This window comes from Maribacter aquimaris, from assembly GCF_014596745.1.
Taxonomy (GTDB): Bacteria; Bacteroidota; Bacteroidia; order Flavobacteriales; family Flavobacteriaceae; genus Maribacter_A; species Maribacter_A aquimaris.
Genome location: NZ_JABTCF010000008.1, coordinates 173,015 through 230,685, shown reverse-complemented (window position 1 = coordinate 230,685; position 57,671 = coordinate 173,015). Strand labels below are relative to the sequence as shown.

At 38.4% G+C, this 57,671-nt stretch carries 41 protein-coding genes and 1 pseudogene (2 of these 42 running past the window's edge); 28 read left to right on the top strand and 14 right to left on the bottom strand.

What is annotated here, in order from left to right; all coding sequences use genetic code 11:
• The 15 genes and pseudogenes from HPE56_RS13620 to HPE56_RS13550 form a co-directional block, all read left to right on the top strand.
• Positions 1 to 590: the 3' end of a UDP-glucose dehydrogenase family protein gene (locus HPE56_RS13620; protein ID WP_188244301.1), read on the top strand. The gene continues 739 nt to the left of window position 1, outside the view; the window shows 590 of its 1,329 coding nt (coding positions 740–1,329); its start codon lies beyond the left edge, outside the window; it ends in the stop codon at positions 588 to 590.
• 7 nt (positions 591 to 597) lie between these two features.
• On the top strand, positions 598 to 1,878 hold the full coding sequence (locus HPE56_RS13615) for a nucleotide sugar dehydrogenase (protein WP_188244300.1): 1,281 nt from the start codon (positions 598 to 600) through the stop codon (positions 1,876 to 1,878).
• Positions 1,879 to 2,500: 622 nt separating this feature from the next.
• Positions 2,501 to 3,949 carry an MBOAT family O-acyltransferase gene (locus tag HPE56_RS13610; RefSeq protein WP_188244299.1) on the top strand — a complete coding sequence of 483 codons (1,449 nt, stop codon included), beginning with the start codon at positions 2,501 to 2,503 and terminating at the stop codon, positions 3,947 to 3,949.
• A gap of 3 nt (positions 3,950 to 3,952) precedes the next feature.
• On the top strand, positions 3,953 to 4,954 hold the full coding sequence (locus HPE56_RS13605) for a hypothetical protein (protein WP_188244298.1): 1,002 nt from the start codon (positions 3,953 to 3,955) through the stop codon (positions 4,952 to 4,954).
• Between the two features lie 246 nt (positions 4,955 to 5,200).
• Positions 5,201 to 6,388: an O-antigen ligase family protein gene (locus HPE56_RS13600; protein WP_188244297.1), complete on the top strand. Its 1,188-nt coding sequence runs from the start codon at positions 5,201 to 5,203 to the stop codon at positions 6,386 to 6,388.
• Positions 6,389 to 6,924: 536 nt separating this feature from the next.
• Entirely contained in the window at positions 6,925 to 8,988 is a 2,064-nt protein-coding gene (locus HPE56_RS13595) for a hypothetical protein (RefSeq protein WP_188244296.1), read from the top strand.
• Between the two features lie 691 nt (positions 8,989 to 9,679).
• On the top strand, positions 9,680 to 10,786 hold the full coding sequence (locus HPE56_RS13590; protein WP_188244295.1) for a glycosyltransferase: 1,107 nt from the start codon (positions 9,680 to 9,682) through the stop codon (positions 10,784 to 10,786).
• A gap of 695 nt (positions 10,787 to 11,481) precedes the next feature.
• A pseudogene (locus tag HPE56_RS20665) lies at positions 11,482 to 11,790 on the top strand (CatB-related O-acetyltransferase); the annotation flags it as partial.
• A gap of 41 nt (positions 11,791 to 11,831) precedes the next feature.
• A complete protein-coding gene (locus HPE56_RS13580; protein ID WP_188244293.1) occupies positions 11,832 to 12,962 on the top strand; it encodes a glycosyltransferase in 1,131 nt (376 codons plus the stop codon).
• 49 nt (positions 12,963 to 13,011) lie between these two features.
• Positions 13,012 to 14,016, top strand: coding sequence for a polysaccharide biosynthesis protein (locus tag HPE56_RS13575; RefSeq protein WP_188244292.1), 1,005 nt, complete (start codon positions 13,012 to 13,014; stop codon positions 14,014 to 14,016).
• A complete protein-coding gene (locus tag HPE56_RS13570) occupies positions 14,017 to 14,445 on the top strand; it encodes a cupin domain-containing protein (RefSeq protein WP_188244291.1) in 429 nt (142 codons plus the stop codon).
• 52 nt (positions 14,446 to 14,497) lie between these two features.
• Complete coding sequence (locus tag HPE56_RS13565; protein ID WP_188244290.1) at positions 14,498 to 15,634, top strand: polysaccharide biosynthesis C-terminal domain-containing protein; 1,137 nt, start codon at positions 14,498 to 14,500, stop codon at positions 15,632 to 15,634.
• A gap of 27 nt (positions 15,635 to 15,661) precedes the next feature.
• Positions 15,662 to 16,798 carry a non-hydrolyzing UDP-N-acetylglucosamine 2-epimerase gene (gene wecB, locus HPE56_RS13560; RefSeq protein WP_188244289.1) on the top strand — a complete coding sequence of 379 codons (1,137 nt, stop codon included), beginning with the start codon at positions 15,662 to 15,664 and terminating at the stop codon, positions 16,796 to 16,798.
• Position 16,799: 1 nt separating this feature from the next.
• Positions 16,800 to 18,014 (top strand): glycosyltransferase family 4 protein, encoded by a 1,215-nt coding sequence (locus HPE56_RS13555; protein ID WP_188244288.1) that lies wholly within the window; start codon positions 16,800 to 16,802, stop codon positions 18,012 to 18,014.
• Positions 18,015 to 18,324: 310 nt separating this feature from the next.
• Positions 18,325 to 19,212 carry an MraY family glycosyltransferase gene (locus HPE56_RS13550; protein WP_188244287.1) on the top strand — a complete coding sequence of 296 codons (888 nt, stop codon included), beginning with the start codon at positions 18,325 to 18,327 and terminating at the stop codon, positions 19,210 to 19,212.
• Between the two features lie 153 nt (positions 19,213 to 19,365).
• Here the strand turns inward: HPE56_RS13550 and HPE56_RS13545 are convergent, their stop codons facing one another.
• Entirely contained in the window at positions 19,366 to 20,073 is a 708-nt protein-coding gene (locus HPE56_RS13545) for a hypothetical protein (protein WP_188244286.1), read from the bottom strand.
• A gap of 570 nt (positions 20,074 to 20,643) precedes the next feature.
• On the opposite strand from HPE56_RS13545, the gene HPE56_RS13540 reads away from it, so the two are divergent.
• Positions 20,644 to 21,858, top strand: coding sequence for an acyltransferase family protein (locus HPE56_RS13540; protein ID WP_223170311.1), 1,215 nt, complete (start codon positions 20,644 to 20,646; stop codon positions 21,856 to 21,858).
• A 359-nt stretch (positions 21,859 to 22,217) separates the two neighbouring features.
• Here the strand turns inward: HPE56_RS13540 and HPE56_RS13535 are convergent, their stop codons facing one another.
• From HPE56_RS13535 to HPE56_RS13495, 9 genes are all read right to left on the bottom strand, one after another.
• Positions 22,218 to 23,384 (bottom strand): OmpA family protein, encoded by a 1,167-nt coding sequence (locus HPE56_RS13535; RefSeq protein WP_188244285.1) that lies wholly within the window; start codon positions 23,382 to 23,384, stop codon positions 22,218 to 22,220.
• Between the two features lie 120 nt (positions 23,385 to 23,504).
• Complete coding sequence (locus HPE56_RS13530; RefSeq protein ID WP_188244284.1) at positions 23,505 to 23,903, bottom strand: hypothetical protein; 399 nt, start codon at positions 23,901 to 23,903, stop codon at positions 23,505 to 23,507.
• A gap of 67 nt (positions 23,904 to 23,970) precedes the next feature.
• On the bottom strand, positions 23,971 to 25,119 hold the full coding sequence (bshA, locus tag HPE56_RS13525) for an N-acetyl-alpha-D-glucosaminyl L-malate synthase BshA (RefSeq protein WP_188244283.1): 1,149 nt from the start codon (positions 25,117 to 25,119) through the stop codon (positions 23,971 to 23,973).
• Between the two features lie 162 nt (positions 25,120 to 25,281).
• A complete protein-coding gene (locus tag HPE56_RS13520; protein WP_188244282.1) occupies positions 25,282 to 28,194 on the bottom strand; it encodes a glycoside hydrolase family 3 N-terminal domain-containing protein in 2,913 nt (970 codons plus the stop codon).
• A gap of 106 nt (positions 28,195 to 28,300) precedes the next feature.
• The gene (locus tag HPE56_RS13515) at positions 28,301 to 28,783 is read right to left on the bottom strand and encodes an ABC transporter ATPase (RefSeq protein ID WP_188244281.1); all 483 of its coding nucleotides are present in this window, start codon (positions 28,781 to 28,783) and stop codon (positions 28,301 to 28,303) included.
• 38 nt (positions 28,784 to 28,821) lie between these two features.
• Complete coding sequence (locus HPE56_RS13510) at positions 28,822 to 29,613, bottom strand: (Fe-S)-binding protein (RefSeq protein ID WP_188244280.1); 792 nt, start codon at positions 29,611 to 29,613, stop codon at positions 28,822 to 28,824.
• Positions 29,614 to 29,632: 19 nt separating this feature from the next.
• Positions 29,633 to 30,946 carry a (Fe-S)-binding protein gene (locus HPE56_RS13505; protein ID WP_188244279.1) on the bottom strand — a complete coding sequence of 438 codons (1,314 nt, stop codon included), beginning with the start codon at positions 30,944 to 30,946 and terminating at the stop codon, positions 29,633 to 29,635.
• A complete protein-coding gene (locus HPE56_RS13500) occupies positions 30,947 to 31,915 on the bottom strand; it encodes an MlaD family protein (RefSeq protein WP_188244278.1) in 969 nt (322 codons plus the stop codon).
• A gap of 147 nt (positions 31,916 to 32,062) precedes the next feature.
• A complete protein-coding gene (locus HPE56_RS13495) occupies positions 32,063 to 33,376 on the bottom strand; it encodes an N-acetylmuramoyl-L-alanine amidase family protein (RefSeq protein WP_188244277.1) in 1,314 nt (437 codons plus the stop codon).
• Positions 33,377 to 33,507: 131 nt separating this feature from the next.
• Here HPE56_RS13495 and HPE56_RS13490 point away from each other — a divergent pair, with 131 nt between their 5' ends.
• Complete coding sequence (locus tag HPE56_RS13490) at positions 33,508 to 36,198, top strand: putative LPS assembly protein LptD (protein ID WP_188244276.1); 2,691 nt, start codon at positions 33,508 to 33,510, stop codon at positions 36,196 to 36,198.
• Positions 36,199 to 36,281: 83 nt separating this feature from the next.
• Positions 36,282 to 36,662, top strand: a complete 381-nt coding sequence (locus HPE56_RS13485) for a RidA family protein (RefSeq protein WP_188244275.1) — start codon at positions 36,282 to 36,284, stop codon at positions 36,660 to 36,662.
• Positions 36,663 to 36,666: 4 nt separating this feature from the next.
• Here the strand turns inward: HPE56_RS13485 and HPE56_RS13480 are convergent, their stop codons facing one another.
• The 4 genes from HPE56_RS13480 to HPE56_RS13465 all read right to left on the bottom strand — a co-directional run bounded on the left by HPE56_RS13480 (position 36,667) and on the right by HPE56_RS13465 (position 44,150).
• Entirely contained in the window at positions 36,667 to 37,518 is an 852-nt protein-coding gene (locus tag HPE56_RS13480) for an N-acetylglucosamine kinase (protein ID WP_188244274.1), read from the bottom strand.
• A gap of 80 nt (positions 37,519 to 37,598) precedes the next feature.
• Positions 37,599 to 38,600 carry a type I glyceraldehyde-3-phosphate dehydrogenase gene (gene gap / locus HPE56_RS13475; RefSeq protein WP_188244273.1) on the bottom strand — a complete coding sequence of 334 codons (1,002 nt, stop codon included), beginning with the start codon at positions 38,598 to 38,600 and terminating at the stop codon, positions 37,599 to 37,601.
• Positions 38,601 to 38,622: 22 nt separating this feature from the next.
• The gene (gene pfkA / locus HPE56_RS13470; RefSeq protein ID WP_109652935.1) at positions 38,623 to 39,606 is read right to left on the bottom strand and encodes a 6-phosphofructokinase; all 984 of its coding nucleotides are present in this window, start codon (positions 39,604 to 39,606) and stop codon (positions 38,623 to 38,625) included.
• Between the two features lie 158 nt (positions 39,607 to 39,764).
• Complete coding sequence (locus tag HPE56_RS13465) at positions 39,765 to 44,150, bottom strand: translocation/assembly module TamB domain-containing protein (protein WP_188244314.1); 4,386 nt, start codon at positions 44,148 to 44,150, stop codon at positions 39,765 to 39,767.
• Between the two features lie 90 nt (positions 44,151 to 44,240).
• Here HPE56_RS13465 and tsaD point away from each other — a divergent pair, with 90 nt between their 5' ends.
• From tsaD to HPE56_RS13415, 10 genes are all read left to right on the top strand, one after another.
• Positions 44,241 to 45,305: a tRNA (adenosine(37)-N6)-threonylcarbamoyltransferase complex transferase subunit TsaD gene (gene tsaD, locus HPE56_RS13460; protein WP_188244272.1), complete on the top strand. Its 1,065-nt coding sequence runs from the start codon at positions 44,241 to 44,243 to the stop codon at positions 45,303 to 45,305.
• A 7-nt stretch (positions 45,306 to 45,312) separates the two neighbouring features.
• Positions 45,313 to 45,663 carry a TfoX/Sxy family protein gene (locus tag HPE56_RS13455; RefSeq protein ID WP_188244271.1) on the top strand — a complete coding sequence of 117 codons (351 nt, stop codon included), beginning with the start codon at positions 45,313 to 45,315 and terminating at the stop codon, positions 45,661 to 45,663.
• A 15-nt stretch (positions 45,664 to 45,678) separates the two neighbouring features.
• A complete protein-coding gene (locus tag HPE56_RS13450) occupies positions 45,679 to 46,386 on the top strand; it encodes a 16S rRNA (uracil(1498)-N(3))-methyltransferase (protein WP_188244270.1) in 708 nt (235 codons plus the stop codon).
• A gap of 23 nt (positions 46,387 to 46,409) precedes the next feature.
• A complete protein-coding gene (locus HPE56_RS13445; RefSeq protein ID WP_188244269.1) occupies positions 46,410 to 47,060 on the top strand; it encodes a DUF4159 domain-containing protein in 651 nt (216 codons plus the stop codon).
• A 3-nt stretch (positions 47,061 to 47,063) separates the two neighbouring features.
• Positions 47,064 to 48,152 (top strand): AI-2E family transporter, encoded by a 1,089-nt coding sequence (locus tag HPE56_RS13440; RefSeq protein ID WP_188244268.1) that lies wholly within the window; start codon positions 47,064 to 47,066, stop codon positions 48,150 to 48,152.
• A 73-nt stretch (positions 48,153 to 48,225) separates the two neighbouring features.
• Positions 48,226 to 49,347 (top strand): THUMP-like domain-containing protein, encoded by a 1,122-nt coding sequence (locus HPE56_RS13435; RefSeq protein WP_317173206.1) that lies wholly within the window; start codon positions 48,226 to 48,228, stop codon positions 49,345 to 49,347.
• A gap of 367 nt (positions 49,348 to 49,714) precedes the next feature.
• The gene (locus HPE56_RS13430) at positions 49,715 to 52,903 is read left to right on the top strand and encodes a SusC/RagA family TonB-linked outer membrane protein (protein ID WP_223170310.1); all 3,189 of its coding nucleotides are present in this window, start codon (positions 49,715 to 49,717) and stop codon (positions 52,901 to 52,903) included.
• A 10-nt stretch (positions 52,904 to 52,913) separates the two neighbouring features.
• Entirely contained in the window at positions 52,914 to 54,605 is a 1,692-nt protein-coding gene (locus HPE56_RS13425; protein ID WP_188244266.1) for a RagB/SusD family nutrient uptake outer membrane protein, read from the top strand.
• A gap of 37 nt (positions 54,606 to 54,642) precedes the next feature.
• Positions 54,643 to 56,250, top strand: coding sequence for a fasciclin domain-containing protein (locus HPE56_RS13420; RefSeq protein WP_188244265.1), 1,608 nt, complete (start codon positions 54,643 to 54,645; stop codon positions 56,248 to 56,250).
• 248 nt (positions 56,251 to 56,498) lie between these two features.
• On the top strand, positions 56,499 to 57,671 hold the 5' end (the start) of the coding sequence (locus tag HPE56_RS13415) for a VCBS repeat-containing protein (RefSeq protein ID WP_188244264.1). It continues 2,157 nt past the right edge of the window; 1,173 of the gene's 3,330 nt are visible here — the first part of the coding sequence; the start codon lies at positions 56,499 to 56,501; its stop codon lies off the right edge, out of view.

Sequence of the window (57,671 nt, the reverse complement as noted above, 5' to 3'; positions counted from 1 at the left end):
GCTCCGATAGTCGCATTGGTTATAGTTTTATCTATCCCGGAAGTGGGTATGGTGGATCTTGTTTTCCCAAAGATGTAAAAGCCCTAAAAAGAACGGCCCAGGAACATGGTTATACCGCTGATTTGATCAGTGCTGTGGAAGATGTTAACGACCGACAGAAAATGGTTATCGCCAAGAAAGTAGTAGATCGTTTTGGAGCAGACCTTACGGGCAAAACATTTGCCATATGGGGCTTGGCCTTTAAACCGCAAACAGATGATATGCGTGAAGCACCTGCCATATATATTATTAAGGATTTAGTAGAGCGAGGTGCGAAAGTCCAAGCTTATGATCCCAAAGCTATGGATGAAGCACAACATTTTTACTTAAAAGATCTTCCTGCTGTCTCCTACTACCATTCAAAATACGAAACCCTACAGGGTGCCGATGCCATGATTCTATTGACCGAATGGAAGGAGTTCAGATCACCTGATTTTGAGGAATTGAAACAACAGCTCAATACCCCTATCGTATTTGATGGTCGTAATCAATACAATGATCAAATGATGCAAGATCTTGGTTTTGAATATTTTCAAATTGGAAAGAAATGATTGGATTATGAACGAACCCAAAATCGGGGTAATCGGTCTGGGGTATGTAGGCTTACCCCTAGCACGCTTGTTTGCCACCCAATACCCTGTCATTGGTTTTGACATTAATCAAAATCGGATTTCCGAATTGCAATCCGGAAAAGATTGCACTCTGGAAATTGATGACACCCTTTTGACCCAAGTATTACGACAAGGTCCAGAGATGGCATCCGGACTATTTTGCACCCATAAAATAGATGACCTTCTAGATTGCAATTTTTATATCATTACGGTCCCTACCCCTGTTGACAGTACCCATCGCCCGGTATTGACCCCGTTGTACAAAGCCAGTGAGACCGTGGGCAGGGCATTGAAAAAAGGAGACATCGTAATTTATGAATCCACCGTTTATCCGGGGGCCACGGAAGAAGAATGTGTCCCTGTCCTTGAAAAAACAAGTGGTTTGATTTATAATGAAGATTTTTTTGTGGGTTATTCACCAGAACGTATCAATCCGGGCGATAAGGAACATACTATTGATAAAATCCTTAAAGTAACCTCTGGTTCAACCCCGGAAACAGCCAGAATAATAGATCGATTATACGCTTCGGTCATCACGGCAGGCACCCATCTTGCCCCCTCTATAAAGGTAGCAGAAGCTGCAAAGGTTATCGAGAATTCCCAACGGGATATCAATATTGCTTTTGTCAATGAACTGGCCAAAATATTCAATTTGATGCACATTGATACGCATGCAGTGTTGGAAGCGGCCGGTACCAAATGGAATTTTCTTCCCTTTAAACCAGGATTGGTCGGTGGACATTGTATCGGGGTTGACCCTTATTATTTGGCTCAGAAAGCCCAGGAATACGGTTATCATCCAGAAATTATATTGACAGGCCGGAGAATGAACGATGGAATGGGTCATTATATCGCCTCGGAAGTGGTGAAATTGATGGTCCAAAAAGACATTAAGGTCAAAGGTTCTAAAATATTGGTCTTGGGCATCACCTTTAAGGAAAATTGTCCGGACGTCCGAAATACCAAAGCTGTGGATCTGATAACCAACTTAAAAAGTTACGGGGCCGAAGTAACGGTATACGACCCTTGGGCGTCCCCAGAAGCGGTTAAATTGGAATACGACTTGACCTCCACCAAAGAAAAACCTAGTGACATCTATGACGCTGTCGTACTTACGGTTGCCCATTCGGAATTCTTAAATCTGAATCTTAGGAGTATGCTGACCCAATATGGGGTGCTCTATGATGTCAAGGGTATAGTTAAGGAACGTGTTGACGCCAGGCTTTGATCCCTATATTCATTCTTAAATGGATATCTCTTGTATTAACGAAAATCACTCTTTAATATTAAATTTATTCTGCTTATAGTATCCATGAAAAATAGATTATCCGTTGTTTGGACCATCTTAACGATATACTCTTCGTTTCATCCCAGATATTCTTTACATGCCTATAAATTACCCTAATTTTGGCCGTGGACTAAAGAATGGACGATAGTGCCCAGAAAACAACAAAATAAAATCAAAAATATTTTACTTTTATGGAATCACAAACATAAACCCCGCTACTTAAAGGAGTATCAGTTTTATAGTGATTCCTTGATTTCTAAAATTCGCACGTTCCCATTACAATATTCCGGCAGTAAGCAAGTTAATGTTTTTGAGAATCAAATGAACCTTATAAAACCAAGGAAAAAAGAAAAAAGATTATACGATGAAAAGTATAACCGGAATGTATTATTTTCACAAAATAAGGTTTTCAATATTCTGTACAAATTGACTATCTCAAAAAGTGTCATAGACAATAAGTTCTCCCAAAGCATATTATACCAATACAATCCATATTCTATTATTGAAAATATGGCGAAAGTATCGACAACACAATTAATTTAAATCAGAATACGATAATTAGATGCTCTTTAACTCCCTTGACTTTGCGATTTTCCTTCCAATTGTTTTCGTACTCTATTGGTTTGTGACCAACAAAAACCTGAAGCTTCAGAATCTACTGATCGTAGTTGCCAGTTACGTTTTTTATGGTTGGTGGGACTGGAGGTTCCTTTCGTTGATTCTTTTTAGCACCATTGTCGATTATACCGTCGGAAGAAAATTAAGGACAACAGAAGACCAAAGCAAAAGAAAAATCCTATTATGGACGAGTATTTTGGTAAACCTCGGATTTTTAGGATTTTTTAAATACTATAATTTTTTCCTGGACAATTTTATTGCCGCTTTTTCCTTTTTTGGGAAAGAGATAACCGTCAACTCCTTAAACATAATACTACCTGTTGGCATAAGTTTTTACACTTTTCAGACATTGAGCTACACCATAGATGTCTATAAACGTAAACTTGAGCCCACAAAGGATTTTATAGCTTTTTCCGCTTTTGTCAGCTTCTTTCCCCAATTGGTGGCAGGACCAATCGAAAGGGCAACGCACCTGCTCCCTCAATTTTATAAAAAAAGAACCTTCGATTACGCCAAAGCGGTTGATGGCATGCGTCAAATTTTATGGGGATTGTTCAAAAAAGTGGTCATTGCGGATAACTGTGCTGAATTTGCCAATCAAATATTCAACAATTCAGCCGATATGAACGGAAGTACCCTGGTCCTGGGAGCGATCTTTTTCACCTTCCAGATCTATGGTGATTTTTCAGGATATTCCGATATAGCCATAGGGACATCCCGATTATTCGGATTTGACTTAATGCAGAATTTCAACTTCCCCTACTTTTCTAGGGATATCGCGGAATTTTGGAGACGATGGCATATTTCGCTCTCCACTTGGTTTAGGGATTATCTATACATTCCTTTAGGTGGCAGTCGGGGTGGTACTTGGATGAAGGTCAGGAACACTTTCATTATTTTTATCGTCAGTGGTTTTTGGCACGGTGCAAACTGGACCTTCATTGTCTGGGGAGCTTTGAATGCCATATATTTCCTTCCCCTGCTTTTGACCAACAATAACCGCAACAATTTGGAGACCGTGGCCCAAGGAAGATACCTACCCGGTATCAAAGAATTTTCCCTTATGGTATTGACCTTTGGACTGACCGTTTTTGCATGGATATTTTTCAGGGCGGAGAATATTGGTCATGCCATGGCCTACATCTCGGAAATATTTTCCTCTTCTTTATTTGAAATTCCCAATTTTGCTCAAAAAGGAGATGCTTTGACCGTCTTAAAGCTTATTTGTTTGTTTATACTCATCGAATGGATTGGACGGGAGGGGCAATATGCAATTGAAAAAATTGGATTGAAATGGAATCGTATAATGAGACATTTGATGTACTATTCAATAATTTTACTGATTATTTGGTTTGGCGGCAATGAACAACAGTTTATTTATTTCCAATTTTAGCCTATGAAAAGATTTATTCGTAATATACTAGTATTCATCCTACCCGTAATTATTCTGACCTTATTGGTTATTTGGTTGGATTTTTTCAAAGTATTTGGGTTTCAGGATTATTATGCGACCCAGACCATTGGTTTGAATCGTGAAATGATCACGACCAAAACATTCAATCATTACAGGGAAGAAGAGAACTTTGATTCCTTTATTTTTGGAAGTTCAAGGTCACAAGCCTATAAATGCGAAAATTGGGCACCCTATTTACCAGAGAACTCCAAACCTTTTCATTTTGATGCTTCGGGTGAGGGCATATGGGGGATTTCAAAAAAAATAGAATACATAGATGAACTTGGGGATACCATTAAAAATGCTTTGGTATTGATTGACAGGGATGTCTTAAGGATAACCGACATACGGGATGGACACTTATTCATTTCCATGCCCTGTGTTTCAAAACAATCAGAAGTTGATTATTACGGCGCTTTTTTAAAGGCGTCCTTAAATCCGAAATTCTTGATATCCTATTTGGATTATACGATATTCAAAACCCATAGAGGCTATATGGGCCCTTTGATCAACCCTAACAAATTTGGCCATACGGTTAACGATAAAAATGGTGATATTTGGTATGGTGTTAATAAGGAAATCAAAGAGGACTCTTTGGGCTATTACAACAAGCAGCTGAACAAAGGTGTATTTTACGAAAGACCAGTGGCAGAACCTATTAAATGTGCAGTTACAGAAAAGGAAATAACCCAATTGAACAGTATAAAAGCGATATTCAACAAACACAATACCAATTACAAGATTGTTATTGGCCCAACATACGATCAAGTACCAATGGAAGAAGAACAATTGAAATTGTTGCAACAGATATTCGGGAAAGAAAATATTTATGATTTTTCAGGAAAGAATGTTTTTTCAGAACCGATTTCCAATTTTTATGAATCCGTTCATTACAAACCACATGTCGCGAATAAAATTATGGAATTGGTATATAAAAGCAATTAATTTATAAACTTTGAATTGACGAAGTTTACAATTAAAACCAACAATTAAACAGTCTATTATACTTTGTTATATGAAAAGCCTTTAAGATCATCTTCCTATGTTATTTGAAAATACTATATTGCCAAAAAATGCCCTATGTTTAATTCTCTGTTTTAATTCCCTTCTGTCGTCGTCTTCCAAAAATTAGCACTGAATGTATTTGTCAATAATTAACACCCTCAGAATTACACTACAAAATCAGTCAAAATGAATATCCAGCTTTTAAACAGACTCAGACCTTTCATAGGCTTTTTATTGATGGCGACCATTGTCTTGTATTATGCCGGACTGCATTGGGGCCTTCAGTCATTGGGCTTCGGTATTTTATTTCCTTTAACATTCGTTATTACATTAGCCATAGACAAATCGGCATCAATATTCCAAAGGCAAGAGATGTTATTGTTTTTGCTTTTTTTAATATTTTCATTTGTAGCGGTCTTTTATCCCAACATTGATTTTGAAAAATTCAATTTTACCATTACGAAAATCCTAGCGGCCTTTATGGGGGCCTACATCGGTATTGGTCTTTGTAATAAATTGGATTTGGAGGATTACTTTCATATTGCCTATATTTTGGTCCTCATCTTAATAATATTCGCCGAGTACAGCTTGGGTACTTTTAATCCCGTTACCTTCTATGCGCCTTCTGCAGCTCGCAGTGATTTTTTATACAATGCCAATTATTATTCTTATATAGCACTTTTTGCCAATTTTTCTGTTTTTAGGTTGCACCTCAAATACAGGAATACGTGGACGCTCGGGGGATTGATTGTAATACCTATCTTAGCAATAGCCATTTCCTTTACCACCCAATCAAGATCTGGTTTGATTTTTATTATCCTTATTAATGCCTTGTTCTGGTTTTGGGTCAATAAAACTAAAATCAGGAACCCTATCTATGCCATCTTCCGAAAGGTACTAATGTTTCTGATTTCTCTTGCCTTTGTATTACAATTCATAAATATCTATACTAATTCAAGTATTGAAAACCGTATGTCTTCCACCTCTAATGAGGAGTCACGAGGGCAACTTATCAAAAGGGGGATTGAGGTTTTCTTAGACCATCCAATTACCGGTGTGGGTGCGGGCAATTTTATTAATTATAGCCCAACCCGACATATGACGCATAACAATTATACAGAAGCCTTAGTGGAACATGGTTTTTTTATTGGATTATTGATAATCGCCGTCTTTTTTCTGCCTTTCTTTAAGTCCTTTAGATTGTATTTGACAAACAAATCGAACCCGGAATACAAATTAAGTCTGTTGTTCTTTTTTATTTTTTTGCTCTTTAACAACATCTATGTTTTTTACCGGGCAAGTAATTCCATGATGTTCTTTTTCCTTATGATAGGCATACACTATAAGTTATTGGAGACAAAAAATCAGGAATAGTAATCCTCTTTTCATTTATCTAAGTTGCTCTACTTTGGACTGGGACCGTGCTCAAACAATATCTATTCGATGGATTTTTATACTATTTAAAAAAACAGGAGGGCCTTTCTTTTAAGAAAGACCACACAACAATTAAAAAATATCTTGAGAGGTACTTGATTAGAGGCATGGAACCTTTTTTCTGTCAAATAGTAACTTTTCTAAACAACTACAGACTTAAATTGATGAAATAATCAATCAATAATCCTATATTTTATTTCCGGATTATAGACACCCCTTCCCTATAAACCAAACTGTGTCCAACATATTAATTAATTTCCATCTTAATAATTCTTACTACAATTGTTAAAAAAAGAGGTAGTTCATCGAATAAACCATCGACAAAAATCCAAGTCACGGTATTCGTCCGTATTAGGATTAATACAAAAGATGCATTTCATCGAAAATAACATGAATTTCATCGGACTATATTAAATTTTAAATAGATTTGTTAAACCCAAATGATAATTGTTATCGCACTTAATCCCAAATTACCCATGAATTTTAAAACACTAGCCCCACTAAAAGTGTTCCTACTTAGCATTTTTATTGTTTCCCAATTTTCCTGTTCCAAGGATTCCGACCTAATAACGGACTATGTTCTGTCTGAAACCCAAAACACCTTGGATTTAAGTGAACTCATTCTTGACGATACCTTTTTCATTAACTCAAGAGAAAGTATCACCCTGGATGTCTTAGCCAATGATGGCTTCGAAAATGTAGAAAACGTAATCATTACGGAAACATCAGAGCCTGAAAACGGCACGGTTGTTATTAATACGGACAACACCCTCACCTACACACCGGAAACAACCACCAGCACGTCTGCAGAAACGACCCCTGACACTCCCATAGAAACCACTCCTGAGACGACTGAGGAAATTGAAGACACCTTTACCTATACAACCGAGGTGGTCAATGAAGATGAAACCGTATCCACAGGAACCGGAAATGTAACGGTTACTTCTGAAAATAAAGCGCCCATTACCGGTGACAACGTATATTATGTTACAATAACTGGAAAAGCTAACAATAATGGTCGATCGGAGGCAACGGCTTGGAGTATTCAACATGCCTTCGCTACTGCAGTTGCAGGTGATGTCGTCTATGTAAAAGCCGGGAATTATGCTTCAGTGAATATAACTTCTAAAAGAAGTGGAACAAGTGGCAACCCGATCAAGTTTATCGGTTACAATACTACCCCTGGTGATATTACCGCCACCAATGGGCCAACATATACAAAAGACGATTGGTTGGAAAATGGACAAGATTTACCCGATAATATAATGCCTCACTTGGAAGCTAATCCAATAAATCAAATCCCTGAAAGTGCAGATAGGGGATTTGTCATTAACCATTCACACATTGAACTTCACAATTTTATGTTGAGTGAATATAGAGTTGGCATTCAGGTATCTTCTAGTAATGTTATTTTAGACAACATTATAGGGTTTCAATTTGGCAACTGGTCTCGTAATAGTAATTGCTGGAATAATGCTGGTGTATATGGATGTGATAATGGTACAGGTTATGGAATTTACACCACCAAAGCTAATAATGTTAACATTTCAAATACATTGATAATAGATGCAGGATTAGCTGCCTATTTTCCAACCTTTTCGGAGAACATAAATATTTCATGGTCCGAAGCATATGCTTATAATGGAGGTAATGGCTCGGATTATTTGTTCGATTACTTCAATACTTCCAATTCGTCTATAACTGATTGTTATGCAGAAAGAACTTACAAGGATGAAGTTAATCATCGTTCTAGGGCATTAATCTTTCAAGCTGCCTCAGACAATAATATTTTGGAAAGATTTAAAGCTAAAAATGCCAGAATTCAAGTCGAAAATTCGAGAAACAATGTATTAAGGGATGTATATTCTGAAGGTGCTCAAGGTCTTATGAATAGTGGCGGCCTTCAATTATTTGGGCAATCAGATAATAATTTATTCATTAATTGGGAAATGACAGGAGAAGGAATTCAATTCCTTGGTATTACTGGAGCAGAAAACCAAAGAACCCCTCATACCTCGTCTGGTGATAATAATTATTTTATCAACTTTATTATTCGGGATTTACCTGCTTTTAATGGAAATGCGTTAGTCAGTTTTCATAGATTGGATGCCGCGGGTACGAATTTAACGGGTGGCACTAATTATATTATAGGTTTGACTGCGGATAATTTTCCTTGGATAATAAACGCTAACAGAGCTGGAACTATCCATTTTTACAATTCATCATTTAGCAATGGAACGAAAGCAACCATCGATACATACTATTCCGGTTATAATAATGCTACAGGTTCATATAAAGCAACTTTCACCAACTGTAATGATTACAACAATGCCTTTCCTGCTATTGCAGGCACTAATATAACGACGAATAATCCTTCTTTTAAAAATATCGCCGACAATGATTTCTCCTTACAACCAAATAGTCCTTTAAAAGATATAGGTATGGACGGTAGTACATTAAAAACGGAAGCCGCTTATGATATCTTAGGCAAAGCTAGAGGATCCAATGGAGGATATGATATAGGAGCCTACGAATATTAATATACTCAAAAAGTAATTATTATTTGAGTTAACAACAAAGTTGTATTCAAACCATAATTGGTTACCACAAAAGAATTACAAAAGGATACCTAGATTATTTTGGGTATCCTATTTTTTTTTAATGAGATTGTGTGAAAATAATATGGTTTACATTGACACGATGATACCGTCCCATGAAACACCTTATGTTATTAATCACTTGGAGTTACATGATTAGATGAAAAGTGGACCATTTTCAATATTATCTACTTGATTATTTCTCATTGATGTTCATTTTAATTTCTTGTAGAATTCCTAAAATTGTTAAAATCTACATAATGAAAAGTATGAAGATAGATATTACCTCCACCTTTGTTTACTTATTCATCTTATTATGGTTGAAATTCAATGAAACTGCAAAATTTCAGTTGCTAAAATCGTCTACTTTTTTTGCTTACAAATCACATTGAATGATATAGATCTTGCGAAGCCCCTTTAAGATATTTTTTTAATAAAAAAGTATTCGCTATAATACTTCCCTAGAAACCTCGAATCAAATTTGGTTCACATTCAAACATACTTTTATATATCTTATATTTAACCATTATAACAAATTACCTTTTAGTTATAATATAAAAACTATAATAAGGCACTTTTTTATAACAATCAACGTTTCTGAAGTATTAACTTAGAATTCTAAAACTTTGAACTTGTGAATAGAAATTTACCAAATATTGCCTTCTTATTGGGAAGTACATGTTCTCATGGAGGTATTGAAAGGGTCACATCACTTTTAGCCAGTACATTTGCCGAAAAAGCAATAGCAGAAATACATGCCGTGGCATTTCAACCTAGAGATCGTGAACAAGTGTATGAATGGAGTGAAAAAGTTACTTTCTTCGAGCTCATGAAAGAAAGGAAATCCATGAAATCCGGTATTTTTAAAGCTGTCCCTAAATTAAGAAAATATCTTAAAAATAATAGCATTGATATACTTATCGTTTGTGGTCATTTATGTTGCCCTTTAGGTGGCTTTTCCGTTTTGGGAACAAATACAAAGATGATTTATTGGTCCCATTCAAGTTATTACGGGGAGGTGAATCATTTTAAAAGAATAAATGAACATATAGGGGCAATTTGTTCTAAAGTAGTTATTTCTTTAACAAAGGCTGATAAACTTAATTATCGAAAAAAAACATTGGCAAAAAAGGTAACTCAAATATACAATCCCATTGATGAAAACCTATTTCTAAAAAGTTCCCCTTACAATCCAAATACCAATAAAATTATCAGTGTAGGCCGATTAGATCATCCAAAAAATTTCGAAAGCTATTTATTGGAGGTTGCCCAAATGGTGTTATCTAAAAACCCGGAATATACTTGGCATATTTATGGCAAAGGTAGTTTACATGATCTTATCAAGGAAAATATTGATAAACTTGGTTTAACTGGGAAAGTAATTCTTGAAGGTAATGTTACTGATTTATATGAGCAGTATTCCAAATATTCCCTTATGGTGATGACCTCTTCATATGAAGGATTCCCCATGAGTTTATTGGAAGGGATGGTCAATAAACTACCATTGGTCAGTTTTGATATTCAGACCGGACCTAATGAAATAATACAAAACGACAAGAGTGGATTTTTAATAGTTCCTTACGATCGCCCCAATATGGCAAAAAAAATACAAGAGTTGATTGATTGTCAAGATCTGCGGATTAATTTTTCAAGGGCTAGTGAAATATTGATCAATCAATATAAAATGGACACTGTCTTAAAAAAATGGACGAAATTATTAAACAACTTAATCGATAATTAAATTTAAAACTACATTGCCCCCTTTCTTGGGATTATTTATTTAATTTCCATAAAACTAAATGATTGATAAGCTTCATTTAAATTTAAATTAACTCTAATACTTCAATTTGTCGGAGGTTATATTTTTTTTATATCCTTAACTAATCTAGTTCATTTCACCGAATAAAATGTAGAACACCTCAAAAATATGTATGCCAATTAAAATATTGAATATACTTTTATAACTTAATTCTAAAAAAACACCCCTTGTCTTAGAAAAATGCATTTAAAATATCTACCTTATTATTACTATGGTTTTCTTCCATTCGAAGAACTAAATTTTGACTTAATCTTTATTAAATACTTTAATACCTTTAAATGAGTTATATTAAATCTATTTTCTCAATCAAAAAAGTAACGCATAAAGCGGTATCGTTTTTCGCATATTGGGATACTGCCTCTTCTTTTACTAAGTTTTCGGAAATAAGGTGGTTTGCCAAATTACATCATTCACATATTGGGAAGTATACGCGTGTTAATGCTTTTTGTCAATTCGCATGGGTTACCATAGGTAACTTTTCTGCTATCGGAAAGAATACTGTAATGGGTCTAGGCAGACATCCACTAAATTACGCCTCTACCCAGTCTATTTTTTACAAAAACAACAACATGAAGAACGATTGGGTAAGGGAAATTGATTTCGAGGAGGCCTTACCTATAAGTGTTGGAAATGATGTTTGGGTAGGACGAAATTGTACGGTAATGGATGGAGTTACCATTGGTGACGGAGCTGTGATTGCCACTGGTGCCATAGTTACAAAAGACGTCCCACCCTATGCTATAGCTGGAGGAGTACCTGCAAAGGTAATAAAATATAGATTTAGTAAAGATATCATTGATCGTTTATTGGAAATAAAATGGTGGGATTTCAGTGATGATGAAATTCAAAAAAACATTGATTTTTTTAGAGAACCAGAAATTGATTTAAACATCTTGGAAAAATATTTTCCTAAGGAGATTAAATAAACATAATATCTTGACTATTAAATTAAACCAACCTACCAAACATGACTTATAAAATTGCCATGATTCCTATGATATCCCCATTATATCGTCTTTACGTATGGGATAATATGAATAGTCTAGAAAACCTTGATTTTACTTTCTACCTAGAATCAGAAAACACACATAGTAATATTGAGTATATACCATTGGAAACACTCAATGAGAAATTCAAGTGGATAGAAATTAAGAATGTATTTTTTAAAAAAGAATTTTATTGGCAAAAAAAAGTATTTAACTCTATATTCAAAGAGTATGATGCCATTATTTTTAGTGGAAATCCAAGGGGAATGAGCACTTGGATTACTAGTATATTAGCAAGGATATTGGGAAAGAAAGTATATTTTTGGACACATGGTATGTATGGTAAAGAAGGGAAAATTGAAATGTTTATCAAGAAACTCTTTTTTTCTATTCCAAATGGTATTTTTTTATATGAAAACCATTCTAAGCAGATATTACAATCACAAGGAATAAACAAAAACAATTTACATGTGATTTATAATTCCTTGGATTATGATTTTCACAAAGAACAAAGGAATAAAAAAATAGAAAAAGGGGTGTTCAAGAAACACTTTAATAATGATTCCCCAGTATTACTGTTCATTGGTCGGTTAACCCCACAAAAAAAACTAAATCAATTATTCGAAGCCATTAAACTAATTGAAAGTGATACTCAAAAATTTAATGTAGTACTGATTGGGGATGGGGAGGAAATGGATAATTTAAAAACTCTTTCAAGTAGCATTAAATCCCAAACATGGTTCTATGGTTCCTGTTATGATGAATCTATTTTATCGGATTTAATATTTGAATCAGATTTATGTATATCACCAGGAAATGTCGGTTTAACAGTAATTCATTGTTTTAGTTATGGAACCCCTGTAATTACCCATGGTAATTTCGCATATCAAATGCCCGAGGCAGAGGCCATTATTCCAGGCAAAAATGGTGATTACTTTGAAATGGATTCAATAAAAGATTTAGGCGAAAAAATCCATAAATGGTTCGACCCGAATAACACTAAGAATAGGAATGAAATCAGGAAAAATTGCTATAAAGTAATAGATGAAAAATATAATCCCTACTATCAATCAAATTTAATAGAAACAGTTTTACAACGTGATTTAAATTGACAAAGAAATCACAAAAACAGAGTTAATATAAAATAAATCAAGGTCTATCATGTTCAAAAACAAAACACTACTCATTACAGGCGGTACTGGTTCCTTTGGGAACGCGGTGTTAAACCGGTTTTTAGAAACCAATATAAAGGAAATACGCATTTTTAGTCGGGATGAAAAAAAACAGGACGATATGCGAAACCAACTCAAAAATGAGAAGGTGAAGTTTTATATTGGTGATGTACGTGATTATAACAGTATCGACAAAGCCATGCGCGGCGTTGATTATGTGTTTCATGCTGCAGCCCTTAAACAAGTACCTTCGTGTGAGTTTTTCCCCATAGAAGCCGCAAAAACCAATGTGTTCGGCACCCAAAACACCATTGATGCCGCAGTCGCCAATGGCGTAAAACGCATTATTTGCCTTAGTACCGATAAGGCCGCTTATCCTATTAACGCCATGGGAATCAGCAAGGCTTTAATGGAAAAAGTGGCAGTGGCAGCTTCACGAAATATCCAGGATGATAATACCATTGTATGCTTAACGCGTTATGGGAATGTCATGGCTTCCAGGGGTTCGGTCATCCCTTTATTTGTAAAGCAAATCGAAGAGAAAACACCCCTAACCGTAACCGACCCCAATATGACCCGTTTTCTGATGTCTTTGGAAGATGCTGTGGATTTAGTGCTTTTTGCTTTTAAACATGGGAACCAAGGCGATCTTTTCGTCAACAAGGCCCCTGCCAGTACCATTGGCGATTTGGCCAAAGCCGTTAAAAGTATTTTTAATGCGGATAATGAGATCAAGGTCATTGGCACCCGACATGGTGAAAAGTTGTATGAAACCCTGTGTACCAGGGAAGAAATGCAAAAAGCCGAGGATATGGGGGAATTTTACAGAATACCCGCAGATAATCGCGATCTGAATTACAGTCGATATTTCTCGGAAGGGGAAACGGATATCAGTATTATTGCCGATTACCACTCACACAATACGACCCAACTTACGGATGAAGAGTTAAAACAAACACTGTTAAACCTCGACTACATTAAAGAAAATCTTTAAATGGTTTACCATAAACTGATTTCCGGAGCAACATTTACAGATGAAAGGGGACAACTGAACTTTTTCAATGCTTTTGATATGGCGTCGATTGTCAGGGTCTATGAGATAAAACATGACAATATTGATATCATAAGGGCATGGCAGGCGCATAAAAATGAAATGAAATGGTTCTATTGCCATACGGGGGCTTTTGTAATGCAACTTATAGAAATAGATGATTTTAAGCAGCCGTCGGCCCTGTTGAAACCTAAAAGAATTGTTTTGGAAGCTAAAAACCCCACGATATTGGAATTATCCGGAGGGTATGCTACCGGGTTCAAGGCCATTGAAGAAGGTTCGACCTTACAGGTATTTTCCGATTTCAGCCTGAATGAATCAAAAAACGATGATTTTCGTTACCCTATCGAAAAATGGGAGGCAGAATGGTAATTGCTAATTAAAATGTAGTTCTTTGTAGCTTGATCTGTAAATTATTTCATAAATGAAGAAGAAAATTGGTATAACCGGACAAGCTGGTTTTGTGGGAAACCACCTCTACACTACCCTCTCACTGGATGAATCAGTAAGCTTGGTTCCTTTTGAAAGAGCTTTCTTTACAGATAGTGTCAAATTGGAGGAATTTGTAGCACAATGTGATGTTATTGTTCACCTTGCTGCCATGAATAGGCATGAGGACCCTAAAGTCATATATGACACTAACTTGGAATTAGTTTCTAAACTACTGCAGGCCTGCACGAATCAGGATGTCCGGCCACACATTTTGTTTTCTTCTTCTTCTCAGGAAGAACGTGACAATCTATACGGAAAGTCCAAAAAAGAAGGTAAACAATTATTTATGGATTGGGCTGCCAAAAATGGAGGGGAATTCACTTCATTGACGATTCCCAATGTATTTGGACCCTTTGGAAAGCCAAATTACAATTCGGTAGTAGCTACATTTTGCCATAAAGTAGCCCGCAATGAAGAACCGACCATTATCAATGATGGAGAGGTAGGTCTCATATACATTAACGAATTGGTCCAGATTTTTATAGATGCGATGAATCAGAAGGCGAAGGCAACCAATATCGGTATAAACAGCAATAAGGTAGATATTGCCCCAACCTACACGAAAAAGGTTTCGGAAATCCTGTCCCTATTGTTTGATTATAAGAAAAACTACATGGAGAATGGTGTCTTTCCCAACTTGGAGGATGCCTTTGAAAAAGCATTGTTCAATACATTTCGATGTTACGTTCCCGAAAGCCATTACCCTGTTAAATATACCAAGCACACCGATAATCGCGGAAGTTTTGTGGAAATTGCTCGCACCCAAACCAGTGGACAATTTTCATACTCCACAACGGTCCCTGGAATAACAAGAGGCAACCACTTTCATACACGAAAAGCAGAGCGTTTTGCCGTTATCAGTGGAAAAGCATTGATTCAATTACGAAAAATAGGTACAGACAAAGTCATTGACTATTATCTAGATGGCAATGAACCTGCCTATGTAGATATGCCGATTTGGTATACCCACAATATCAAGAATATCGGGGAGGAAGAATTGATTACCTTGTTTTGGATCAATGAACCTTATGATCCAGAAGATGCGGATACCTATTTTGAAAATGTTTAATATATAACTAACCATAAATCCATTACTTTGAAGAAGTTAAAAGTTGTAACTGTTGTAGGAACACGACCCGAAATAATACGCCTTGCCTGTGTTTTAAATGCCTTGGATGCCAATGAGGCCATTGACCATACTTTGGTGCATACCGGGCAAAATTATGACTACGAACTCAATGAGATCTTTTTTGATGATCTAGGGATTCGTAAGCCAGACCATTTCCTGAATGCAGCAGGCAGCAATGCAACGGAGACTGTTGGAAATATCTTGATTAAGATCGACCCTATTTTGGAGCAAATTAATCCGGATGCCTTTATGGTCCTTGGTGACACCAATTCATGCTTATGTGCCATTCCTGCTAAAAAAAGGAAAATTCCGGTATTTCATATGGAAGCAGGTAACCGATGTTTTGATCAACGGGTCCCTGAGGAAACCAATAGAAAAATCGTCGATCATATTGCCGATATAAATATGACCTATAGTGATATTGCCCGGGAATATCTTCTTAGGGAAGGGTTGCCGGCTGATCAGATTATCAAGACAGGAAGTCCTATGTTCGAAGTATTGTCCAAATTCAAAGCGAAAATCGAAGCCTCTGATGTACTTGAAAAATTAAACCTTGAAAAAGGAAAGTTCTTTGTGGTATCCTCCCATAGGGAAGAAAACATTAGCAATCCTAAAAATTTCGAAGGGCTTATCAATTCTATGAACCAAATTGCGGAGAAGTATGATTATCCAGTAATCGTTTCCACCCATCCACGGACCCGGAATATGTTGAATACCAAAAACATTAAAGCCCATAAAAATATTCAATTTTTAAAACCTTTGGGTTTTTCGGACTACAATGCCCTACAATACCATTCATTTGCAGTTTTGTCCGATAGTGGGACTATATCGGAAGAATCCTCTATTTTGAATTTTAGGGCCCTAAATATCAGGGAAGCCCATGAACGGCCAGAAGCCATGGAGGAGGCCTCTGTAATGATGGTAGGGATGAATTCTGAACGAATCATGCAAGCATTGGCTGCATTGGAAGTCCAAGATAGAAATCCGAATCGAAATTTTAGGCCCGTAAGTGATTATTCAATGCCTAATGTGAGCGAAAAAGTGGTGCGAATCATTATCTCCTATGTAGATTATATAAATAGAGTTGTTTGGTCCAAAAATTAAGATGAAGGTACTTTTTATTTCTCAATATTTTTATCCAGAGGTTTTTAAAGGGAATGAAATTGTTTTTGATTTTGCCCAAAAAGGCTATGATATAACTGTTCTTACCGGAAAACCCAATTACCCTAAAGGAGAATTTTATGAGGGTTATAGTTTTTTTGGAAAAAAAGAAGAAACAATCAAAGGAGTTAAAATCATTAGAACGCCTCTTTTTCCCCGAAAAAGCGGAAAATCCATTCCTTTGATTCTTAATTATTTATCCTTTATTTGGTTTTCTTATTTTACAGTATTGTTTAGAATCAAAGAGAAATACGATGTAATATTCATTCAACAGTTATCCCCGGTAACAATGGCTTTGCCAGGACTTTGGGTGAAGAAAAAACAAAAAACCCCTATAATTCTGTGGGTTCTGGACTTGTGGCCTGAAAGTGTAATAGCAACAACGAGTTTAAAAAAAGGTAAGATTATTGATCTTATAGAAAAGCTAGTTAGAAATATTTACGCAAAATCCGATGTGATTTTAGTTAGTTCAAAATCTTTTATAAAGAGTATTCAGAACAAATGTGAAAACTTAAACAAAGATATCCAATATTTCCCCAATTGGGCGGAAGATGTTTTTGTCAACGTAAGGGAGACAAGTATTGAAATCCCAGAACTACCCAAAGGATTTAACGTTATGTTTGCTGGTAATGTAGGGGAATCACAAGACTTTGAGGCAATTTTGGATGCTGCTGAAAAGACAAAGGACAAGGAAATCAATTGGGTAATAGTTGGAGATGGACGAAAATTAAATTGGGTTAAAAAAGAAATAAAGGAACGAAGTTTAAATAATGTATTTCCCTTAGGTCGATACCCCTTGGAAACTATGCCTCATTTTTTTAAAGAGGCGGATGCAATGTTAGTCGCATTAAAGGATACTCCTGTTTTTGGAATTACAGTTCCTGCAAAAATTCAAGCATATATGGCTTCAGGAAAAATGATACTTGGAATGATTAACGGTGAAGGCAAAGACCTAATCAATGAATCTAAATGTGGTTATGCCGTGGCGGCAGAAGATTCTTCATCTTTGTCAGAAAAAGCAATAAAACTACTTAATTTATCTAAAAAGGAAAGAAACAAAATGGAAACTAATGCTTTGGAATATTATCAAAATAATTTCTCTAAAGACAACTTGTTTTCAAAATTGGAAAATATTTTTCAAAATTATAGTTCATCATAGGGAGATATATACTCAGTAAACACCAAGGCCTCCTTAAATTGGTAGTTTTATTATTTTCTAATCTAAAAATATAGTCTAAATATTCTGTGAAAAAATCAAAATACAGCCAAACAACAAATATTTATGACCAAAAGGAATGGGATATAAAACCAAGATGTTTTACAGATCAAAAATTACGTTAGGATCATAAAAATCCAATATTAATCAAAGGAAACTTGCATATTCCTGCTACTAAATCGATATGAGCCCATTACTTCTTTACATTCTTACAACCCTTGCACTTTTCATTTTTTCATATGTATATATATTCATGGCAAAAAAATGGGGTATAGAGGATGTGCCCAACGAAAGAAGTTCGCATAGCCAAAAGACAATACGGGGAGGCGGGATTATATTTGTTGTAGCACTCATCATCTATTTTATTACCCATTCTTTTAATTATCCATTTCTGGCAGCAGCCATAGCCATATTGGCGATTATTAGTTTTATTGATGATATTAGATCCCTTGGTACAGGAATCAGACTTGTTTTTCAATTTATGGGTATAGGTCTTATTTTATACCAACTCAACCTCTTTCAATTACCATTCTGGTATGTCATTCCTATTTTTATCTTCTGTTTGGGAATGTTGAATATTTTCAATTTCATGGACGGTATCAACGGAATTACTGGATTTTATTCATTAGTGACCATTGGCACCTTTATATATCTCAATCAGATAAACCCCTTCATTGATAATGCATTATTAGTTTATGCCTTTATAGGGATTGCTGTATTCGGGTTTTTCAATTTCAGGAAAAAAGCACTTTTCTTTGCCGGTGATATCGGGAGCATTGCGATTGGGGTTTTCTTACTTTATTTGATGATGCTCTTTTGTGTTCAATTGAACACTATTGTCCCTGCCCTATTTATTTCTGTCTATTTCGTAGACGGTGGTCTGACGATTTTGGAAAGGCTCCTGAAAAAAGAGAATATTTTCAAGCCCCATAAGAGTCACCTATATCAAGTACTTACGCAGAAAACAAAGTTAACCCACCTACAAGTTGCCGCCCTATTCGCCGGTGTTCAATTGTGTATTAATTCTATTGCCATTTTTATCATTTTTAATGCTAACATCAATCAGTACTTCGTTTCTATCGTACTGCTTTTAATCCTTACTGTTTCATGTTTCATTATAAAACGGAGAATTAATAAATAGTGCACATTGCAAGGTCATGAACTGATTCCTCACACAAATACCAGCTTTTATCCCCCAACCCTTCAAGATTAATTAGGTCTTTTATAACATAACTATTGTTTAATTCCGTACTGATCAATTCCATATTTTAAGGAATATGATAATACTAAAAAACTAACTTATTTTAAGGGAAAAAGATTTATAGGATGTCAGGGCATAGATAAATATAATTAGACCTAACATCTCCAAAAACTCTTCGCAGGTATATAATATATAGAATAAAGGACTATAAAAACCATAATTCTCGGCAACCCAACCTTCCGGCATTTCGATAATAAGTGCTCCGGTTATAAATACAATACCGGAAAAAACAAACAACCGTACAGTTCGCTTTGGTAAACCAACAATGAATTTATAATAGACAACCATTAAGACCAATAAGGCAATTCCATAGGGTATAACCCATGCAAAAAAGAATAATCCCGATACATTCAACTGTGCTTTGGTCGTACTGATCAAAAGTTCATGTATAGAGGTCATTTCATCTATCGATAAAAACAGAAATACAGCACTTAATCCATACCAAGGAACATATTTCCTATGAATAACTCTTTCGCTTTTACCAATTAAAAAAAGAAAAAATGAACATAAAATCAATAATAACGCAGAAAAAAAAGTGGGAACATTCTTCTCCAAATTAAAATCAAATAAATCTACCAAAAACTTTATATAATTAAAACCAAATACCTGTTGAAGGTCTTCTATCTGAGGTTGTATATAATGTACATTAAAAAGTATAGAAATAATATTCAGAACCAAAAGCACTAGAACAACTCCTAATAATTTTAGAAATAACTTTTTCGGAAGAACTTGGATATCCATGCTTTTTCATTTAAAATAATTTGATTTGGTTGCCTAAAGAATTATAATCGATTATAACATATAATTCTCGATGAAAAGACCCTATCCCAATAAGTGTTTAAGTTAAAAATAACGGGGGTTTGACTTTGTTTAAAGTCTGATCTTTCTTAAAAGATTACAAGGAAGCCATTTTAAAATAAAGCCGGTATTCCCCAGCGGCATGAACCATTTTTCTTGAGTGTCCCCAAATTAAAATTTTGTTACCAAACCCTAATGGCAACCCTGGTTTATTGGATTTTATTTACGAGTGACAACAGGGTATTGAAATTACCATATAAGAGTTATTCGACTTTTATGACTGTCTCACCATTACCTAATTTGAACACTCTGCTATATAAAACAGACTTATCCAAACAACCTTTTTCCGGCAAACAGAACAATTAAATCGATATGCTAGGTGATTAATCCCTTTATTCTAAAACCTATATGGAATATATGGAGTTTATCGATTATGACTTATACTACAACGTATATATTTTATTAATCTAGATTTTCAATCTACTTTGATTATGTTTTTAAAGCTTTTAACAGTTGAAAACACCAGCACACAAAACGGACCGACTACACTCTTTAGATTCTTTAAGGGCGATAATGATGATGCTCGGAATTGTTCTACACTCCATAATTACCTACGATACGATTATACACCCTGGTGAATGGCTATTGAAAGATATTGCTTACACGTCTAACTTTATGACATGGTTATATTGGTTAATACATATCTTCAGAATGCCCATCTTTTTTATAGTAACAGGCTTTTTTGGAGCACTCTTATTCTATGAGAGAAGTCCAGAAATGATGATTAAAAATAGGATAAAACGCGTATTATTTCCTTTCATTCTTTTCCTGTTTCTTCTTTGGCCCCCAATGCTTTTTACCTTCACCTATACAAATCTTGTCTTTTCGGGCACGGAAAACGCTTTAAGCCAATCATTGAATGCTTTTGGTGAATTAAGTGATTTCCTTCCTTCGACAACAATGCACTTATGGTTTCTATATTATTTAATGCTATTTGTATTCACTTCATTTGGGCTCGGCATGATGTTGAAAAAACTTCCTCGACTATCGACTAAAATCAATTATGTTTTCCACCTAATAGTCGAAAAACCATATGCAAGATTATTGATGTTTTCAGCAATTACCTTTGGCTTGCTTTTGGTCATGAATCAACCCTGGGTGAGTACCTCTACTTATTTTAAGCCAAGTATCAAAACTTTCGTTTTCTATTTTGTGTTTTACCTATTCGGTTGGCTTCTCTTTAAATCAAAAGGCTTACTAAAAACATTCATGCAATATGATTTTCTATCCACAATTTTTGGCATTCTATTATTAACGGTTTCCTTCTTGTATAAAGACAAGCTTTCAGTCGAGGTTATTATGGCTTTGAACGCCCTAACTGTTTGGTCTTTATCCTTTGGTATTACCGGTCTGTTCGTTAGATATGGAAGTGAACATTCCCAAGGTATGAGATACATATCCGACGCCTCGTATTGGGTGTATCTTATTCATCTTCCATTTACCCAACTCATACCGGGAATGATAGCCGATTGGAATTTTCCGCCTCCTTTAAAAGCTCTAGTTGTGCTAACGACAACCAGTATGATATGTTTCATTAGTTACCACTACTTAGTCAGAAATACATTTATTGGGAAATTTCTCAATGGAAAAAAATATCCAATAAAAACCTATAGTCTAGGTCAAATCAAAGAAATTCTTGTAAGAATATGGGCTATTCGCAATTATTGAAAATCAAATATTACCAATTGCCCTTTGAAAATTCGACAGCCTATACATCCAAAATATTTTCCACAGTACTACAAGTAGTAACCTTCTCTTAAATTGTCTAGTCGTCCCAACCTGTCCCTGGGGAAGTCTAAGCTAGTATCTGGAAGTTCCATAGAATCATATGTTAGTTATCTATAGGTAACAACCAACACCTGTAGCCCTCCCTAAAAAGAATAAGGCTACAGGTGTAAATTTTAAAACAAGAAGAAATCCAATAACAAGAATATGATACAATTAGCCCAATAGAATTATACTATCTATCTGGGCAAAGCTATTGACCAAACAATGAAAGGCTAATTTGACTTCAGGGATATCCCCTATTAAAACTTCACCACCTCAAACTCAGACCTCCTATTCAGCCTATGTTTGGCTTCAGAACAACGGACGGTACCATCACATTCATTGACCAATTGGGTCTCCCCAAAAGCCTCGATTTGCAATCTATCCGCAGTTATTCCTTGAGCTACCAAATAGTTCTTGGTTCGTTCGGCCCTTTGTTCCGATAACCATAAATTATAGGATGCCGCCCCTCTGGAGTCGGTATGGGCCCCGATCAAGATGGTCACTGTAGGGTTCTCTTTAAGAATTACGACCAATTGATCTAATTTCTTCCTATATGACGCATTCAAAGAAGACGATTCAAAATCAAAATAAACATCACCTAAGGCAGTGATAGCGTCTTTTATTCCTTGTTTGCGCTGATTCTCGGCATCGATTTCCGCTGCCAATCTAGCTTTTTCCTTTTCTCGGGCCAAACGTTCCGCCAGAGCGGCCTCGTCTTTGATACGTTGCTCATTGGCCAAGGAATCCGCAATGCGCTGCTTTTCCTTTTCCATGGCCTGGATCAATGCCAGTTTCTCCTCCCCTTTCTTGGATAATCCTTTTTCTATGCCAAATTGATACACCACTCCAGCAGCGTGTTGAATGTGATTGGTAGCCTCATCATTGCCCATAGCCCATTTTCCCGAAGAACTTAGGTCTATGCCCCATCGATCAGAGAACCACGCTCTAAAGCCTACTACAGCATTATACGTGCCCCTTGTTTGATCATTGGCGTCGGTATATCCTGCCCCAACCCCAACGTATGGATCGAACCAACCGGTCTCCCCTATCAATTTGTTCAGGTCATAGGTCAATCTTGCATCCAGTCCCAAATAGGTGGTTTCTACAGTATTTACCTTGTTGTCTATGGTTTTACCCTCCTTATACTTATTGTAGGTTCCAATAGCCTCTAAGCCCAGCCCATTCTTGAAATATCTTCCTATACTTACCCTGGAAGGAAAGGCAACGGCATTCCATTGTTCATCCACCGAAAACAGTTTATCGAAAACATCACCGGAATCATCCACGATATTGTATCCCACACCGAACATCCAAGAGCTTTGGACGATACTGTCCTTTGCGGTCAATTGTAAATCGTCTTGTGAAAAAATCGGGGTGCAGGCAAGCATTGAACATGCCAAGACACACAACATACTATTCTTCATAGGTTAAAATTTAGGCTTTAAAAAAACAAAGTAATGTGTAAATAAAGCTCCCTACAAATAAGTTGTGCGAACTGCACGGATTTTCGTTAGGTTGCATAAAACATGCCCTAAAACACAATCCTACAACGCTTTCTGAAAAATGATTTTCTTGGATGTCAGTGGCATTTTATAAACCTTGAACGGACTGACAATTGTCGGGGAATTGGATTTCCCTTTCTTTTCTTCAATCGAAGTACCCAAAATAAGTTCATGTTCATTCCCATCGGTGATGGATAGCATAACCTGCCGACCTAGGGGCTGTTCCCCACTACAATGGATCAACACCATTTCCTTGGTAAAGTCTACCTCAGGTACCGGCAATCCAGGTTTACGGGTCTTATTGACTTGTATAAAGAATTTCTTTAAGGTTTCACGGTCTTTAATGATCAAGGTTTCCGGACTACTTGACCCACTGTAGTTGTCCTGTAATACCATGGTAAGTTTTTCCGTGCCTTTATTCAAGGCTTCTCCTTTTTCCATAGCCACCTTTTTCTGCCCATTACAAGAGAATATAATTGTAAAAATGATTATAGACAGATATCTCATCTTATTTTAAGGTTGCATCCAATCTCGTTTTATAGGCCTTTAAATATATGGCCTCGTATAAGGGAAGCACATTGAGAATGTCAAACTTTTTAGCCACTCTTGCGGCATTGTCCTTGAATTTTTCCAAGGTCGCATCATCCTTTAAGATTTTCAATGCATTACTCGCCATTTCATCCACATTGCGAACATCGCTCAAATAACCGGTGACCCCCTGTATATTGACCTCTGGTATTCCCCCTGCATTACTTGATATCACAGGAACCCTATTCACCATAGCCTCTAAGGCCGCCAAACCAAAACTTTCCGCCTTGGAGGGCAACAGAAATAAATCTGAAAAACAAAGAATCCGATCGATTTCATTACTGTTCCCCAAAAAATGAACCTTATCCATAATACCCAATTGTTCGCATAGGAACTCGGCATTTTCCTTTTCGGGCCCCTCACCTACCATAACCAATTTCGCGGGTATTTCCTTTTGGATCTTATTGAAGATATGTATGACGTCCGGAATATGCTTTACCGGTCTAAAATTACTGATATGGGTAATGATACGTTCATCATCCTTTGCCATGGAAGATCGCTGGCAATCGGTATAGGACGGATTTTCATATTTACTGATATCGATAAAATTCGGGACCACTTCTATTTCCTTCTTAATATCGAAGAATTCCAAGGTACGTTGCTTTAAATTTTCTGATACCGAGGTCACCACATCCGATTGGTTAATACTGAAATTTACGGCAGTCTTATAAAAAGGATGCTTACCCACCAAAGTGATATCAGTACCATGCAATGTGGTTATCATAGGGAGGTAAATACCCTCTTCCTCCAACATTTTCTTGGCCATATAACCGGCATAGGCATGCGGAATGGCATAATGCACATGTAACAATTCTATCCCGAACAACTTCACCGTATCTACCAATTTACTTGATAAGGCCAATTCATAAGGCTGATAATGGAACAACGGATACTCTGGCACATGAACTTCATGAAAGTGTATTCGCTGGCTTAATAAATCCAATCGAACCGGTTGGCGATAGGTTACAAAATGGACTTCATGACCCCTATCGGCCAAGGCTATGCCCAATTCAGTCGCAACAACACCACTACCACCAAAAGTCGGGTAACATACAATAGCTATTTTCACTTGTTGAAAATTTTATTTTTATTAAATAGAAAAGAAATAAGGAAAACATTAAAGTACCTTAGTCGGTATTTCCCCATTATCCTTAATAAAAAACAATCATTCTGTGATAAACACAAATTGATCACCCTTTATATCGCAATTTCATTTTTACAAAACTACCTCTTAATTAATAATGGCATCGTAAATAGCCTGCTGAATTCTTGTTCTTAACGCAGATTTAACTAAAAGGGTATTCGATGATGTTGGGTAAGTCCTGTTCGATAAAAACACGTAAACAATCTCCTCCTCAGGGTCTGCCCATGTGTAGGTACCCGTAAAACCACTATGACCAAAACTCTTACGGGAGACACATCCGCATGTAGGGCCACTATGCTTTAACTGGGGTTTATCGAAACCGACCCCTCTCCTAACATTCTTATCACAAAAGTAACAGGTATTGAATTTCTTAATGGTCCTTGAATCCAGAAAACGTGTTCCCCCATATTCCCCACCTTGAAGGTACATTTGCATGATCTTGGCCACATCGTTGGCATTACTGAACAAACCCGCATGTCCTCCTACCCCACCTTGCATGGCGGCCCCCATGTCGTGCACATACCCCTGAACGGTTTGATAGCGGTAATACTTGTCTTCCTCTGTGGGTACGATCCTATTTTTAGGAAATTTTTCCAGTGGATTATAACTTGTGTTAATAGCCCCTAAAGGTTTATATAAAAACTCATTGGCCAGTTTATCCAATGGGGTTTTATAGGTATCCTCTATATACTTTTTCATCACATAATAGGCAACATCACTGTATCGATACCGGTTCGATTTTAAATCTTGTCGACCTATGCGGTTATAGATGGAATCTTTGTAGGCATCGGTTAAATACAGGTTATCGGTTACCTTGATACTGAACCCCTCCGTAGGTTTATGGCGATAAAACTCTGAAGAGGGTTTCCTTTTTTCATCCAATGTACTTACATAAAAGGCTATCCATGCCGGTAATCGTCCATAGTGCGACAACGCTTTTAATACGGTAACATTCTTAAGTGCTGATTCGGAATACTCGGGAATAAGGTCCTGAAAGGTATCGTTCAAGGCAATTTTACCACTTTCCTCCATCTTCATCAATACGGGTAAGGTCGCTAGGATCTTTGTCAATGAAGCCAAATCATAAATATAATCCGTCGTTATTTTCTTGTCGGATGTATAGGTGGGTTTCCCAAACCCTTTATTATACACAACTTTCCCTTTACGGGCGATTACAACTTGGGCCCCTGGGAACATTAACGAATCTAGTCCGTTTTTCATGAGCTTGTCCACTTCGGCCAAACCTTTCGAACTTAAACCTACCCGTTCGGGAATACTATACCCAAGTCGTTTTAATGAACTTACTTTAACCGTAGTATTCACCGGAAACCTGTCATGCACGGAAACCGGCAAGACCCCCTTACCCTCAATCGCGCCGAAGATGAGCTGTGCGGTTTTTTGTTGGGCAAGAACACTGTTTTGATAAGCGACCACTACCCCATCTATACTTTTAAAGGAACTTACATCCATTAAGGCATAAGGCTTGGTAAATACGGTCAACACCAAGTTAGAGGTTCTTTGGTTGGCAATCTCTTGGAGCCATTCCAGTTCCTTTTTTGAAAACTTATAGGATTTCCATGGACTTTCATTGCTCTTATGAAGCCCTATGATCACGAGGTTGAATTCCTTTAATTTTTCTTTTAACGTAGCTATATCCTTTCCGTTTACCTGGGTAACCTTGGCGTATTTGTTCAATTCCCCAATAAAGGGTTGGCTATCGGCATCCCCAAATTTCACATAGGCTATCTTCTTGTTCTCCAATTTTTTGATTCCCAAGAGATAGAAATTGTTCTTTACGACGGTTATTGCATTCTCTATGGCCTCTTCATAAATTAGGTCATTTTCCAAATCATTAAGGTCTTCGTACAAATGATCAATGGCAATAGGCTTATAAGAATTTAAACCAACCTTATATTTGGCCATCAATATCTTTTTGACGGAGCTTGCCAGCCTTTCCTCTGTAATCCTTCCACTCTCGTAAGCCATCAAAAGCTTTTTCTTGGCCTTGGCTACTTCCGTAGGCATTAATAATATGTCATTCCCAGCCAAAAACGCAGCCAATTCCACATCCCCATCCTTACCTTGGGTACTGACCCCTTTCATATTCAAGGCATCGGTAAAAACCAAACCATTGAACCCCAATTGTTCCTTTAAAATCCCAGAAATGATCTGTTCGGATAAGGAAGATGGCAAATCTTCCTGGATTTCCAGGCTAGGTACGTTCAAATGGGCTACCATGACACTACTAAGTCCGGCTTTGATCAATTTTTTATACGGATAGAGTTCCAAACTATCCAAGCGCTCTTTGGAAAAGGGGATCAAAGGCAAGGCTTTATGGGAATCGGTTGCCGTATCCCCATGCCCTGGAAAATGTTTTCCACTGGAAAGCACCCCTGCACTTTCCATTCCTTGCATAAAGGCGATTCCCTTATTGGCCACATTGTCGCGATCTTCCCCAAAGGAGCGATTACCGATTATGGGATTCAAAGGATTTGTATTGATATCGATATCAGGGGCAAAATTGATATGCACGCCCAAACGTTTGGCATGCAACCCTATTTGCCGACCTACTTTTTCAACAATCGCATTGTTCTTAATGGCTCCTAAGGTCATATTCCAAGGGAAGGCGTAAGTAGAATCCAATCGCATGGCCAACCCCCACTCCGCATCCATTCCCACCATTAAAGGGATCTTTGATGAAGCTTGAAATGAATTGGTAAGTTTTGCTTGCCTAACGGGTCCACCGGTCGAAAAGATAACACCTCCTATATGATGTTCCTTGATAAGTGATGTAACCTTGGCAATACTTGCCTTGTCTTGGTTGGAAGCCACACTCACCATGAACAATTGCCCCAATTTTTCATCAAGGCTCATGGCCTCGTATTTGCTATCGACCCATTTTTGCTGACCCACACTATCCTTTGCCACCAAAGGATCAAGTTGGGCATTTGCACAAAAAACAGTGAATAATAAGAAAAAGAAAATGCTATACAATCGCATATTGGACAGGTCTAAGGAAATAACTTAAAAGCAAAAGTAATATTGCATTTCATCGATATTCAAAATACAATGAAATATCGGTTGCAAATACAATACCAAAAAAATTCTACATGAAACGGCTATGCCAGCTTTCAGATGCCGGCACCTCCCAATGTTCCAAATATTCCCCTTTATTGGTCACTAGATTATTAAACACAATGGTATTTTTCGAAACTGCCCTTTGCTTCGCCATTTTCTTAAATTCATTTAAGGCCTTATAGGCAACGAATTCACCCTGCTTATAGGAAACATTCATTTTATCGAGTAACTCCACGTTGTATTTCTTTTCCAATTGTTGGATGAAATGTACCGAAGCGTCAATGGAGCAGCCCGACGCTGATGCATTTGTCTGGTCCAAAGCCAAAATGATAAATCTTTTATACCGTATCTCGTAACCAGCCTTTAAATCACTACCATGGGTTGTCCATTCCGCTATAAATGCCTCCATCGCTTGCCTGATTTCCTGTAGTTCCTGTTCCGAAAAGCTACGATTGGCCTGGAATATCCAAATTCTTGATGAATCTGGCAAAGCATTGAATTCTACTAACATATTTTTTTTTGATTTTGGGTATTGTGATATAAGCCTGATTAAAGATCTTCCGCGGTAGCGATTAGCTCCGCAATATCCATAACCTTAATGTCTTTTTCCTTTTCCTTGTTTTTCACTCCATCGGTCATCATGGTATTGCAAAACGGACAGGCCGCTGCAATTATTTCCGGTTGGGTGTCCAAGGCTTGTTCCGTTCGTTCAATATTAATGTCCTTATCCCCTTTTTCCGGTTCCTTGAACATTTGCGCCCCACCTGCACCACAACATAATCCTCGTGATTTACAGTTTTTCATTTCGACCAATTCGGCATCCAGCTTCTTGATCAAATCCCTTGGAGCTTCATAAACACCATTTGCCCTTCCTAGATAACAGGGGTCATGAAAGGTGATTCGTTTCCCCTTGAAGGTTCCTCCTTCCAAGGTAATCCGTCCATCATCCAACAGTTTCTTTAAAAACTCTGTATGGTGTACCACTTCATAATTGCCTCCCAATCCTGGGTATTCGTTCTTAAGGGTATTGAAACAATGTGGACAAGCCGTGACTACTTTGGTTATTCCATAGGCATTCATCACCTCTATATTGGTAACTGCCTGCATTTGGAACAAAAATTCATTTCCTGCCCTTTTTGCCGGATCCCCTGTACAACTTTCCTCTGTTCCTAAAACCGCAAAAGATACGTTGGCCTTGTTCAATATTTTAACAAACGCCTTGGTAATCTTCTTTGCCCGATCGTCAAAACTTCCTGCACAGCCGACCCAAAATAAAACTTCAGGTTGCTTTCCTGCTGCAAAAAGCGCTGCCATTGTCGGTACTTTCAATTCACTTCCCATAGTAAGGATCAATTATTTTTTATGCTTCGTCTTTCCAGTTCAATCTATCCATTTGATTGAAAGGCCAAGGTGCTCCATTATTCTCTATATTCCCCATCATATTATTCAGGTCTGATGGTGCCGCGGATTGCTCCATCACCAAATACTGCCTCATATCCATTATAATCGATAGTGGATCAATGCTCACAGGACAGGCTTCCGTACAGGCATTGCACGACGTACAGGCCCAGAGTTCTTCCCGCGTGATATAATCATCCAACAACTGCTTTCCGTCATCAACAAAATTGCCCTTATTGGCATCAATATTCTTACCGACTTCCTCGAGCCTGTCCCTGGTATCCATCATGATCTTTCTTGGGGAAAGTTTTTTCCCCGTGATATTTGCGGGACATTCACTGGTACAACGGCCACATTCCGTACAGGTATAGGCGTTGAGTAATTGCACCCTACTAAGGTCGGCAACATCCGAAGCCCCAAATTTACCAGGCTCACCGGCATCCTCTGCGGGTGCGGCATAGGGATCCATCATCAATTTGACTTCCTGGGTAACGGCATCCAGATTGTTGAATTTTCCTTTTGGGCCAATCTTTCCGAAATACGTATTCGGGAATGCCAACAGAATATGTAAATGTTTCGAATAATAGAGGTAATTCAAAAAGAACAGGATGCCTACAATATGCATCCACCAAGCACTTCTTTCAATTATAATGAGCGTTGGTACGGACATTCCATCGAACAACGGAATCAAAAATTGACTAATAGGAAAGGAACCTGCCTGAACATAATGTGCCGCACCCATTTGTTGTAACTGAAAATCCGATGCATTCATGGTCAAAAAGAGACACATTAAAACCAGTTCTATATACAAGATCATATTACCATCGTTCTTGGGCCACCCTTTCATTTCCGGGCTCATGAATCGCTTAATCTTTATAATATTCCTGCGTATCCAGAAAATTATCACGGCTACGATAACCAAAAAAGCCAAAATTTCGAACGAGGCGATCAACACATTATAAACGACCCCTAGACCTGCAAATAACCTATGGGTACCTAGAAGTCCGTCCAAGATAATCTCAAGGACCTCAAGGTTAATCACAATAAAACCTACGTATACGAGAATATGCAATATTCCGGGAATAGGCCTAACGACCATTTTGGTCTGCCCCAAGGCAATCCTGAACATATTCTTCCAACGTTGCGGTTTATTATCATTGACCACAACTTCCTTTCCCAACTTAATATTCCTAATAAGTTTCTTTACATTCCGGGCAAAAAAAACAATCCCCACGAGAAGGATCAGGGCGAAAGCAATGTTAGTGATATATTCCATCTATGGCTGTTCTATTTTATCGGCAGGATCATTATCGGGCAATGTGTAATCTTTTTGTTTTTTCCCAAAAACAGAAACATTTACATATCGTTTAGGATTCAAACGGAAATCCTGCAATAATAAATCCAATTCCTTTGAAGCATTATTCAGATTATTATACAGTGCCTCGTCTTTCATGAATTTTCCCATGGAACCATCCCCGTTTTCTATCTTGGCAAGAATCTTATCCAAATTGGAAACCGTAGATTCCAGACTGGCCATTGTTCGTCCCAAGCCTGCATTGTTCAATGAATCGGAAAGTTTTGCGAAGTTGGAAGACAATTCTGTGAAATTGGTTAGGGAACTGTCCAATTTTCCTTGGTTTTTTTCCAATAGATTATTTAAGATCTTGGCACTTCCCTGCAAACTGCCCATAAGCTGGTTGAGACCTGCGATAGACTCCCTTAATTCATTCTTGGTCTTTGCATCCAAGATTTGGTTTACATTCATCAATAATGTATCCGCATTGGTAAAGGCCCCTTCGATCTTTTGTTGTAACGGAGTAAGTTTCTGCTGCACCAGTTCGGTCAAGCCTGGACGCGTAGCGGTAACCAACGTATCCCCTGACTTTGCATCGCGAGCTCCGTCAAAAACGGGTCGTATCTGTATACCCTTACCCCCAATAATTCCCGTATCGTACAATTCGGCCTTACTGTTCTTTGAAAAGGTGAAATCATTGCTCACTGAGAATGTAACGAGTAAATCTCCCGAAGTATCCTTGAATTTGATATCATTTACAATGCCCACGTTATAACCGTTAATCGAAACCTGGGTACCAGGTTGAAGACCTCCAACATGTTTGTAAACAGCATAAAATGTCTTGCTATTATCAAACAAGGGTGTTGATTTTAAATAGCTGAAACCTAAAATAAAAAGTAGGATACCCCCCACTACGATTATTCCTGTTTTAATTTCCCTGGATAGTTTCAAATGGATTTATTTATTGTTGTTAAACGCCTATTTAAAATTCTATGGATTTTTTTCTTACACTTTTCCCCATGGAAAACGTATAATAACCCAATTTTATTTTAAAAACAAGCTCTAACAAAATTAGAAATAAAATTGAGACTGCTGTTATTATTCCGAAACGTATTTAAGCGCTTCGGCAACCGGAATTCGCACACCATCTTTGTATGCAACTATATAGGAACCGGAAAAACCCTTAATATCAGCATTTGATTTTAGCATTTTTGCCTCTCTAAAAGAATGGGTATTCCCATACATATAGCGAAAGAGATTCTTAAAGGGTTCCTGGGCCACCCTTGAAAGCCCTTTAAAATTTTGAGGAACCAATTCAAGATCTTTGGCAGTTGCCATTATTTGTACCTTGAAGGATATTTGGGGCATTCCGGACTTCTTCACGGTTGGTGCTTCCTCTTTGACCGCAGCCCTCTCTTTATCAGGATCCTCTTGTACAGTGGTTGCCACATCGGATCCAGATACTGGTTCTTTGGCCACTTCCTCCGCTACGGGCTTTGGTTTCGGTGGCACTTCTTTTTTAGGGATCACTACCACTGCATCAACGGGGGATTCCTTTTGCTCCGGTATTGACACTGCCTCTTTGGGGGCCAATTCCTTTTCAATCCCCTTGTTTGGAACATAACCGATACCGGTATGCACATTTTTCTTGTATATAAGGATCGCATCCGCTATGGCCTTTCCAACTTCGGCCTGACCTTTTTTCGAATTCAGGTAGGCCCCTTCCGATTTATTGGTAAGGAAACCTGTTTCTACCAAAACACTGGGCATAAACGTCTGGTGCAATACAATGAAACCTGCTTGTTTTACTTTTCTATTCACACGTTTCAACTTCCCTGTGAAATTATCCTGGATCATTTTGGCCAAGGCAATACTTTGATCCAAAAACTCTTCCTGCATTATGGTAAGCCCAATAATGGATTCAGGGGAGTTGATATCATAATCCGCATACCTATCCGCATAATTGTCCTCGAGATAGATTACCGAGTTCTCTTTCTTTGCAATCTCAAAATTTTGTTTGTTGGCATGCAACCCCAAAACAAATGTACCCGCACCGTGGGCATCTGAAGAATGGGAATCACAATGTACGGAAACAAAAAGATCGGCATTGGCCTTGTTGGCAATTTCGCCACGCACGAACAAATCGACAAAAGTATCGTCCTTTCTCGTGTAAATAACCTTGATATCGGGGTTGGCCTCCAAAATTTTACCCACATTCAGGACTATTTTCAACGCAATGTCCTTTTCCAGATACCCATTTCCCAAATTACCGGGATCATGTCCACCATGACCCGCATCCAAAACCACGACAAACTTACCATCATTCCTATGTGGTCCATTATCATTGGCATATGCAGAATATAAAAAGGGTAATAGTAATAAAACGGTAAGAAAAAAACGTTTGAAATTCATATTCGCAAGATGATTTGAGAATCTTAAATTGGTTAAATTTATTGTAATACCCTATAAGAGGAACAAAAAATATATGTAAGTTTGACTTCCTAAAATCAAGCCATACTTTTACAAAAATAGGATATAAAGCCTTGCAATCAAATAAACACTATTTACTTTTCCTATTCCTACTTATAATCGGTGGTGTTTTTGGTCATGCCCAAGAAGGAAAAATCATTCCTTTACCCATTAAAGCTGAGCAGGATACGATTATCGCACCCTTGCTCACTGAGGCCGAACTCTTAAAGAATTCAAAGAATGATTCCACCGCTGTCGATACCGTAAAAACCAAACCTCCGCTTTTATTGGACGTCATTAAGTACAAGGCAACGGATTATGTGAGGCTAAATCAAAAGGAACAGAAGGTCTATCTCTATAATGAGGCTGAAATCCAATATCAGGATACCGAACTACGGGCCGGTATCATTGTCATGGATTACGTAAAGAATGAAGTATATGCCGGACGTATAAAGGATTCGCTTGGCAATTATACACAACTCCCCTATTTCAAACAGGGGCAGAATGAGGTGATTCCAGACTCCATACGCTTTAATTTCGATACCCAAAAAGCCATTATTTGGAATTCGAGGACAGAACAACAGGCTGGTCTTGGACAATTGGGTAGTGATGCCATGAAAGTTTATGCCGATGTTACCAAGAAAGAAAATGACTCGGTCTATTTTTTGAGTGAAGCAAAGATCACCACATCGACAGACACGATAAACCCTGATTATTACATTAGGATCCGTAAGGCGAAGTTTGTTCCTAAGAAAAAGGTTATAGCGGGTTACAGCAACCTCTATATTGCTGATGTACCAACACCAATCGCCATGCCCTTTGCTTATTTCCCCTTGACCGTGGGAAGGGCTGCGGGGGTTATGATGCCAACATTCGGAAACCAAGCCGACAGGGGATATTTCCTTCAGGACTTGGGTTACTATGTCCCTATTGGTGAATATGCCGATATATTGGTTACCGGGGATTTTTACACCAACGGTAGTTGGGGTTTCAAGACCCAATCAATTTATTCCAAGCGCTATAAATACAGTGGAAACATTAACTTCAGGTTCGAAAATTTGGTCACCAGCCAAAAGGGCTTTAGCGATTATAGCCTCACCAAAAACTGGAACATCCAAATTTCGCACTCCCAGGACACAAAAGCGAGTCCCAACTCCAGGTTTTCCGCTTCCGTGAATATGGGTAGTAGTGAGTATTACAGAAATTCATTGCAACAACGTAATTTACCTAGTACCCAGAACAATACGCTATCTTCCTCGATTTCGTATTCCAAGACTTTCCCGGCCTATCCCTCAGTGAATATGAGTTTAACGGCTACCCATAGTCAAAACACCAATACCAAGGCCATTGAATTGACCTTACCTACCTTACAGGCCAGTATGGAACGAATCTATCCATTCGCCAAAAGGGATGGCATTAAGAAAGGTATTATTCAAAACATCAACTTTCAGTACGATTTGAGTGCCGCGAACAAGATTTCAACCACTGATGATGATTTTTTGAAAAGCGAAATGTTCGATGGGGCCAAAATGGGGGCAAAACATACTATTCCGATTACCACGAACTTTAAGGTTGCGAAATTTTTCAGTGTTAGTGTAGGAGGTAGTTATGAGGATGTTTGGACCATGCAGACCTATGACAAAAGCTATAACAATGACCTTGAAGAGATTGTGACCGATACGGTCAGTGGTTTTGACCGATTTAACAAATACAATTTCAGCGCCAGCGTGGGAACCACTTTATATGGTACTTTCAACCTTGGGGAGGATAAAAAAATACAGGCCATACGCCATGTCATGCGTCCTTCATTGAGTTATGGTTACGCCCCTTCCTTTGAGAAGTTTTATGATGAGTATATTGATGGGGATGGGGATGTGGTTCAATTTACACGTTTCCAGAACACCTTATACGGATCGCCCAGCTTAAGCAAATCGAACAGTCTTAGTTTTTCATTGGCCAATACCCTGGAGGCCAAAGTACGGGACAAGGATTCAACTGCCACGGAACCAAAAAAGGTTCCGATCCTTAGTAATTTCAATATTTCAACGGGCTATAATTTTGAATCGGACTCCCTTAAACTAAGTCCATTAAGTGTAAATGGCGGTACCTCTATCCTCGACAGCAAAATGTCGATAAACTTTTCAGCAGGATTAGATCCTTATGCCATTGACAACAATGGAACACGAATAAACACCTTTAATGTAAAAAATGGAGGAAGTCTTTTTCGCTTAACCCGGGCCAATTTCAACGTTGGATACTCCTTGGATAGCGAGATTTTCAACAAAGACAAGAAAAAGGATGAAAAGAAGGATGAGAACCCTTATGACTACGTTGCCCAAAGTGGAGGTCGTACGGATGATCTCTTTGGCCGTGCCGATAATTTTCAGGATAACCCAATGAACGAATCAAAAGAAGGCGAAGATGTGGAAAACCCTATTTACGGCACTAAAATCCCATGGAATCTTAGACTTGCCTATTCCGCTTCATACTCCAATTCTGCCCGGCAAAATGAATTCAGTAGCCATTCATTGATGTTTTCCGGTGACATAGAGCTCTCGCCCCGATGGAAGGTCGGTGGTTCCTCTGGTTATGACTTTAAAGGAAAAGGATTTACCCTTACGCAATTACGTTTTGAACGTGATTTAAAAAGTTTTGTGATGCGCTTTAACTGGACCCCCTTTGGCACTTATAAAAGATGGTACTTCTTTATTGGGATAAAAAGCTCGATACTCAAGGACCTTAAATGGGAGAATAGAAGTAAGTAATCGACCTACTAACATTACTCAAATCTTATATATTTGTTTAACGAGCTTTATAAAATCCCCAATATTCCAAAAACAATACACAAATGAAGAAAATAATAAACACCAAAAACGCCCCGGCACCAATAGGACCTTACAACCAAGCAGTTCTTTCTGGCACCACATTATACATATCCGGACAGATACCCATCGACCCAAAGACCGGTAACCTCATTGAAGGCGATATAGCCAAGGAGACCAAGCAGTGCATGGAAAACCTCAGAGCGATTCTTCTTGAAGCCGGAATGACTTTTGAAAATGTGGTCAAGTCATCTATTTTTATTAGTGACATGAACCAATTCTCGGAAATAAACGATGTTTACGCCAATTATTTTGATGCAGCCACAGCCCCTGCAAGGGAAACTGTAGAGGTGGCCAATCTACCAAAATTCGTAAATGTGGAGATCTCGATGATCGCCGTTGTTTAAAACGCTATATATTCTGCTGATGGAAGTGCATTAAACCTTCAATCGGTTTTTGGCGGATTTCACCAACTATCAAATCATTACGTTCCAATACGGTGGTAAGCTCTTCCATTAGATAAAATGCTATACTTCCCACAAAATTGATTGGCACTTTAGTGGCCAATTCGAACTGCATGATATAGTTATTGACGAATTGTTGAAAACCTTTGTCGATGACCCCTTTACAATAAGGGTGCTCCTTGTTTTCGATCAAGAATCTTGCGAATGTCGCCAAATAAGTATTTGGATTCGGCTGCTTGTAAAGATTCTCTTTGATTACATCAGCTTCCAAATCGTATTCCTTGGAGAACTTCATCCCCAAAGACTGTGGCATTTTATGGAAATAATAGTCCCTGATCAATTTTCTGCCAAAGAAGTTACCACTACCATCATCCATCGGTATATAACCCAAGGAAGTTACTTTCTGTATGGCTTGGTTACCATCGTAATAACAGCAATTGGATCCCGTACCTAGGATACAGACAATTGCTTGATGACCTATTTTGGTTGTTGCATAAATGGCTGCATAAGTATCTTCCTTAATATTTGCCTTGGCGTTCGGGAAGAAATCCGTAAAAATCTCCTTAAGGAAATTTTTCATCCTATCCGTACCACAACCGGCACCATAAAAATAAAGCCTAGTTACCTTTTCGCTATTCTTTGAAAGTTCAAAATTATTGGCCAAACGATCCTCAATTACTGGGCGTGTAAGAACTTCTGGGCTCAAACCTAGGGTTTGGGTCATGAACAATTGATTTCCTTTCTCATCCAGTGCTATCCAATCGGATTTCGTAGCACCACTATCAACAATTAATATCATAGATCACCATTTAAAAAGAATCCTGAAAACTATTAAAAATCAATAATTTTCAGGATTACATATACTAATTAATTTAAAACTTATAGGCTGTTTGCATATTGTATCATATCAACCATTTTATTGGAGAAACCGGCTTCGTTATCATACCAAGAGATAAGTTTAAAGAAACCAGGGTTCAATTCAATACAGGCCTCTGCATCAAAAATACTGGTTCTGGAATCCCCAACAAAATCCTGGGATACCACTGCCTCTTCGGTATATCCTAAAACACCTTTCAATTCTCCTTCTGAAGCAGCTTTGAATGCTTTTTTGATCTCGTCTAAAGAAGTTTCCTTAGAAACCTTTACAGTTAAATCCACAACAGAAACATCTGCAGTAGGCACCCTAAAGGCCATACCTGTCAATTTACCTTCCAAAGCTGGTATTACTTTCGTTACCGCTTTTGCAGCACCTGTGGAAGCAGGGATAATGTTCAACATGGCACTTCTACCACCTCTCCAGTCTTTTCTGGAAGGACCATCAACGGTCATTTGTGTAGCCGTAGTTGCATGGACTGTAGTCATTAAGGCTTCTTCGATACCAAAGTTATCATTCAACACTTTAGCCAATGGAGCCAAACAGTTCGTAGTACAAGATGCATTCGAAACAATGGTATCAGATGCTTTCATCTCTTTATGGTTAACACCATAGACGAACATTGGGGCGTCTTTTGAAGGCGCTGAAATAACAACTTTTTTGGCACCACCATCAATATGGTATTGAGCAGTTTCCAAAGTTGTGAAGATACCAGTACATTCCGCAACGATTTCCGCACCAACAGCATCCCATTTAATAGATTTAGGATCTCTTTCCGCAGTAATACGAACCGTTTTACCATTAACTTCCAAGTGACCATCCTTCACCTCAACGGTACCATCGAATTTACCATGAACAGAATCATACTTCAATAAATATGCTAAATGCTCTACATCCAACAAATCATTGATGGCTACAACCTCTACATTGTCATTTTTAGCAGCAACACGAAAGACCAACCTTCCGATTCTACCGAATCCGTTTATCCCTATTTTCAATTTTGACATCTTTTACTTATTTAAATTAAAATTATATTGACATTATATCTGAAACCCTAATGAGTTCTTTATCGATTTTAGTATGACCCTTAATGGCCTTGTGTATCGGGGTTAGTATAAGCTCATTATCCTGAACACCTACCATAAGGTTGGTTTTGCCCTGCAACAAAGCTTCTACGGCCTTAACGCCCATGCGACTGGCCAATACCCTATCATAACAAGAAGGTGAACCACCACGCTGCATATGCCCAAGAACGGAAACCCTTACATCATAATCAGGGAAATTCTCCTCAACATATTCCTTCAACTCAAAAATATTCTTCCCGGTTTTATCACCTTCGGCAACGATGACGATACTCGATGATTTTCCCGACTCCTTACTTCTTTTTAAGGATTCCAACAATCGCTCCCTTCCTAAATTCTCTTCAGGGATCAATATCTCCTCAGCACCAGCGCCTACACCGGCATTCAAAGCAATATGACCCACATCCCGGCCCATTACCTCTACAAAGAACAATCTGTTGTGGGAACTTGCCGTATCCCGAATTTTATCTATGGCCTCAACCACCGTGTTCAAGGCGGTATCAAAACCTAACGTAAATGTCGTTCCGAAGATATCATTATCAATAGTGCCCGGAATTCCGATTATGGGAAAATGAAATTCCTGGTTGAAAATCATAGCTCCGGTAAAACTACCGTCACCGCCGATAACCACAAAAGCGTCGATACCTTCCTTACGTAAATTGTCGTATGCTTTTTGACGACCTTCCTTGGTCCTGAATTCCTTACAACGGGCGGATTTCAAGATAGTACCACCCTTATTGATAATGTTGTTGACGCTTCTGGCATCCATGGGTTTGAAATCCCCCTCGATCATTCCTTGATATCCTCTATAGATACCAACACATTCGACCTTTAAATAAGCACAGGTCCTAACAACGGAACGTATTGCTGCGTTCATTCCTGGGGAATCTCCCCCTGAAGTAAAAACACCTATTTTTCCAATATTCGCCATATAGAAAATTAAGCCAACAAAATTAACAAACTTATTCCATAAAAAGAACTGATTTAACCCTTAATATCAACCGAAAAACACCCTCAATCGTTTTCGTTTAATAAATAACACCCCGGTGTTCCAAATAACACATATCAAATCGAAATTGTTACATTACATCAAGGCTTCCTGGTTTTCTCTTGAAATAGCAATAAACTATCCCTACCCATCACCTCTATCGGCATAAGCTGCTTTTCATCTTGCCCTTCATTGTCCTTCTTATTGTTGAACATTTTCTGCATAAGCTCTTTAAAACTATTGAAATCCACTTCATAGGATAAACCTGCTCCTTGGGTATATCCTTGGCGTTCCCCCAACAAAGCCTGTATTTCATTTTCCCTGTTGAAGAACTTCGCACTCAAGGTCCCTTCCTCATTCAAGAGCAATTGCAATTCAAAATCCCCCGCCACAACGGTTTCAGTAGCCCCACCGACAGGAACACCGACCTTACCGTTCAAAAGGATGCGATCGCTGATTCTTGTGGACACCGTTACCCCTATCCTATTCTCCGTTTCAATATCGGCACTTGTATCCTGGATTCCTTGCTCATAGGAGAGTCCTAAATTGAACTTATCATTACCCCCACTGAGAACCTGGTTCAACAAGCCCGATGCCGACTGGATCAAGTTTCCCGTAACGGCTTGTGAATTAATTCCACTTTGATCATTCACGAAAGTCCCTTGGGCCAATAAAAAAATAGCATTCTTTTCTTCCACTTGGGGATCTTGCAACCGATACTCCAATTCTGATTTCACAATTGAACTTGTGCCCGGGAACTCAATACTGAAGTCTATTTCCGGACTCTGGAGCTCATCGGTTAACTGTATGACCACATCTGTGGGTATTCTTCGGGTATAACCAGCATTATCGAGTAAAGGTGCTGGATTCGCATTTAAGGAATATACGGCCTCCATATTCAAAGTTGCAGAGAGCGGATCGCGATCCCAAACTATAGTGCCCCCCGGTTTTACCTTAAAAGTTTTGTTGATTACCCCGCCGAACTTATAGTTGAATTCCCCCGTAACCACAACAAAGTCACCGAACATCTCAAATTTATCCTTGGTATTGATCCGGATCAACAGCAACCCCTCCCCAGTCCCCTTTAAGGAACTTCCTGTTTTTTGATCGGTAACGATCTCGACCTCGGCATCTGGCGTAACATCCAGGTTGAATTCCATTTCCAACCCTTGTATTTGCCGTAACACCCGTTCTCCCCGATCGATTTCACGTTCGTTCTTTTCAATAAACTTTATATAGGAATAATCCCCAACCGTAGCCACGTCACTCAATGGTATCTTCAACGAGGTGCCTTTTGCTGTTTTTCCATCCACATTAATGGTCAATGCCCTTGTAGACCCAAAAATACGCCCTGAGCCATTTAAAAAGCCCGTACCGTAATATAACACCTCCTCCTCAAACGGAGTGTCCAAAATCAAGAAAGGACCATTATTGGTATCCACATTCAAATCCAACGCCCAATCCCTGAAGAAACTATGTGTTATGGAACCATCCAAAGTAGCCTTGGTTTTACGCGCCACGTCGGTAATCTTGATTTCCTCAAAATTAAAGGACTGATTGGACAGTCTAACACGGGAGTTTTGGGCAAATCCATAATCAACGTTTAAATAAGGAATTGCGATACCGGCATTATCAAGCGTCAACAAACCGCTAAAAACAGGATTGTCAATGTCGCCCGTCAGTTTAGCACTACCAAATAATTCCCCTCTGATATTCGTTATCACCCCTTCTCCCAACGGACTAAACGGCTCTAGACTGAACCCATTGAAATTGGCCATTAGGTTCGCTTGGGGCAATTCGGTTTTATTCAGGATGTTCCCAATAACGCTTAACTTCTCAACCCCATTTTCCGTTATTTGGGTATTGACCACAAAATCGGTAAGATCACGATTACCAACAATACCCATGGTCAAATCGCCCAAACGGAATCCGTTGACCGAAAAATCGGTTATGCCCAAATTCGACGAAGGTAGATACACATCATCCTTTTGCAATACGTTCAAAGTACCATTGACCTCACCTTCCAACCTTAAACTGTCGATTGCGGGAGTAATCTTGTCCAAGGAAACAATCTTGAATTGCAACTCAAGATCCTTATAGGTAGAATCGGCCAATTGCCCCTTTAACCTGATCTGTTCATACTTGCTATTGTTCATTACAATTTCCTCGATCACGATACTATCAAGGGTCTTATTGAAAATGACCTTGTTCTTTTTGTTCCCTTCCCTATTCAAGATCCAGGTATTATTCTTAAAACTGATATCGGATTTCTTTAAACCTATCACCGATTTGTTCTCCTTATTGAAGGTGTGGTAAAAGTTCAGGTTATAACTATCATTATACTCGCTACCCCCTTTAAATTCTGCCCTAAAGAAAAGTGTATCCTTCAATGTGGTATTGATGAGATTGAAGTCCTTTACATCGTAATAATTGGTTGACAGATCCCCTACGGAAATGAAGGTATTGAACAATGGGTTCTTGTTATCTATCTTAATATCTATATTGTCCGCTTCATTGCCAAAAGCCAAGATACTGGGCGATTTGAATGTTAATTTAAAATCCCCCTCGTCCGCAATTATGTTCCCCTTGATAAAGGTATTGGGGTCAAATTTGACATCAGGGAAAAAGACATCAACGATTTTATTGTATATCTTAAAATTAAAAGCCAGGGTCTGCCCCCCGGATATATCGAAAGGCTTATAGTTGGTATAGATGCTCCCCAAGGAATTCTGCAGCAATTGTCCCAATTCCTTGACCCTGAAATTACCCCTTAAATAACCTGTTATGATATCTGGCGAGTTAATATCGATGGTACGGATAGAATCGTTCTCAAAGGATGATGTAACCTTAAAATCATCGAAATAATAGGTATCGTTCTTATTTTGGAAAATCGTTTTGGTGAAATTGACATCGCCCACAATATTGTCCAAGGAATTCCCTGTAATGTCAATATTTACTTTTCCCTTGAAAATAGAGACACTATCATTGATAAAATTCAATTTTTTTAAATCGGCGTGTTCAACATTGGCGATGAAATTAAAGTTGTTGCTTTCTTCCCCAAAATCGGCCAATCCCTTAAAATTGAATTTGATATTGGGGTCATTGCTAAAGATCGAACCGTCAAAAAGTTGCTCTTTAAGAATACCGGAAACCTTCAGGTTCTTATAGTCATAGTTATTGAATTGTATGCTATACACCTCCCCTATGACTTCGGTATTCAGCTTTTCCTGCACAAAACCTTTCCCCTCAACATTAAAATCGAGGGTAGTTTTCCCCAATTTTTCATTATCCACAAAATTACCCAGGTCAAAATCAATCAAAGAGACAAACCCCTTATAGGCGGCATTATCGATATTATTGAAGTCGGTCAATTCCAAATCGGCATAACTACTACCTACGGCCGTATTCAAATTGACCTTGGTTTTTACCGAACTCTCTGTTACCGTGGCCTCACCCCGTACGGTAAACTGTCCGAGTTTACTAAACGTTGAGGACATCGACTTACTACTCATGAAGTTGGGCATCAAAGACCGCAACTCATAGTAGGTACTGGTTACGTTTTTCATTTGGGCCTTCATTACAAAAGGCTCTTTTTTGGTAAAAAGGTTCTTAAAATTGAAATCACCCCGCACCCCGGTGTTTTCAGACAACAGGAAAAGGTTATCGGCACTAAGGTCATTTAAGACCCCGTTGAAATCCCCTGAGAACGAAACTACTTTTCCGGCACCAAATTGTTTATAAAGCAGGTTTATATCATCCAGGGACAGATTAGAATCCTTAAAGTCAGCTGTTAACCTTACCTTATTCAAAAAATCCTTAAAATCCTTTCGATCATAATCAAAAACAAGATTTCCGGTCAATTGGGATTTGGGCGTTTCAATACTCAAGGTATCAAAACGCATTTGCTGCTTGGTATATTTAAACTTGGTAGCGAGTTTTTTTACTTCAATGTCGCGTTTATCTATAAAGGACATAGCCTTTATATCCGTGGACACCTCAGGTCCCAAAATCAAAAAATTCCCAGCCGAAATGTTCAACTGCCTAAAGTCCAACGTTTCCTCGTTCTCTAGATTTTCATCAATCAGCCTAAAATTACTATGGGCTATCCCAACACTGGATGATGAGAAAAAAAAGGGAGGTGTACCCGGTTTCCTGGGTTGTTTGTCGTCGAGCTTGTCTATAAACACTTCCAGATTGGTAAGCGAACTGTCCTTATAGGTTTTCAGTTTAAAATTGAGCTTATCGATATCGATATGTCCAAACTCCAGTTTTCCCTTTGTCAAATTACGGGCACTTAAAACCGATGTCCCCAACTCATTGATGTAAAACAAAGTGTCTTTTTGATAATCCTCAATATAAATACCCTTGATGGCCACGTCCCAAGAGATCAATGAAAGACGAATCCCGTCGATATTGATATTCGTACCATACGATTCATTTATTGAATTCGTGGCATATTTTGCAAAACGGGTTTGGACAAAAGGCATAGAAAGCACTATCGTGCCCAATACACTAATGAGCAACAATACCAAGAGTATTCTAACAAGTATTTTTCTCAATTTTCTAATAGGGCTATAATGTTTTACCTTTGTACCTCAATTTTTATTCCAAACCTAGTGGAAAAAGAAACCATTTATATTCTTGCCATAGAATCATCATGTGACGACACCTCCGCGGCGGTTTTACGCAATGACAAAGTCATTAGCAATGTTGTTTCAACTCAAAAAATCCATGAGGAATATGGGGGTGTTGTACCCGAACTTGCCTCTAGGGCGCACCAACAAAATATTGTACCTGTGGTGCACCAAGCTTTATTAAGGGCAAATATCGACAAAAAACAGTTATCCGCCATAGCTTTTACGCGCGGACCGGGACTTATGGGTTCTTTATTGGTGGGTACCTCTTTTGCCAAGTCTTTGGCACTTGGTCTAGACATTCCCCTTATTGATGTAAACCACATGCAAGCGCACATCCTAGCGCACTTCATTGCAGAGGAAAAAAACACAAAACCAGAGTTCCCATTTTTAGCCATGACCATCAGCGGTGGCCACACACAAATTGTCAGGGTGAATGATTTCTTCGATATGGAAATCCTTGGGGAAACCTTGGATGATGCGGTTGGGGAGGCTTTTGACAAAAGTGCCAAAATCCTGGGGCTACCCTATCCTGGTGGACCACTGGTAGATAAATTCGCACAGCTTGGCAATCCTAAAAAATTCCCTTTCCCGAAACCGAAGGTAGATGGCCTGAACTTCAGTTTTAGCGGATTAAAAACAAGTATCCTTTATTTTATACAAAGGGAAACCAAGACGAACCCGAATTTTAAGGAGGAGAACCTTAATGATATATGTGCCTCCATACAATACACCATTATCAACATTTTAATGGACAAGCTTAAAAAAGCAGTAAAAGAAACCGGAATAAGGCGCGTAGCCATTGGCGGGGGGGTATCTGCCAATTCGGGCATACGCTCCGCACTGAAAAATGCAGAAAAGAAATACGGTTGGTCCACTTATATTCCTAAATTTGAGTATTGTACAGACAATGCTGCCATGATCGGCATCGTGGGCTATCATAAATATAAACAGAAGGCATTCGCATCCCAGGATATAACGGCCAAGGCACGATATATCATCCAATGACAAACCCATGGCCTATAATGAAGATTTGGAAAAAAGACTTGATTATGCATTTAAGTTGTTTCCTAAAGACATCGCCAATGAAATCCTTAAAAAGAAAATGTTCGGAGGATTGGCCTATCTGTTCAAGGGCAAAATGACCGTCGGCATCATTAAAGAGAATCTTATGGTGCGTATTGTAGCAGAGAAAATCGATGAAATCATGAAAATGGAAGCCGTTCGCCCCATGGATTTTGCCAAAAGGCCCATGAAAGAATTCGTTTATGTATCCTCCAAGGGATACACCACCGAGGAGGAACTCCAAAATTGGATTGAATTGGGACTGGAACACGCTAAAAAAAAATTAAAGAACACTAAATAGAAACGACCTATAACTATGCAATTATTCTATAACCCAAAGCTGGATAGTAGCGTCTCCCAATTTGTTTTTACCCCGGAAGAGAGTCGTCACATCGTAAAAGTACTACGCAAAAAAGAAAGCGATAATTTACTTATAACAAACGGCAAAGGGTACATCTTCGAGGCAAAGATCATGATATCCGACACCAAAAAGTGTAAGGCACAGATCATTTCATCAACAAAAAAGCATCGAAAGATGTATTGGTTTCACTTAGTCGTCGCTCCCACAAAAAGCAATGATAGATTCGAATGGTTTTTAGAAAAAGCCACAGAGATAGGCGTAGACGAAATTACACCGGTTATCTGTGACAGGTCTGAGCGTAAGATCGTAAAACAGGAACGTATGGAAAAAGTCTTACAATCGGCCATGAAACAATCCATGCAAGCGTATTTACCCAAGTTGAACCCTATTACGACGTACACGGAATTTGTGGAAAAGGAAAGGGAAGGACTCTTATTTATCGCCCACTGTGAAGAGGACGAAAAAATGGAATTGAAAAGAAGGGTAGCCCCGGACAAGGATGTGACCATACTTATTGGTCCTGAGGGCGATTTTTCTGAAAAAGAGATCAACAAGGCATACGAAAAAGGCTTTTTACCTGTTTCTTTGGGCCAGAATAGACTGCGCACTGAAACTGCTGCCATCGTCGCCTGCACCACAGTAAATTTGATAAACAACGGTTAAATCCATCTTCGTATATTTAGGGAATGGGATATTGGAAACTCATCTGCACACTATTTTTATTAGCCTACGCCTCTATGGCCAACGGTCAGGAAATCGCCATCCTAAAATACAATGGCGGGGGTGACTGGTATGCCAACCCCACGGCGTTGCCCAATTTAATACAATTTTGCAATGCCAATATCAACACTAAAATCAAAGAACAACCCGAAACGGTGGACGTTGGGAATATAAATATTTTCCAATACCCATTTTTGCATATGACAGGGCATGGCAACGTATTGTTCTCGCAAGAGGAAGCAGATAACCTAAGGACTTACTTGCGCTCTGGTGGATTTTTGCATATCGATGACAATTACGGTATGGAGCCTTATTTACGTAAGGAAATCGCTAAGGTATTCCCAAATGAAACCTTGGAAGAACTAGGTGCTGACCACCCTATTTTTTCACAACATTATAATTTTCCTGAAGGTCTACCCAAAATACACGAACACGACGGTAAAAGACCCCAAGCCTTCGGAATAACATTTGAGGGGCGGTTGGTTCTTCTGTTTACCTATGAATCCGATTTGGGTGATGGTTGGGAGGATCCATCGGTTCACAACGATCCGGAAGCGATACGAACCAAGGCCTTGCAAATGGGAGCCAATATTATATCTTATGCCTTTAAAAGTTAATCAATGACATCCAAAACAATTGCAGACGGCATTTTGAGAGCGATAGCTATCCTTGTCGGTATCTTCTTGGTCTTATTATTCTTGTACAAAATACAATCGGTATTGGCCTACATGGCCATAGCCTTGGTAGCGTCACTTTTAGGAAGGCCTATCGTATTATTCCTGCGCAAAAGACTTAAGTTCAACAACACCTTGGCGGTCATCGTTACCATGTTGCTCCTTATTGGGCTCATTGCTGGTATCATCGCCTTATTCATCCCGCTACTTATCGCACAAGGACAAAACCTTTCTTTATTGGATATAGATGCCCTTCAGGCCAATGTAGAACATATATATCGACAAGTAACCGAATATTTCGGATTGAGTTCGAACGAAATTGAACAAGGTTTAAAAGAATCTAAAATATTTACCAACTTGGATTTTGGCTTTATACCGAATTTCCTGAATTCATTTGTCGGTGTTCTTGGCAGTTTTGGTATAGGTTTGTTCAGTGTACTTTTTATAGCTTTTTTCTTTTTAAAGGACAGTAAATTGTTTGAGGATGGCCTTCTGATTTTTATACCGGAGAACAAGGAAAACCGTTTAAAAAAATCTTTGGACACCATCAAGGATCTACTATCGAGATACTTCGTTGGACTGGTTTTTCAAATCCTTATTTTGTTTGTAATCTACTCCATTGTCCTGTTTATTTTCGGCATTGAAAACGCCATCGTTATCGCCTTTCTTTGTGCCTTGCTGAACCTGATTCCTTATGTAGGTCCGATCATCGGTGGAGCTCTCATGTTGACCCTGACAATGACCAGTAATTTAGGGGCTGATTTCAGCACCGTAATCCTACCCAAAACCATCTACGTAATGATTGGTTTTATCATTGGTCAACTGGTAGATAATTTCTTCTCGCAACCTTATATTTTTTCCAATAGTGTGAAGTCACACCCCCTGGAGATTTTCTTGGTGATCATTATAGGAGGCTTACTATTCGGAATCACGGGAATGATCATTGCAGTACCGGGTTACACGGCAATCAAAGTGATTTTAAAGGAATTTTTAGCCGAAAACAAGATTGTGAAATCATTGACCAAAAACCTATAGTATCACTTTGAATAAAAACATATTAAATACTGGTGTTCAAAATTTTATAAACAATAATTTAGATACTGACATCATGTCAGTTATCCTTAAAAAGAGTCCTTTCCATAATATTTCGTCCCAAGAATTGGCCGAACAGATACAAGCCAAGAAAAAGTGCGAAAAGAAACTCCCCTACTGGTTCAGCACACCTCTTATTTATTACCCAAACAAGTTGAACATTGAACAATGTTCTTCTGAGACCACGGCCAAATATAAGGCGAGTATCCTTAGTGGAAAAACCCTTGTTGACCTAACCGGAGGATTGGGAGTGGATACTTACTTTTTCAGTAAAAAAATAGAGAAGGTTTTCCATTGCGAAATCAATCAAAATCTTTCCGAAATCGCCGCGCATAATCTTGGGATATTAGGAGTCGGAAACATCGATTTCAGCTCGATGGATGGTATGGATTTTTTAGAAGGATCACATCAAAATTTCGATTGGTTATATGTTGACCCTTCACGAAGATCGGAAAGCAAGGGAAAGGTTTTTATGCTATCGGATTGTACCCCAAATATTGTTGAACACCTACCGTTGCTTTTTCAAAAATCAAAGCATATTTTAATCAAGACCTCTCCCCTTTTGGATATTACGATTGGCTTAAACGAATTAGCACATGTGAAGGAGATTCATGTCGTGGCTTTAAAGAATGAGGTCAAGGAATTACTCTGGGTATTGGAAAGGGAATATCAAGGTAAAACACATATAAGGACATTAAATATAACCCCACCCAAACCACAACGTTTTAGCTTTAACCTTACGGACGAAAAAGACACCTTACCCTCCTATGAACTTCCACAAAACTATTTATACGAACCGAATGTCGCCCTATTGAAAGCCGGGGCTTTCAAAATCACCTCAAAAGCATTTCGAGTCCATAAACTTCACGAACATTCCCATTTGTTCACATCAAAAGATTTGTTGGAATTCCCAGGCAGGGTGTTCCACATTGAGGATGTCATTGGCTATTCCAAAAAGGAACTTAAACCCTTAATAGGCACCAAGGCGAATATCACGGTAAGAAACTTCCCGGAAAGTGTTACCACTATCCGAAAAAAGCACAAAATCAAAGACGGTGGGGAAGTCTATTTATTCTTTACGCGGTTACAAAACAACCAACTGGCCGTCATCAAAACTTCAAAAGTCATCCTGCAATGACTTCCAATAACTGGAAATCAACCCTTAATTCAACAAAGACCGATTCTAAATTAAACAATTTAAAAGACACCTTTTCTTTTGTCAAATGGGGATAATTTCCGTGAAATAACCACACCTTTTGTCTCTAAGGCCCTACAAACATTACGAAAACGTTTTAGTGAGAACATTCCAGATGATGGTTTATGTTAAATTTAACAAAATATATAATACCATCATTTGACAAAATACGACATGATATATTACCATCCTTCCTATAAATTTGTTAATATTAGCATAATATTTTGCGTACTACATAAATATGGTGTCAAAAAATTACGCTTTTTTTATCTACTTGAATTTTTAATTAAACTAACAAACAACAGTTACTATGAATCAAAAACACGATTACAAATCGTTAAAGCCCAAAGGAAGGTTTACTTCTTTTGGAATTGGGCTTTTATCGTTCATGATTTGCCTAAGTGCCCAAATGGCTCTGGCAAATTCTGAAACATCATTATTGAAGGTTGATGTGGAAAGTTCTTTTCAATCAATTATTACGGGAACGGTCTCTGATGCATCAGGACCCTTACCTGGTGCAAGTATCGTCATTAAAGGGACGACCCAGGGTACCCAAACCGATTTTGACGGTAATTTCACACTTGAGGCTGACAGCGATGCCGTTTTGGTCATCAGCTATATTGGTTATCATACACAGGAAATTGCTTTGGATGGCAATGAAACAATCAATGTAATCTTGGCTGAAGATGCAAGCTTACTCGAAGAGGTGGTTGTAATAGGTTATGGCACCCAAACAAGAGGGGACATCACCGGATCTGTTGCTTCTGTTGATATGGATGAAGCTTTAAAAGCACCTACAACCAACGCCGCTGAAGCCTTACAAGGTAGAGCTTCTGGTGTTACCGTTGTAAACAACAACACTCCAGGTGCTGCACCTAAAATTAATATTCGAGGATTCGGAACTGCCAACAATACTGACCCGCTGTATATTATAGATGGTGTACAGACAGATGATGCCAGTTTCTTGAACAACATAAACCCTTCCGATATCGATCAGATGAACGTTCTTAAGGATGGCGCCGCGGCCATTTATGGGGCAAGGGCATCGAACGGGGTTGTAATTATTACCACCAAAGGTGGTGGTTACAATATGGACTCTGCCGAAATCTCTGTTGATATGTATACAGGTTTTTCTCAAATTACAAATGCTCCGGATTTGCTAAGCACACAACAGCATGGTGATATGATTTTCCAAAGTCAACTTAATGATGGTGCTATTCCTTCGCACGCCCAATATGGCAATGGTAGAAATCCTGTTGTCCCTACCTCTATCATAGGGTATACTAGAGTACAATCTTATGACCCAATTGTTTATTATCCTGTTGGGGCATTGAATGCCACAGTACAGCCAGGTGGTACTGATTGGATCGACGAACTTACCCGTACCGCAGCTATTTCAAATATGTCAGTATCCGTTGCTAACGGAACGGAATCCGGTAAATACTTCATGTCTGTTGGTTATTTGGACAGTGATGGTATTATTAATGAAACAGGATTCAGTAGAGTTAGTACACGATTGAATTCTGAATTCAAAATAGGGAAACGCCTTAAAATAGGGGAACACCTTAATGTTTCCTATTCGAATACAAGAACAGGAAATAATGAGGCCATGCAAATGGCCTTGAGAATGTCCCCTTTAGTTCCTGTTTATGACGACGAAGGAGAATTTGCCGGTTCTGCTGCCCCAGGTTTGGGTAATGGTAGAAATCCGATTGCCTTAAATTATAGAGCCAGGGATAATTACAATAAGCGATATGCTGTAATAGGTGATATGTATTTATCCTATAACATTCTGGATGAGTTGACCTTTAAAACAACTCTGGCAGGCGGTTTCAATACTTTTGATTCCAGGTCTTTTACTGCCTTGGACCCTGAACATAGTGAACCGATATCCTCAAGATCTCTTTCAGAACAAGATCAAACCAACTACAACTGGATTTGGACGAATACTTTAAATTACAACAAATCTTTCGGAGACCATACGGTTAATGCCTTACTAGGTGTTGAAGCTCTTAAGGGTTCCGGTAAAGGCAAACAGATAAACCGTTCCGGATACTTATTTGAAGATCCTGATTTTTATCTATTGAGTAACGGTACTGCAGCTCCAAGTGTAAATTATGCTTATGATGGTTACAATACCTTGTTTTCCGTATTCGGTACGGCAAATTATTCTTTCAAGAATAAATATTTCCTCTCTGCTACCATACGTAATGATAAATCTTCCAGGTTTATAGGGGATAACCAAAGCGATATTTTCCCTTCTTTCAGTGGAGGCTGGTTAGTCAGTGATGAAGATTTTTATCCACAAAATTCTTTTGTCAATAGATTAAAGTTTAAAGGGTCTTGGGGTAAATTAGGTAACCAATCTTTACCTGTAGATAATCCTACTGCAAATATCTCTAACTTAAGTGATCAGTATGCAAATTATTCCTTGAGTGGAAGCAGTATTGCAACAGGTGCTATTTTAAGCCAAGTAGGGAATACTGATTTAAAATGGGAAACCAGTGAAACCACAAACTTTGGTATAGAGTTAGGTATGTTAGAAAACAAATTGACTTTTGAAGCGGAATATTTTCATATTTCGACCCAGGATTTAATTACCCAGGATTTTAGTGCAATTAGTTCTACTGCGATTGACGCCAGTGCCCCTTACGTAAACTTAGGGAACATAAAAAATACTGGTTTTGATTTAGTGTTGGGTTATCATGACGAGACCGCCTCAGGTTGGTCATACGGAATTACAGCGAACCTATCCCATTACAAAAATGAAGTCACTAGTTTAATTGATGGAGCTCCTGTTACTGGAACTGGTGAAGCCCTAAGAGGCCAAAACGCTACCAGAACTGAGGTTGGTGAGCCATTGTCCTTTTTCTATGGTCGTAAAGTAGTTGGATTTACCGATGAAGGAAGATATGAGTATGCTGATGTAAATGGTGATGGTACTGTTGATGATGATGATAGGACCAATATAGGTTCGCCCCACCCTGATTTTACTTACGGTATTAACTTGACATCGGCTTACAAAGGATTTGACATTTCTCTTTTCTTTAATGGATCTCAAGGGAATGAGATTTACAACTTTAATAAGTTTTATACTGATTTTCCTTCATTCGTGAATGGTAATAGAAGTACTAGGGTCATGGATTCTTGGACACCTACCAACACGAATGCGTCACTACCTGCATTATCAACATCAGTTGTCAATAATGAAGGTCAGCCAAATTCATATTTTGTTGAAGACGGTTCATATTTACGATTAAAGAACACCCAAATTGGGTATACATTACCCAAAACCGTTTCTGACAAAATTGGTATGAAATCTTTGAGATTATACATCCAGGCCACCAATTTATTTACTATAACGGATTATGAAGGTTTCGATCCCGAAATTGTATCCGATATAGGTAGTGGAGAAAGTGCCAACTTAAGTTTGGGTATTGATGGTAGGGTATATCCTGCTTCAAGGGTATTTACTTTGGGTGCTAATATTAAATTTTAAAAAAAAAAAGATGAAAAGAACAGTAACTTATTTAATAATGCTATTTGCTATATTAGCATGTAGTGACGAATTCACTGAGTCACCCGCAATAGGGGCACTAAGTGATGAATCACTTAAGAATGAAACCGGAGTTGATTTAATGCTCGTTGGAGCCTATTCTGCAATAGATGGGGTTCGGGCCAATGAATTTGGAGAAGGATGGTCTATGTCCGGTGACAACTGGGTTATGGATGTATTATCCGATGATGCCCATAAGGGAAGTACTGACGGTGATCAACAAGAACTCTATAACCTAGAAACTATGACATGGGCTACAGGTAGTTCTTATTTCTATGGGAAATGGGGAGCCATTTTCGCTGGCATCAACAGAGCCAATGCCGTCATTGCTTTAATTGAAACCATAGAAGAAGGTGATTTTTCTAGCCAATTGGCAGAAGCCCGTTTTTTAAGGGGTCATTATAATTTTGAACTTCAGAAAATGTGGGGCAAAGTTCCTTACATCTCTGAAGAAAATTATGCGGCAACTGAATTCAACCAGCCAAACACCAGTGATATTTGGGAACAAATTGAAACTGATTTTCAATTTGCTATTGATAACTTGCCTGCAACTCAAGCACAGGTAGGTAAACCAACATCTTGGACTGCGAAGGCATTTATGGGCAAAGCCCATTTATACCAATCTGATTGGGATACTGCTTTTACCTTATTGAATGAGGTGGTTACTAGTGGACCTTATGATCTTTTACCAGATTATGTAGACAATTTCAGATTGGCAGGGGACAATAGCGTAGAATCTATTTTTGCCATACAGTTTACTACCGATGATGGCCAATCATATAACGCTAATGTTAAAGGCGCTCTGAATTTTCCTAACCCAGGGCCTTTTGGTTCTTGTTGTGGTTTTTATTCACCAACCCAAGATTTGTTGAATGCATTTCAAACCAATAGTGGATTACCATTATTGGATACCTACAATCAGACTGATGTTAATAGTGATTTCGGAATTGCCTCTAGTGAGGATTTCACTCCATTTGAGGGACCTTTGGACCCAAGAGCGGATTATACTGTAGGCCGAAGAGGCATTGATTACAATGGCTATGGTGAGCATCCTGGTAATGATTGGATTAGAGCGGAAAATAGTGATATCTCAGGGACCTATCTTCCTAAGAAAAATGTATATTGGGTAGGTGAAACAGGTAATATTTCTACAGGTTCATGGGGTGAACAACTTTCAGGGGTAAATTATCATATCATGCGTTTTGCCGATGTTTTATTAATGGCCGCGGAAGCTGCAGTAGAAAAAAGTAGTCCTGACCTTGATCTAGCTTTACAATATGTAAATAGAGTACGTGCTAGAGCAAAAAGCTCTAATTATATGAAGGCAGTTGATGATTCTGGTGATGATGCAGCCAACTATGAGATTAACCTTTATACTTCGTTCCCAAATGCTTCTTATGCCAGAAAAGCAGTCCGTTTTGAACGTCGTTTGGAATTAGGTATGGAAGGCCATCGTTTATTTGATCTTAGAAGATGGGGTAACTATGTACAAGTTATGACCGAATACGCTGAAAACGAAGGACGAACAATCATTCCTTTCGGAGAAGAAGTGAAAACCTATTCAGATTTTCATAATTTGTTCCCAATTCCTGTTACCGCAATTGATTTAAGTGGTGGTATTTTAGAACAAAATTCTGGTTATTAATAAAAACTCAAGCAATTAAATATTAAAAAATATAGATATGAATAAAATTCGAACTATAGGTATTATATTTTCGATGTTCGCATTATTGGGACTGAACTCCTGTGATGACGATGACATCGATTCCCCCGGAAGCGCAATTATCGGCCCGGGCACAGTCCATACCAGAATTAGTGCTAGCGGAAGTTCAACGTCTTTGGAAGCAGCTCTTAAAATAGCCACCGGTGACCTTCCCGGAACCTTGGAAGGCACAGGCCCGTTCACTGTATTCGCCCCTAATAACACTGCATTTGCTAACTTGGCAGAGTCACTGGGTTTTGAATCCACAGATGATGTTTCGGCCAGTGAAGCCTTATTAGCGAGTATTGACCCAGCGCTACTTTCACAGATATTGACTTATCACGTAGTTGCAGGTTCTATGGAAGCAGCGTCGCTTTCAGATGGAGCAACATTAACCACTGTTTTAGGAGATGAAATTTCTGTTATAATTTCAGAAGATGGAGATATTCAATTATTGGATGCCACAAAGTTACCAGAAACGAGTCCCGTGTCAACGATTGTTCAATCAGACGGATATGCAGAAAATGGTATTGTTCACTTTATAGACAAAGTTCTTCTACCACAGGCTGCCATTGATGCTTTGGATTTTGATATTCGACCAACTATTATAGATTGGGCCACAGGAACCGACGATCTTAGCCTATTGGCAAGTTCTATTGAAAAAGCTGGTTTGACAGATGCCATTGCAGCATTGGATACCGCAAGAGTTCTAGCTCCGAACAATCAAGCTTTCGCCGATCTTCTTGAAACACTAGGAGATGATTACAATAGTCTTGATGATTTTGACAATGAAGTAGAAATCGCTTTGCTAGGTGAAATCCTTTTATATCATGTGTTACCACCTGTAGATGACTCTATCGATTTAACAGTAGGTCCGGCAACAACGCTTTTAGATGAAAACTTTGTTGATGTAACTACTGCAGTTGGTGGATTTGCATTTGGAGATGCCACAGCTGATATTGCAAATACAATTACTGCCGATATAGATGCTAAAAACGGTGCTGTTGATATAATAGACAAAGTTCTTTTACCGCAAGCGGCATTGGACTTTTCGACCTTATTAGATTCTGACGATTTGGCAACTACTGTAACTGGTGCCCCTCAATTGAGCGTATTGGAAGAAGCTTTGATTGCTACTGATTTGGCCGGCGCCTTTGTTGATATGACAAATGTTCAGGATGATGAGGCTACCAATTTCACTTATTATAGACCAGCAACCGTCTTTGCCCCTACAGATGCTGCTTTTGAAGATTTATTTAACGCTTTAGGGCCTGATTACACTAGCATAGCAAGTTTTGATACTGAAGAAGAGCTAGCACTTCTTTCTGAAATTCTTCTATATCATGTATTGGCCGGAAAAGTAGTAAGTGAGGATTTAGAGGCCGGAGTGGCAACCACTGCTTCTGAAAAGGATATTGAAATCATTAGTGTTGTTGGAACGGATAATTTTGTTATCGGCGATGCCACCAATGACGTAAACGCTAATATAACCACTCCTGATGTCTTAGCACGTAATGGTGTAGCTCATATTATTGATAAGGTATTACTACCTAAGAGTGCTATTGATTTCATAGAATCTATGGAATAATAGAAATTGTATTGTGCTGACGTTTTTTTAAAGTCGTAAATACTAAACCACCCCGCACTTTTGCTGCGGGGTGGTTTTTTTATTCGTGAGCCTAAGAAAATAAAACATGATTATATTTTAATTTTAAATATCGATATCTATTTTTTACCTTTCCTGTGAATTGAAAGAATTGTAAATTCTTCAAGATACTATCAAATTCCTTTATCTGGTCTTTATCCACTCAGTCCTTAAAAACCTTTTAATTAAAAATGAAAAAAATCACTTTGCTTTTACTTGTCCTGACAGCAGTAATTTCTTGCCAGAAAAAAGATAACACCCTGTTCTCAAAAGTTTCATCGGATCATTCCGGAATAACCTTCAACAATAAAATCGTCGAGACCGATAGCTTTAACATCCTAACATCCGAATACATCTTCAATGGAGGTGGTGTGGCCGTAGGTGATTTCAATAATGACAATAAACAAGATCTATTTTTCACCGGAAACCAAGTAGCCAACAAACTTTATCTGAACCAAGGCGATTTTAAATTCAAGGATGTTTCAACAGAAAGTGGTATTGAAGCTCTTAATAAGTGGAAAACGGGAGTTTCCCTGATCGACATCAACAATGATGGTTTCTTGGATATCTATGTCTGTGCAGCCATGTTCCCTAGCTCCTCGGAAATGGCAAATTTACTTTTCGTGAATCAGGGCCTGAATGAAAACGGAATCCCCACCTTTAAGGAAATGGCCAAAGCGTATGGGATAGCCGATACCGGCAACAGCATGAACGCCACATTTTTCGATTATGACAAGGATGGATTTTTAGACCTATATGTGCTCAACAACACTGATATCCACAAACTACCTTCCAACTATAGGATCAAAATTACAGATGGTTCCGCATTGAGCAACGATAGGTTATACCATAATAATGGCAACAACACCTTTACCGATGTAACCCTTGAGGCCGGGATTACCATTGAAGGTTATGGTCTTGGACTCGCTATTGCCGATTTGAATTATGACGGCTGGCCCGATATATATGTCAGTAATGACTATCTCACCAATGATGTTCTTTATCTCAATAACGGTGATGGCACCTTTTCCAACAAAATTGACGAACTCCTTAAGCATCAAGGCAGATTCTCTATGGGTAATGATATTTCGGACTATAACAATGATGGGTTTTTGGATATTCTAACCTTGGATATGTTGGGTGAAAATAATTATCGGCTAAAAACAACGATCCGGTCCACTAAATATAATGACTATGTCTTAAACGAAAAGTTCGGCTATGAATACCAATACATGAGAAATATGCTACAGACTGGTCAAGGGGTTGGGATTCCTTTTCAAGAAATAGGACTTATGGCCGGGATTTCGAAAACCGATTGGAGCTGGTCTCCCCTTTTTGTGGATATGGACAATGATGGTTATAGG

Coding starts and splice junctions, on each gene's coding strand:
- HPE56_RS13615 (WP_188244300.1), top strand. CDS start 598: ATGAACGAACCCAAAATCGGGGTAATCGGTCTGGGGTATGTAGGCTTA.
- HPE56_RS13610 (WP_188244299.1), top strand. CDS start 2,501: ATGCTCTTTAACTCCCTTGACTTTGCGATTTTCCTTCCAATTGTTTTC.
- HPE56_RS13605 (WP_188244298.1), top strand. CDS start 3,953: ATGAAAAGATTTATTCGTAATATACTAGTATTCATCCTACCCGTAATT.
- HPE56_RS13600 (WP_188244297.1), top strand. CDS start 5,201: ATGAATATCCAGCTTTTAAACAGACTCAGACCTTTCATAGGCTTTTTA.
- HPE56_RS13595 (WP_188244296.1), top strand. CDS start 6,925: ATGAATTTTAAAACACTAGCCCCACTAAAAGTGTTCCTACTTAGCATT.
- HPE56_RS13580 (WP_188244293.1), top strand. CDS start 11,832: ATGACTTATAAAATTGCCATGATTCCTATGATATCCCCATTATATCGT.
- HPE56_RS13575 (WP_188244292.1), top strand. CDS start 13,012: ATGTTCAAAAACAAAACACTACTCATTACAGGCGGTACTGGTTCCTTT.
- HPE56_RS13570 (WP_188244291.1), top strand. CDS start 14,017: ATGGTTTACCATAAACTGATTTCCGGAGCAACATTTACAGATGAAAGG.
- HPE56_RS13565 (WP_188244290.1), top strand. CDS start 14,498: ATGAAGAAGAAAATTGGTATAACCGGACAAGCTGGTTTTGTGGGAAAC.
- HPE56_RS13555 (WP_188244288.1), top strand. CDS start 16,800: ATGAAGGTACTTTTTATTTCTCAATATTTTTATCCAGAGGTTTTTAAA.
- HPE56_RS13550 (WP_188244287.1), top strand. CDS start 18,325: ATGGCAAAAAAATGGGGTATAGAGGATGTGCCCAACGAAAGAAGTTCG.
- HPE56_RS13545 (WP_188244286.1), bottom strand. CDS start 20,073: ATGGATATCCAAGTTCTTCCGAAAAAGTTATTTCTAAAATTATTAGGA.
- HPE56_RS13535 (WP_188244285.1), bottom strand. CDS start 23,384: ATGAAGAATAGTATGTTGTGTGTCTTGGCATGTTCAATGCTTGCCTGC.
- HPE56_RS13530 (WP_188244284.1), bottom strand. CDS start 23,903: ATGGAAAAAGGAGAAGCCTTGAATAAAGGCACGGAAAAACTTACCATG.
- HPE56_RS13520 (WP_188244282.1), bottom strand. CDS start 28,194: ATGCGATTGTATAGCATTTTCTTTTTCTTATTATTCACTGTTTTTTGT.
- HPE56_RS13515 (WP_188244281.1), bottom strand. CDS start 28,783: ATGTTAGTAGAATTCAATGCTTTGCCAGATTCATCAAGAATTTGGATA.
- HPE56_RS13510 (WP_188244280.1), bottom strand. CDS start 29,613: ATGGGAAGTGAATTGAAAGTACCGACAATGGCAGCGCTTTTTGCAGCA.
- HPE56_RS13505 (WP_188244279.1), bottom strand. CDS start 30,946: ATGGAATATATCACTAACATTGCTTTCGCCCTGATCCTTCTCGTGGGG.
- HPE56_RS13495 (WP_188244277.1), bottom strand. CDS start 33,376: ATGAATTTCAAACGTTTTTTTCTTACCGTTTTATTACTATTACCCTTT.
- HPE56_RS13485 (WP_188244275.1), top strand. CDS start 36,282: ATGAAGAAAATAATAAACACCAAAAACGCCCCGGCACCAATAGGACCT.
- HPE56_RS13480 (WP_188244274.1), bottom strand. CDS start 37,518: ATGATATTAATTGTTGATAGTGGTGCTACGAAATCCGATTGGATAGCA.
- gap (WP_188244273.1), bottom strand. CDS start 38,600: ATGTCAAAATTGAAAATAGGGATAAACGGATTCGGTAGAATCGGAAGG.
- pfkA (WP_109652935.1), bottom strand. CDS start 39,606: ATGGCGAATATTGGAAAAATAGGTGTTTTTACTTCAGGGGGAGATTCC.
- HPE56_RS13465 (WP_188244314.1), bottom strand. CDS start 44,150: ATGCCTTTTGTCCAAACCCGTTTTGCAAAATATGCCACGAATTCAATA.
- tsaD (WP_188244272.1), top strand. CDS start 44,241: ATGTTTTACCTTTGTACCTCAATTTTTATTCCAAACCTAGTGGAAAAA.
- HPE56_RS13455 (WP_188244271.1), top strand. CDS start 45,313: ATGGCCTATAATGAAGATTTGGAAAAAAGACTTGATTATGCATTTAAG.
- HPE56_RS13450 (WP_188244270.1), top strand. CDS start 45,679: ATGCAATTATTCTATAACCCAAAGCTGGATAGTAGCGTCTCCCAATTT.
- HPE56_RS13445 (WP_188244269.1), top strand. CDS start 46,410: ATGGGATATTGGAAACTCATCTGCACACTATTTTTATTAGCCTACGCC.
- HPE56_RS13440 (WP_188244268.1), top strand. CDS start 47,064: ATGACATCCAAAACAATTGCAGACGGCATTTTGAGAGCGATAGCTATC.
- HPE56_RS13435 (WP_317173206.1), top strand. CDS start 48,226: ATGTCAGTTATCCTTAAAAAGAGTCCTTTCCATAATATTTCGTCCCAA.
- HPE56_RS13430 (WP_223170310.1), top strand. CDS start 49,715: ATGAATCAAAAACACGATTACAAATCGTTAAAGCCCAAAGGAAGGTTT.
- HPE56_RS13425 (WP_188244266.1), top strand. CDS start 52,914: ATGAAAAGAACAGTAACTTATTTAATAATGCTATTTGCTATATTAGCA.
- HPE56_RS13420 (WP_188244265.1), top strand. CDS start 54,643: ATGAATAAAATTCGAACTATAGGTATTATATTTTCGATGTTCGCATTA.